We start from the raw sequence: 56,422 nt of genomic DNA, 5'->3' as shown, positions 1-56,422 counted from the left end.
TTCCTGCTCTATTCGGTGTTCGCCGCCGGCGCGCTCGGCGCCCTGTCGGAAGTCTGGGGCGAACTGTCCCAGGCAGCGGGCGCTGCCGAACGGCTGACCGAGATCCTGGCCGAGAAACCCGCGATCCAGGCGCCCGCCGATCCGAAGCCGCTGCCGGCAAAGGCGAGAGGCGCGATCAGCTTCGACGATGTCTCCTTCTCCTATCCGGCCCGGCCCGACCGCGCCGCCGTCCATGGCCTGAGCTTTCAGGTCAAACCCGGCGAGACGGTGGCGATCGTCGGGCCCTCGGGCGCCGGCAAGAGCACGGTGTTTTCGCTGCTTCTACGCTTCTACGATCCGGGGGCCGGCAGGACCGTCATCGACGGGGTCGATCTGCGCGAGGCCGATCCGGCCGCGATCCGCGCGCGGATCGCCATCGTGCCGCAGGACGTCACCATCTTTGCCGCAAGCGCGCGCGACAATATCGGCTTTGGCCGGCCTGGCGCCAGCCAGGCCGAGATCGAGGCGGCGGCGAAGGACGCGCTTGCCGACGAGTTCATCCTGAAACTCGAAAAGGGCTATGACAGCCAGGTCGGCGAGCGCGGCGTGACGCTGTCGGGCGGCCAGCGCCAGCGCGTGGCGATCGCCCGCGCCATCTTGCGCGATGCGCCCATCCTGCTGCTCGACGAGGCGACCTCGGCGCTCGATGCCGAAAGCGAGACGCTGGTGCAGACGGCGCTGGACCGGCTGATGAAGGGCCGCACCACGATCGTCATCGCCCATCGGCTGGCAACCGTGCTGAAGGCCGATCGCATCCTGGTCATGGATGGCGGCCGCATCGTCGAGGAAGGCACGCATCAGAGCCTGGTCGCCAAGGGCGGCATCTATGCGCGGCTGGCCAAGCTGCAGTTCGATACCGGGGCGAATGCTTTCAGGGGCGCGGCCGAGTAGCATCGCTCCATCCGATGAAATCGAGATGAGGCTCCATCTTCTTGTTTGACCATGATCTTTTCCGAAAACCGGCATCCACTTTTCGGGATCATGGTGCCCAGCGGCCGCCGAGTTTCTTCAGCTACCGAAAGCTCGGCGTTTGCCGCGTCGATAGGCTATGAACAGGGGAACGCCGACAAGCAACGACAACAAAAGCATGCTGGCGACGGTCTGTCGCTGCTCCTTTGCCGGATCGCTGAGCTGCACATCGGCAGGCGGCTCTTCATAGGTAAAATCGTACTGCCAGCGAACCTGGTCTGCGAGGTCATCGACGGTTTTCAGATAATCGGCAATCGCCTTGGCCGGTACTTCAGTCGCCAGCGTCTGAAAGTTCCATTCAACTTGCAATTCGGTGGGCGTGTTGGACCAGGATGCCTTGAGAGACAGATAGGGCGTCACGACGTTTTTCATCGACTCGCCGGAAAACCTCGCCTTGAGGTTGCGCACGGTCACCTTGTGGCGGCGGTAGAACTGGGGGCCGAGGGAGACGGGCCCGGTTCGATCGACGATTGTCGGGGTTGGAAGAGAGTTGTTGCCGAGATCGGCCGCGCGGATCGGGAAATTCTTTGCCAGATCGTTGGCCGTCAGCGCCTCCGCCGGCAAGCGATAACTTTCCTTCACGCTCACTATGTTGCCGTCGCGCCGATCCACGATTTCCGGCTTGGCGATGGTTTGGATGCCCGGATATTGCTTGTTGTAGTATTTCAGGTAGGCGTCCGACACCTCGCTCAGCGACCTGCTGGCGAAATTGCCGCGCATCCAATCGGCATCGGCGTCCTCATATGTCGAGAAGACCGTCAGCACGAGGGGATCGCCCGGTTTCCGCGGAAAGTCGAATTCCTCGGCGATCTGGATCGATGGGCTGCTAAGCACAGGAATCGGCATCTTCTCCAACCCGCCGGTGCTGGAAAGCGGCAGCGCGAAGCCGTAGTCCGGCTGTGCGAGATTGTGCGCCCTGCCGCCCTGAAGATAGTTCGTGGCGTCCAGCCAATATGTCTTTGCTCCGATCCTTGCCTTGACGATGGCATGGTCGAAATCGCGAAGCGCCGGCAGATGCTGGTCCAGAGCCCGCCCCTCGTCGAGATCGGCCAAGGCAACCTCGGCAGCAATGCCAAGCCGCACAAGCGACGAAACCAGCAGCAGTGCCTTGTCCTTGCAGTCACCAAACCCGCTCAGGATGACCGTCGCGGGATCACGCGGAACGTAGGAACCGGCACCCATCGACAGGCTTACATAGCGGATCTGGTCCTGCACCAACCGCATTGCCTCGACCATCCGGTCTTCGGGCACCGGATGCCGCAGAGCGATGTCGTCGAGCTTTGCGGCAAAAGCCGGGGGAAAAACGGTCGCTGGCTTGTAATAGGGCGCAACGGCATCGACCACACTTTGCCAATTCGCGGTAGACGCGACATCGATGGAGCCCCAGCCTGGATAGGTCACGGGCAGGTTGTCCTCGACATTGACCGGTTTCGGGTTTGAGATTTCCCACAGGTAGGTGATGTCCGGCCCAGTCGGGGAGATTGAAGGCTTGAGTCGGGTTCCCCTGGTTTTGATCTCGAGCGGCTGGGCCGAAGGCCAAATGATGCTTGTGCGGATAAGCGCTACCGGCTCTTCCCATTCGGTGGAGAAATTCTTGAAGAAAAGGTCCTTGCCGACCAGCGGCGTTATCTCATAGGTCGACCCATAGTCAACGATGTCGCCGGCACGCACGTCATCGATGTTGACATGTGCTGTCAGCCAGCCGTCGAAGACGCCTTTCTCGGCGTCTCTTTCCCTGCGGAAGATGTCGAATTCGACGCCTTCCAGCCGGTCCAAAACGGCACCATCGCGGATGATGTGAAGATGGTTGAGCGTGACCTTGTGCCGGGACGGATCGAACTGCAGGTCGATACTCGCGCCACGATCCAGGCCGGGACGGTCGACGATTTTATAGACGGTGCGCGAGTACTCGACATAGCCGCCGGCGCGATGCTTGATCTGGTCGTCCGAGAGCAGCCATGAAACGCCATTCTTGATTTGATCCGATCGGGTGGGATCGGCAGCCGGAATATCAAGCTGCTTTACCCAGCTTTCTGCCGGACCCTTGAGAACCATGTCGTCGGACATGGCCGGAGAACTCAGGCCGATCAATAAGATGAAAAATACCAAGCGGGGCCAGAAAGACTTCATCCTATGAAAACTGTAACAGACAGACATCTACGCTCGCCCAACTTGGAAGAACTCCTTTTTCAGAGGCTTTCCCACCAAAGTAAAGGCCAGTTTCGCGGATTTCTGCAGTCACCGCGGCAAGAACCTGGAATAGACGAAGCGGCTCAGTTCCCGTACCGCTTCTTCAGATGGTCAGTGAAATGTGCGGCATCGAGCTTTTCGCCGGTAGCGCGTTCGAGCAGTTCCGGTGTCGACCAGCGCGAGCCTTGCGACCAGATCCTTTTGCGGCGCCAGTCGTTGATCGCGGCGAAATCTCCCTTGGCGAGGTCTTCGTCGGCTGAAGGATGATCCCTGGTCAGCGCCGCCCATTGCTGCGCCGCCATCATGGCGCCCAGCGTGTAGGAGGGGAAATAGCCGAAGGCGGCACCCGGCCAGTGGACGTCCTGCATCGGACCGTCAGCCGGATTGTCTGATGTCGACAGGCCGAGATAATCGCGCATCTTGGCATCCCAGGCTTCGGGCAGGTCGGCTGCTTCCAGCCGTCCCGAGACAAGCTCCTGCTCCAGCTCGTAGCGCAGGATGACGTGCAGCGGATAGGTGACCTCGTCGGCATCGACGCGGATCAGGCCGCGCTCGACCCGGTGTACATGCGGCAGGATGTCGTCGATCGTCCAGCTCTCGCCGAGGTGCCTTTCGACCACCGGCAGCGCCCAGCGCCAGAATTCTGGATTGCGGCCGATCTGCTTTTCGACGAACAGGCTCTGGCTTTCATGCACCGCCATGCCGCGCGCTCTGCCCAGAGGCCAGTGCGCCCACGCCTTCGGCAGGTTCTGCTCGTACAGCGCATGGCCGGTCTCGTGCAGCACGCCCATCAGCGCCGACAGGAAATCCGAGGTCTTGTAGCGGGTGGTGATGCGCACGTCGCTCGGCACGCCGCCGCAGAAGGGATGGTGCGAAACCGACAGCGAGCCGTGGGTGAGGTCGAAGCCGACCGCCGCCATCATGGCGAGGCCGAGCTCGCGCTGCTTGTCCAAGGGGTATCTGCCGGAAAGCGGCTTCAGCGGATGTTTCGCCAGCCGCTCTTCCTGCACGGCCAGTGCCTCCGGCACGAAACCTTTCAGGAAGGTCTTCAACTCGACAAACACAGGCGTGATGTCGGCGGCGCGATTGCCCGGGTCATATTGCTCCATCAGCGCGTCGTAAGGCTCGAGCCCGAGCACCTCGGCGCGAAGTGCCGCCTCCTCGCGGACCAGCGCTACGACGCCTTCGAGCGCCGGCAGGAAACCCGCCCAGTCGTTCTTGGCACGCAGGTCGCGCCAGAGCTGCTCGGAGCGCATGCGCGCGGTCGTCTGGCGCTCGACGAACTCGACTGGCAGGCAGGTCAGGTTGGTGTATTGCCGGCGGAATTCCCTGACCGCGGCCTGCTGCTCTTCGTTCAGCGCTTCCTGCTCGGCCGCCGCGATCCAGTCGGCAATCTCCGGCGCAGTCGCCCGGGCATGGTGCATGCCGGCAAGCGCCGACATTGCCTCTGCGCGCTTCTCGCCGCCGCCGACCGCCATATGGGTCGCCTCGTCGGCGCCGAGGATGGCGAGGGCGTGTTCCAGCGCTTCGAGCTTGTGGCCGAGGTCGTCGAGTTTTTGAAAGGACATTGTGGGTTCCGCTGATTTGACGGCGGGAAAAGATACCAATGCAAAAGTGTTGGCAACCCCGAAGCCGTCCGCGATCGACGCATCGACTGCCAGCTGCAACGGCCGAAAAGCATCTTGTGGAAGCGGTGGCGTGCGTGGTCAATGTCGTCCGGCGGCGGCAGACCGCGATGCGGAGACGAAACATGATCGCCAATGTGCTGGTCGGGCTGGTGGCCGTGATCCACCTCTGCATCGTCTATCTTGAGATGGTGCTGTAGGACACGCCGCGCGGCCATATGGTATCCAGGCTGACGCCGGAATTCGCCAGGGCCTCGAAAGTGCTCGCGGCCAATCAGGGGCTTTACAACGGCTTTCTCGCAGCCAGCCTGATCTGGGGCTTTACCTCGGCGAAGCCGGTTTCCAGTAGTCTTCTTCCTGCTCTGCGTCGCCGTCGCCGGCCTTTACGGCAGCGACGGCGGGCCGTAAAATCCTGTTCATCGAGACAGTGCCGGCAGCGCTGGCGCTGATTGCACTGGCGGTGGGCTAGCGCATGATCCCTGAACCGAAAGCTGGAACGGGATCATGCGCAAATCAATTGCCACAGCGCCGGGCACTGCGGCCGATTTCAGCCGCCTGGATAAGTTGGGCCATAGCCGTTGGGATAGTATCCGCCATCGGCGCCGTTGCCGATGAGGAAGGCACTGCCGGTGTCAGCGCGCAGCTTTTGGCTGACATCGTCGAGCTGCGCCAGCAACTGCTGATATTGCGTGCTCGGCATGGTTCCATCGCGTGCGGCCCTCTGGGCGGCCCGATCGAGTTGAGCGACCTGCGTGCGCAAGTCACGTGCCTCGCCCGGCTCGAGCTTGTTCGCCCGGATGGCGCCCTGGATACCCGTCTCCACGCTCTGGATCTGATTGATCAAGGCCGTCGCACGCGGGCCGGCGTAAGCGCCAGCAAACGGAACGGCGAGGAGCAGTGTGGCGAGCGTAGCAGTCCTGAGATTCCTGGGAGCGAAGAAGCGCATGGTTGCGTCTCCTTTACTGGGGAAGGCGGTGGTTGGGAGGGTCCTGCCTTCCGGCCGCGGGCCGTCAGGTTCCGTCGCGTCGCGATGAGCGGTTCCACCGCCGGCGGTTCTCGGCCCATGACCAAGGCTAAAAGGCCATGGCGGCAAAGTGTAATTAAAAAAAGGTAATTTTTTTCAGCTCTTGCCGCTGCCGCACCAGTGCCCTAAATGCCGCCGACTTGAGCCGGCTCGACCTGGCCCGACCTGGCGCATGATACAAGCCAAAGGCCTGCAGATCACCGCTCGGTCAGCTTCAACTCGATGCGGCGGTTCTTGTTGCGCGCCTCTTCGGTATCGGCGGGGTCGAGCGGCTGGAATTCGCCGAAGCCGGCCGCGACCAGCCGGTTGGCCGGCACGCCGTTCTCGATCAGGAACTTGACCACCGATGTCGAGCGCGCCGTCGACAATTCCCAATTGTCGCGGTAGCGGCCGGTGCCGGAGAGCGGCTTGTTGTCGGTGTGGCCATCGACGCGCAGCACCCAGTTGATCTCCGGCGGGATTTCCTTTCGCAATTCGATGATGGCATCGGCAAGCTTCTTCATCTCGACCTTGCCGGCATCGTTGATCACCTCGGAGCCGGTCGGGAACAGCACTTCCGACTGGAAGACGAAGCGGTCGCCGACGATACGGATGTTCTCGCGGTCGGCGAGAATTTCACGCAAGCGGCCGAAGAAATCGGAGCGGTAGCGGTTTAGCTCCTGCACGCGTTGCGCCAGTGCGACGTTGAGGCGGCGGCCGAGATCGGCGATCTTGGTGTTGGATTCGCGGTCGCGCGTTTCGGACACGTCGAGCGCTTGTTCGAGCGCTGCGATCTGCCTGCGCAGTGCCGAAATCTGCTGGTTGAGGATCTCGACCTGGCTCAGCGCCTGCTGGCTGATCTGGCGCTGGCTGTCGAGCTCGCCGGAAAGTGCCGTCGCGCGCTGGTTGGCGGCATCGCCGGCACCGGCGCCTTGCGCCAGCAATTGCTCGAGCCGGCTCTTTTCCGCCTCCGACGCGGACAGCGACGCCTGCAAATTGGCAAGGGTGTCCTCCTTGTCCTGCGTCGTCGAGCGCTCCAGCGCCAGAAGCTGGGTCAACTCGTTGATCTGCGAGTTGAGGCGGTTGAGCACCGTGTCCTTGCCGGAGATCTCGCGGCCGAGCAGGAACTGCGCCAGCACGAAAACCGTGAGCAGGAACATGATCGCCAACAGCAGCGTCGACAGCGCATCGACGAAGCCCGGCCAGTAATCGATGCGGCGGTCGGAGCGCCGGCCTCGTGCCAACGCCACGTCAATGCACTCCAGGCTTCTTCAAGGCGTCGGCGATCTTCTCCAGGGTGTTGCGCATCGCCTTCTGCTCGTCGGACTGGGCCTCGACCCAGTCGCGCATGATCTGCTGCTCCGAGCGCATGTTCTTGACCAGGCCGGAAATGCCGTCGGCGAGATTGGCCATGGCGGTGGCGACGCGCGGATTGGAGCCGCCGCCATTCTCCTGCAGAGTGCGCAGCTTTTCCGACAACAGCCGGATTTCCTCGGAGGGTTCGGTCTTGGCCGCGTCGGCAACAACGATGTCGGAGGACAGGTCGGTGACCGAGGACAGCCAGTTTTCGAGTTCGGTATAGAAGCGCGTCTGGGCGCGGCCGGCCTGCAGGTCGAGGAAGCCGAGCACCAGCGAGCCGGAGAGGCCGAACAGCGAGGACGAGAAGGCGGTGCCCATGCCGGCCAACGGAGCGGAAAGCCCCTGCTTCAGGGATTCGAGCACGGCCGCGGCATCGCCGGTGCCGGGATCGAGCGACTCGATGGTTTCGCGGATCGAGCCGATCGTGTTGAGCAGGCCCCAGAAGGTGCCGAGCAGGCCGAGGAACACCAGCAGTCCGACAAGGTAGCGCGACGTGTCGCGGCTTTCGTCGAGCCGGGTGGCGATCGAATCCAGCATGGTGCGCATCGAACTGGTCGAGAAAGCAATCGTCGAGGAGCGGCCGATCATCGCCTTCATCGGCGCCAGCAACACCGGTTCGGTGGTTTCGGAACCGGCGCGGAACGAGTTGACCCAGCGCACCTCGCGGAACAGCCGGCCGACCTGGACGAAGGCCAGCAGGATGCCGACCGCCAGCACGCCGATGATCAGGCCGTTGAGGCCGGGATTGGTGACGAAGGCGGTCGAGATCTGGCGGGTCAGGATGGCGGCGATGAAGGCCACGATGAACAGAAAGATCACCATGGTCAGCAGAAACACCTGCGGGCTCGACAATTTGTGCGGGTCGTAGATCAGAACGTCGGAGCGCCTGCCCATGCCGAAGGATCTGAGAAGAGTCATCCGTGCCCCGTTTCCGATGCCGTCGCCGCCGATCAATTTGTGTTTGCGACTCTAAACGGAATTGTGACGAAATTGAATGGCGCTTGGCAATATTGCCACTGTCCGCGACCGGAGGTCAAAGCCGGTTGATGACCAGGCAGTCGACCATGGCGGCCAGATGCAGGCCGGCGCCGGTGACGACAAAGCCATGCCACAGCGCATTGTGGAAGCGCAGGCCCTTCCAGGCGAAGAAGATCACGCCACAGGAGTAGACGATGCCGCCGGCAACGATGAGCGCGATCGATGTCGCCGGCAGCGTCCGCACGAGCGGCTCCACCAGAACGATACCGCTCCAGCCGATGGCTAGGTAGAAGACGATCGCCAGCCGGTCGAAACGGCCGGGAAGAAAGACCTTGATGGCGATGCCGACCGCCGCGGCGGTCCAGACCAGGACGATCATGGAAACGGCCAGCGGCGAGCCGCCGAGCTGGGCCAGGAAAGGCGTGTAGGTGGCAGCGATCAGCAGATAGATCGCGGCATGGTCGAAGCGCCGCAATATCCATTTTGCCGGCGACGACACCGGCCAGACATTGTAGGCCAGCGAAACCGACAGCACGGTGAGCAGCGAGACTACATAGAAGGCGGCGGCGACGTATTCGCCGGGGCCGGTTCGATAGGCGGCCAGTGCCAGCAGCGTCGAGCCGGCAGCGATCGCCAGCACGATGCCCACGGCGTGGACAATGCCGTCGGCGATGATCTCGGCGCGCGAGTAATGCCAGCGCCCCATGAAGGGAATGTCGAGCTGGGAGAGTTCGCTCTGGGGTTGGGGCCGGCTGTTCGTCATCGATGATCCTGCGCCACCTTATCTGGGCGGCCGCGGGACAGTATTTCAAGCTTTGGTTGCGGTTTTGCGACTGCGGCGGTTCAGCGCGGCGTGCCTCTATCAGCCGGCTGAGAGTGGCCTTTTGATAGTCTTCAACAGCGCGCGCTGGATGAGTTCGTTGCCGGCGACGAGTGAACCGGCGTTCAGCACATCCTGTCCCCCGGCGAAATCGGAGACGAAACCGCCCGCCTCGCGGATCAGCAAAATGCCGGCGGCGACATCCCAGGCCGACAGGCCGGTTTCCCAGAACCCGTCCATGCGGCCGGCGGCGACGTAGGCGAGATCGAGCGAGGCGGAGCCGAGACGGCGGACGCCAGAGACCTCGGCCATGACATTGCGCAACTCGATGAGGAAATTGCCGTGCTGGCCACGCCCGAGATGCGGCATGCCGCAGCCGATCACCGCATCGACCAGCTTGGTGCGGCCGGCGACGCGCAGCCGGCGGTCGTTCATGAAAGCGCCGCCGCCGCGCTCGGCGGTATAGAGCTCATCCATCGCCGGATTGTAGACGACGCCGGCGACGATCTGGCCCTGGCGCTCCAGCGCGATCGAAACGGCAAAGAGCGGAATGCCGTGCAGGAAATTGGTGGTGCCGTCGAGCGGGTCGACGATCCAGCGGTGCTGGCCGTCGTCGCCCTCGATCACGCCGCGTTCCTCCATCAGGAAGGCGTAGCCGGGCCGCGCCTTGGAGAGTTCGGCAAAGACGATGTCTTCGGCCTTGCGGTCGGCCTGGCTGACATAGTCGCCCGGCCCCTTCATCGAGACCTGCAGGTTCTGCACTTCGCCGAAGTCACGCGACAGCGAGCGGCCGGCCTTCATTGCGGCCTGGACCATGACATTGAGGATCGCGGAACGCGCCATTGCTGTTCTTCCTGTCGCTGCGCCTATTTGCCTTGACGCATCATCTTATCCAAAAAGTCTGCAACTCTTTGGGATCACGCCTTAGTCGGCGCGGCGCACGTAAGTGATTTCGTTGGTATCGACGATGATGCGCTCGCCCGAGCCGATGAACGGCGGCACCAGCACGCGGATGCCGTTTTCGAGTATCGCCGGCTTGTAGGACGAGGCTGCCGTCTGGCCCCTCACCACCGGGTCGGCCTCGGTGATGGTCAGCGTCACCTGGTCGGGCAGCGAAATGCCGATCGGCCTTTCGTCATAGAGCTGGACCGTCACCATCATGCCGTCCTGCAGGAAGGCGGCGCGATCGCCGACGAACTCCTTTTGCAATTCGAGCTGCTCGTAGCTTTCGGTGTCCATGAACACCAGCGCGTCGCCCTGCTCGTAGAGGAAAGAAAAATCCTTCAGATCGAGCCGGATCTGCTCGACCGTCTCGGCCGAACGGAAGCGCTCGTTGAGCTTGGTGCCGTTGATCAGGTTCTTGAGTTCGACCTGGTTGTAGGCGCCGCCCTTGCCGGGCTTGACGGTGTTGGTCCTGACCGCCACCCAAAGGCCGCCATCGTGCTCGATGACGTTGCCGGGACGGATTTCGTTGCCATTGATCTTGGCCATGGTGAGGTGATCCGGAAATGAGATGATCGCCGCAAAGGGCAATTTGGCGCCTCCAAGACCACAAATCGCCAGCAGAGGCAAGGAGCGCCTTCCGATGAAGCGGGAACGAAGCTGGCCCGGCAGCGCGGCGTGGCGGCCTCAGTCCGTCCTGACAGTCGCGGTGACGGCCTCGGTCACTGCGTCGGCGACCTCTCTCAAAAGATGCAGGTGCGGCGAACGCAGGACGACAATTCGCAGCGACAGCTCGAGGCCGGGAGCGTCGACCAGGGCAATGCCCTGCGGCAGCTTTTCCCGCAGCAGCCGCCTGGGCAGCAGGCCAAGGCCTTGGCCTCGACGAACCCAGTCGATCTGCAGCGCGCTGTCCTGAATCTCGGCGCCGACCATCAACCTGTGGCCGCCCTCGGCCAGGGCAGCCGCCAGCCGCCGGCGCGCGTCGCAAGGCTCAGGGCTGAGGATCCAGGGCATGGTCTTGACGTCGGCTTGCCGGACAGTGCTTTCGGCAGCGATGACGCCGAGGGCCTCGGTTCCGACAACGCCGTCGCCAGCTTTGGAATTGCTGCCGTCCAGTATGACGGCGAGGTCAAGCTGTCCGCGCTTGTGCTGGTCGGCCAACTCAAGGCTCCAGCCGCTCTTCAGACGCAGCGAGACCTTCGGAAACCGGGCCACGGCATCACCAATGGCGGCGGCCACGGCTTTGTCGCAAAGTCCATGCGCGAGGCCGAGCCGCAGCAGGCCCTCCGGCTCGTCGCCCTTGGCGAATGATCTCAGCGCGGCGACGGCGGCGAGAATTTCCTTGCCGCGTGCCAGCACCTCTACGCCGGCCGGGGTCAGTCGCGACGGCTTTAGCCGGCGGTCGAGCAATTCCGTGCCGAGCATCTCCTCCAGCCGCTGGATCTGGCGGGTGACGGCCGGCTGCGTCAATGGCAGGCGTTGCGCCACCTTCTGAATCGAACCCTCCTCGGCAAAGAGGGCCAGTGTTTTCAGTTCTTCAAGCACGACACACCCGAACATGTCATAGAAGCATAATTATCCTGAACATTATGAATTTGAAATCCGATGGATGGCAAGCGATTTTCTTCCGGCAGGACCCAGCTGGAAAGGAACGACGATGAAGGCGATCGAATTGCAGAGCCCGGGCGGCCTCGAGAACCTCAGAATGGTCGAGCGGCCGATGCCTGAGCCAGGGCGCCAGGAGATGATTGTGAAGGTCAAGGCGACGGCGCTGAACTACCGCGATGCCGAGATCGTTCGCGGCAGCTATCACACGAAGTTTGCATTGCCGCTGGTGCCGCTGTCGGACGGCGTCGGCGAAGTCGTTGCCATCGGCGCCGAGGTCAGCCGGTTCAAGATCGGCGACCGGGTCTGCGGCACGTTCTGGCAGCGCTGGGTCGGCGGCAGTTTCGCCATGGCCGAGCCATCCTATCAACGTGGCGGCCCGATCGACGGGCTGCTCAGCGAATTTGCCCGGCTCGACGAACAGGCGGCGGTGCTGGCGCCGGCCAATCTGAGCGACCTCGAAGCGGCGACGCTGCCATGCGCCGGCGTGACGGCATGGCACGCGCTGTTTACGGAGGGCAGCGTCAAACCCGGCGACACCGTGCTTTGCCTCGGCACCGGCGGCGTTTCGCTGTTTGCGGTGCAGTTCGCCGCCGCTGCCGGGGCGCGCGTCATCGTGACGTCGAGCAGCGACGAGAAGCTTGCGCGGGCAAAGCAACTTGGCGCGCAGGATGGCGTGAACTATCGCAGCGTCCCCGATTGGGCATCGGCCGTGCTGGGATTAACGGATGGCCGCGGCGCCGACCATATCATCGAGGTTGGCGGACCGCAGAGTTTTGCACAATCGCTGAGGGCAGCGGCGCGCGGCGCCCAGATCAACGTCATCGGCTATCTCGGCGGCAGTGACGGCGCCATCAACCCGCTCGACATCTTCCGCCGGCAGGTCCGGGCGCGAGGCATACCGGTGGGCTCACGCGAGTCCTTCGAGGCGATGAACCGCGCCATTGTCGTCAACCGGTTGAGACCGGTGATCGACCGGGTCGTGCCATGGAGCCGGGCCGCCGAAGCCTTTCGGTACCTTGAACACGGCTCTCCCTTCGGCAAGGTCGTGCTCGATCATACGCAATGAGTCCGCCTGATGAGCCTGGTGCAATGAGTCGCGAGACCGCGGTCAGGGCAGGCGGTTGGCCCGTTGCAGCGCCTGCTGCGTCTGCTCGTCGGTCAGGCCCTGCAGGAAATCGTCCATCTCTTGGTCGATGAGCCCGGCGCGGCGGGCGACAACATACCAGGCGCCGGCGAGGATCAGATCCGGGTCGGTGCCGATGCCGTTCATGTAGAGCTTGGCGAGACGGTTCTGGGCGGCGACATTGCCGCCCTCGGCGGCCTGCTTCATCCAGTTGAAGCCGGATTTCAGGTCGCGGGCGCCGCCGCGCCCCTCGATCATCCAGGTTGCGAGATCGATCTGTGCCGTGTCGTAGTTCTGCCGCGCGGCCTGTGCCAGCAGGCCGCGGGCGCGGACATCGTCGCGCGGCTTGCCGCCGGCGCCATTGGCGTAGACCTGTGCCATCGCATATTGTGCGTCGGCAAGCCCGGTCGCGGCAGCGCGCTCGTAATAGGACACGGCTTTGGCAATACCGGCATCGCCGGGCTCCTGTTCGACCATCAGCTGCGCAAAATTGAACTGCGCCAGGCGGTTGCCGGCCTCGGCGGCGGCCTGCATCAGCGCATAGGCTTCCTTCTCGTCCTTTTTGACGTAGCGGCCGTCGAGCAGCATCAGCGCATACTGGAATTGCGATTCCGGCACGCCCTGCTCGGCGGCAAGCGCATACCACTTCGCCGCCCCTGCCGCGTCGACCGGCACGCCGAGGCCGCGCGACAATATCTCGGCCACCAGCGTCTGTGCCGCCGGATCGCCGTTTTGAGCGCGCGAAAGCGCAAGGTTGTAGGCCGTCTTGTAGAGTCCGCGTTGAAAGGCGCCGTAGGCAGCGTCGGACGGCTTTGCGCCGAAGCGGTCGGGGTTGATGGTATCGGCCGACGGCAACGGGGCGGTGGTGGCGGGCTGCGGCAATTGTGCGGCGATCGGCTTGTCGGCAGGTTCGCTGGAATCCGGCCTGGGCTGCGGCAGCGGAACGGGTTCCGCCGCTATCGCCTGCGTCACGGCCGTTGCGAGAAAGGCGCTGAAAAGGATTTTCCGCGAGAGCACGTCAGTCCTCGAAGCGCGGCGCGGTTTCGTCGAGCAGCGCGTTGGCGGCGGCAACCGCCATCTTCGGATCGACGCCGTCGGCGAAAACGGCGCTGGACAGCGCCACGAATTCGGCGCCGGTGGCGGCGACCGCTTCCACCGAGGCAAGATCCGATCCGGCCATGACGATGCAAGGGATCTGGATCACGTCCGCCCACCATTGCCCGAGCGACAGGTTGCGCGGGTGCGGCTCAGGCTTGTTGTCGTAGCCGAAGCGGCCGAAGAAAATGTAATCAGGCCTGACCTCGCCGAGTTCCAGCGCATCGTCGCGGGTCTTGGCGCCGCCGGTGCCGACCATCATCCTGGCCTGGAAATGTTCGATCGTTTCGGCGAGCTCGTCCTTGCCGACCTCGACATGGATGCCGTCGGCCTGGACACGGCCGGCGATGCGGGTGTCGCCGGCAATGATGACGGCAATGCCGGCCGCTTGCGCCACCGGCACGATCTGCTCGGCAAAGGCTTGGAAAGAGGCCTCGTCCATACCGTTTTCCGGCAGAATGAGCGAGGCGACGTCACCGCCGTCGAAGGCCGCGGCGATGCGCTCGGCCGGCACGTTCGGCGGCGCGATCAGCACGATACGGCAGCGGTTGGGCGGCGTTGCGTCATTCATTGGTGTTCGGTCCCGGTTATCGCCTATGCCGGGCGAAGATGGTTGCATTGCGGCATAGAGCAAAGTGCGGGGATTGAACAGGCGGCAGGGGGATCACGTTTGCCGTCAACGATTCCATGGGGCTCGGCGCATGGCTGCCGTTTGCCCGAAATTCTCCTCGCCTGGTCGCTTGCGGCCCTACGCAGGCACCTTCGATTTCCACAGCGACCAGCCGAGATTCATGCCGGCGGCGGCGACCAGGATGGCGGCGGCGCCGACGATCTGCGCCGGATGCAGCCGATGGCCGAAGGCGACGACATCGACGAGGATGGCGACGACGGGATAGATGAAGGACAGCGATCCCTGCAGATGCGTCGGCAGCTTCTGGATGGCGCCGTACATGAGGATGTACATCAGACCGGTATGGACGATGCCGAGTGTCGCCAGCATGACCCAGCTCCGCGCATCGACGGGAAGGTGGGTGAGATTGGCGAAGGGTGCCAGCATGAGAACGCCGACGCAGACCTGGATCAGGGCGATCAGGTGCGGCGGCGTGCCTTTGAGCTTCTTGGTGACGATAGCCGCAACGGCCCAGAAGAAAGCCGCGGCCAGCGCCATCGCAATGCCGGTAAAGTAATCCGTACCATGATCGCCTGCATCGGGCGCGGCCTGCACGATCAGCAGCATGCCGGAAAAGGCGATGCCGAGCCAGGTCAGCTTGGTCACCGTCAGCCGTTCGGAGAAGAAGAGCGCGCCAAAACTCACCAGCATGAAGGGCTGCGTGTTGTAAACGGCCGTGGCGATCGAGATCGACGCGCGGGAAAACGCGCTGAACAGCAACAGCCAGTTGATAACGATGGCAGCACCGCCGAGAGCCGCGATCGCGACAATGCGAAGCGACAGCCTGCCACGCAGCAGTCCCAGCGCCGCGCAGATGATCAGCAGCGTTACCGCCCCGAAAGCACAGCGCCAGAACACCACGTCCATGATAGGCTGGCCGGAAAGGACGACGAACCAGCCGATCGTGCCGAGGATCGCCATCGCCGCCGTCATTTCGATCGTGCCGCGTACCGTGTTGTCCATGGATGCTCCTGAAACCCGTTGAGATTTTATAATCCCACAGCGGATCGGGTCTTTCCATGACTTCTAGCTGGTGATATGCAGGACGAACCTCATTAAATTAGGTAAACATCGGCTTTTTCTTGGAATTGTAAAATGCTGGACGAGCTCGATAGAAAGCTCCTCGATATCCTGGTCAAGGATTCACGGACCTCGCTGAAGGAACTGGCGCTGCAGGTCGGGTTGTCGTCACCAAGCGTTTCGGAGCGGCTTCGGCGGCTAGAGGATCGCGGCGTCATCCGCGCGTTCACCATCGACATCGATCCGCAGGCGCTCGGCTACGCCTTGCAGGCGATCGTTCGCATCCGGCCATTGCCGGGCAAGCTGCACATCGTCCAGAAGCTGATCGAGGAAATCCCGGAATTCGGCGAATGCGACAAGGTGACGGGCGATGACTGCTTCGTTGCCCGGCTGTTCGTCCGCTCGATCGGCGAGCTCGACGGGATTCTCGACCGCATCGCCGACAAGGCCGAAACCAGCACCGCCATCATCAAGGCGCAGCCGATCCGGAGACGCCCGCCGCCGCTCGACATGCCAAACATGTGACGGGTTTCGGTGGCGTGGCCCACATATTTGCGGTCGCGGTCTGGCCATTTCTGGTCTATTCCAGAGTTCAACTTTCCCTCCAGCGTCCCTTCCCCATGTCAGGCCTGCTCGTCGATCCCTGGTTCTATGCCGCGGCCATTCCGGCCGTCATCCTCGTCGGCCTGTCGAAAGGCGGCTTCGGCGGCGCCGTCGGCTTTGTCGGCGTGCCATTGATGGCGCTGACCATGCCGCCGGTTCAGGCTGCCGCAATTCTTCTGCCAATTCTGTGCCTGATGGACATTGTCTCGGTGTGGACGTGGTGGGGTATCTTTGACCGCAAGATGCTGGCCGACATGATGCCGGGTGCCGTGATCGGCATTGCCCTTGGCTGGCTGACGGCGGCACTTGTAACCGAAGAGATGGTGCGGCTGATCGTCGGCGCGGTTGCCTTGATCTTCGTGCTGCGCTGGCTCTATTTGCAACTCCGCCACGGTGCCGGCCACGCAGCGGAGCCCAACCGCGTCGCCGCGGGCTTCTGGGGTACCGTTGCCGGGTTCACCAGCTTCATCGCCCATGTCGGCGGCCCGCCTTTTCAGGTCTATGCGCTGCCGATCAGGCTCGATCCGAAGGTGCTGTCGGGCACCGCGGCGATCTTTTTCGCCGTCACCAATGCGCTGAAGCTCATCCCTTATTTCGCGCTCGGCCAGTTCGACACCACCAATTTGACCGCGTCGGCGGTGCTGATGCCACTGGCGCCGCTGTCGACAATCGCCGGCGCCTGGCTGGTGCGGCGGATGCGGCCGGAGCTGTTCTATCCCTTCACCTATGCGACCGTGGCGGTCGTCGCGGTCAAGCTTCTGTGGGACGGCATCGCCGGCCTCCTGTAAGACGGCGGCCCCATTCGGCCGCCGCCGGATTCCTTACACCTCAGGCGGCACTCGGCAGCAGCTGCCGCGTCCTGCCAAGCGCCAGGGCAATGCCGGTTGCCAGTACGAGCGCCATGCAGCCCAGAATGGTGATGTCGTGCAGCGTCGGCTTCAGCACCATGTCCGCGATGATCACCAGCATCACCGAATAGTCGAAACGCGCGGCGCTGAGGACGCGCTGGCCCTGGGCAAGCACTGCCGGCGTCACGCCATCCTTGGCGATCATGCCTGCCATGCGGTCGGCAGTCGGCTTGAAGATGAACATGCCGATGCAGAAGGTCGTCGCATAACCGGCAAGGCCGATCAGCACCCACAGATCGGAAAAGCCGACCCAGAAGCCGCACATGATGAGGCCGAAAAGCAATGTCAGCATCGACATCGGCGCGAAGAACCGGTTGCCGAGCTCGCCGGTAGCGCGCATCGCCTGCAGCATGCCTTCGACGTTTCCAGCGCGGTCGGCGCGTACCGCGAGCAGCATCAGCGTGAAGCCGCCGCCGACCCAGAGGATCGCCGAGACGATATGCAGAAATTTAACGGCCGAGTACCAGTCCATTATTCGCTCCTTGAGAGATTTGATGATTTGCCGGAGCGCAAGGTTTGCTCCGCCTCGTTGCGAGGAACGGGCGTTTAGCGCGGCGCCTGTTTCGGAACGATGTCGCGCGCAGTGCCGTTTTGTTTCGGTAAGCCGGTCACCATGTGGAGGAAACCATGGCGCAAGCGTCGCCCCTACTTTCCAGCCGGTGGTGTAAACGGCGCCGTGGCCAGTCAGCTGTGCTGTTACGGCACAGATGCTGGGCGCTTGATCGAAAAATATGCCCCGCGTTAAGGCTTCGTTAAGCTTTACAGGCGTTTACTATGTCCATCCAGTGATCTGGATTCTTACCGAGTGGTTGGAGCCACTTTGTTTGACGCCTCCCTGTTAAACTCCTGAGAGCCGCCTTATCCGCGGCTCTTTTTTTGTGCGCCGGCATGGGAGTCCTTCCGGCTAATTGCGGCCGTTAACCGTTTGTTAAACATGTGCTTGCCTTCGCTGGCAGCGAAGCGCATTTTCAAGCTTCAGTCGTTTAGGCTGACGGATATGGCGGCCAAGAGCCGAATCGGCCGGCTGTCAGGCAAGTGCAGGGGGCGTAGCGATGAACGAGCCTTCGAAGGCGAGCGCGAAAACCATCAAGCTGGCGGAGCGCCGGGTTTTCTCCCAATCCTTCAAGCCGCTCTATCAGGAAGGCATGGGCCTGGTCGAGCAGGCGGCCGAATATCTCGACGGCAAGGGCCGCGCCGAGGCCAAGAAGCTGTCGAGGCTGGCGGCGACGCTTTATGCGGCCGAATCGATGCGGCTGACCACCAGGCTGATGCAGGTCGCCTCGTGGCTGCTTTTGCAGCGGGCGGCGAATTCCGGCGAGATGACCCGCGATCAGGTGGCCTCAGAAAAATCCAAGGTGCGTCTCGACACTGCCTCGGCGCATGACGAGGCGCCCGGCTGGGCCGAGCTGCCGAAGGATTTCATCGACCTCGTCAACCGTTCGCTGCGGCTGCAGGCGTTGGTGCGCCGGATGGACGAGGAGATCTATGGCGGCCTTGCCGAGGTGCCGCCGTCGAGCCGTCGCCTCAATCCGGTCTCCGACCAGATCACGCTGCTCAACACGGCTTTCGCCCGCGGCTGAGAGAACGTTTCATAATTCTACTCCGGCGGCCATCTAGACTAACCGCGAAGGGATGGGCTCGCGATCATCAGGCGGGGAGAATCACGCAGCAGCAGGCGCGATCCGACCTCCACGATAGACCTGATCGCTGGGAGCAACTCCTGCCCCAATGACGTCAGCTCATACTCCACGGTCGGCGGCGATGTCGGCATCACGTGGCGTGCGAGGACGCCACGCTCCTCGAGATCGCGCAACCTGCCGGTCAGCACCTTCGCCGAAATGGCTGGGATATCGCGGCGCAATTCGGAGAACCGGCGCGGGCCGTCGCTCAAGGACCAGAGCACCTCGGGTGTCCAGCACCCGCCAAGCAGCGCCATGCACCTCGACATGGGGCAGCCGGGAAGCGCCTTCACCTTCGTTCGCATCCTGAGGACCATCGCGCATCTTCCATGAGACTTTCCAGTTGGTTACCGGAAAATGATGGTAACTACAAGATACGTGGTTTCCGATGGTAACGAGAGCCGCTATCTGAGGCTCTCAATCCATCCAACCACGAAATGGACAGAACGATGTACGCAATAACTGGAGCAACAGGACAGCTTGGCCGTCTCGTGATCGACGCACTGCTGAAGACAGTTCCGGCCAGCCGGATCGTTGCGGCGGTTCGTGATCCGGCAAAGGCCAGCGATCTTGTCCAACGCGGCGTAGTCGTGCGGGAGGCGGACTATAATCGTCCCGACACGCTCCCGATGGCGCTGGCCGGCGTCGATAGACTGCTGCTGATTTCCTCGACCGAAGTCAGCGGCCGCTTGCCGCAGCATCGGTCAGTGATCAAGGCCGCCCAACGGGTGGGGGTTTCGCTGATCGCTTACACAAGCATGCTGCATGCGGACACGTCTCCCGCGAGGCTCGCGGTCGAACATCGGCAGACGGAGGAGGTCATCGCGGCCTCCGGCCTACGCGCCGTCATCCTGCGCAACGGCTGGTACACCGAGAACCATCTGACGGCGCTCCCGGCGGCTCTGGAGCACGGCGCCTTCATCGGCGCCGCAAATGAGGGGCGCTTCTCGTCCGCGGCGCGGCAGGATTATGCCGAGGCCGCGGCCGTGGTGCTGACGAGCGAGGATCAAGCAGGGAGGACTTACGAGCTCGCCGCGGACCAAGCCTTCACGCTCGCCGAGCTTGCGGCGAAGGTCTCGCGGCAATCGGGCAAGGCGATCGCCTACAACGATCTTGCCGGGGCGGCCTATGAGGGTGTGTTGACAGGCGCCGGGCTGCCCGCCGATCTCGCCGCTATCCTGGCCGATGCCGACATTGCAGCCTCACGCGGAGCGTTGTTCGATGACGGCGGCGCCATGAGCCGGCTGATCGGTCGACCGACAACGCCACTGGAGAGCGTCGTTGCGGCAGCATTGCGCGGTTGAAACCGAGATGGCTGTCACATCCGCCAAAGGATCAGAGGACCGTCTGTCGCTCGCGCCAACAGTTATTCAAACGACTAGACTAGCGCAGCCTTCTGCGCTTCCGGTGCTCGCGTACTTATGTACGCTCCGCTCCGGTTCTCGAAAACCACGCTATCTGTCTCGCCAGAGCGATTCTCAAACATTCTCTAACCAGACTCGGCTTGCTGTTTCTGGTTTGTTCACTTTTCGCTGGCATCGCTGTCCCCCGAAGGTAGACTTGACGGATGGGGGAAGCGATTCGCATCATCGGCATCGATCCGGGGCTTAGGCGCACCGGCTGGGGCATCGTCGAGAGCCTCGGCAATTCGCTGCGCTTCGTCGCTTCCGGAACGGTACGGTCCGACGACAAGGCCGCCCTGGCGTTGCGTCTTTGCCAGTTGCATGACGGGCTCGCCGAGGTCCTGCATGCCGCGATGCCGCACGAGGCGGCGGTCGAGCAAACTTTCGTCAACAAGGACGCCGCAGCGACGCTCAAACTCGGCCAAGCACGCGGCATCGCCATGCTGGTGCCGGCGCGTGCCGGCCTTGTCGTTGCCGAATATGCGCCAAACGCCGTCAAAAAGGCGGTGATCGGAGTCGGCCATGGCGACAAGAAGCAGATCCACATGATGGTCAAGGTGCTGATGCCGAAGGCGACTTTCGACAGCGATGACGCCGCCGACGCGCTGGCTATCGCCATCTGTCACGCGCATCACCGGCAGAGCATCGCCTACAGGATGGTGGCGCTGGCCGGATAAGTATGTTCTTGACTTGTTCTCCAGTGGGCAATAAGTAATACCAACGAGGTATTACCATGCGCGTTACCACCAAGGGCCAAGTGACCATCCCGAAGGAAATACGGGATCATCTGGGTATCGGCCCGGGCTCGGAGGTGGAGTTCGTCCCCACCGAGGACGGGGCTCGTGTCATAGCCGTCGACGAAAACATGTCGGAGGAGGAAGCCTCGCGCAGATTCAGCCAGATGCTCGATCGTATGGCCGGTACGCTGGATCTGGGAGGCATGACGACGGACGGATATATGGAATGGCTGAGGGGCCCACGTGAAGATCTCGACATTGATTGACACAAATGTCCTGATCGACGTTTGGGGTCCTGCCGGACGGGAGACGAAATGGTCGGCATCCGCGATTACCGCATGCCGGCGCGACGGCGCACTTGTTATCAATGCAATCGTCTGGTCCGAACTCGCGCCGTTGATTGCAACGGAACACGCCCTTCGCCAAGCTGTCGACATGCTCAAGATGGATCGCGAATTCCTGCCGTGGGAAGCAGCCTTCCTCGCCGGTGTCACGCATTCCCGCTATCGCCGCTCCGGCGGCCTGCGCGAACGAACGCTGCCGGATTTCTTTATTGGAGCCCATGCGGTTGTCGCTGGGCATCGCCTGCTGACGCGCAATGCTGCGCGCTATCGCGGCTATTTCCCGGACCTCGATATCATCTCTCCGGAAACCCACCCGGCATGATCGGCACGCTCAAATGATCGGCAAGCTAAAAGGCACGCTGGATGAGATCGACGAGGATTTCTGCATCGTCGACGTGCATGGCGTCGGCTATGTCGCCTACTGCTCGGCGCGCACGCTGGCGGCATTGCCGCGGCCGGGCGAGGCGGTCGTGCTGTTCATCGAGACCTATGTGCGCGAGGACATGCTGCGGCTCTATGGGTTCCAGTCGGTGCTGGAGCGCGAATGGTTCCGGCTGTTGATGAACAATGTGCAAGGCGTCGGCGCCAAGGTGGCGCTGGCCATCCTGTCGACGCTGGCGCCGACCGATCTCGCCAATGCGATTGCGTTGCGCGATATCGCCATGGTCAGCCGTGCGCCGGGCGTCGGCAAGAAGGTGGCGGAGCGCATCGTCACCGAATTGAAGAACAAGGCGCCGGCCTATGCGGGCACTGCCTCCGGCACTATCGGCCTGAAGCAGGAGCTCGGCGAGGGCGTCGCCTCGGCGCCGATTACCGACGCCGTCTCGGCGCTGGTCAATCTCGGCTATTCGCGCGACACCGCCGCCAATGCAGTGGCGGCGGCGCTGAAGACGGCAGGCGAGGAGGCGGACGCCTCGAAGCTGATCCGCTTCGGGCTGAAGGAGCTGGCACGGTGAGACGTTGCCCGACAAATAAATTCCGACTAGGAACAAGAGCATGGTCGGATATGCAAGCTTGACCTCCAGGGGGCAGCTTACGATTCCAAAGAAAGTCCGGAACGAGTTGTCGCTCAAGTCAGGCGATACTGTTGCGTGGACGGTCGTGGATGGTCTCCTGATAGGAACGCCGCGCAATCTCGAATTTGCCGACCTCGCTGGATTTCTAGGCGATCCACCTGACGGGCCTGCTGCGCTGGAACAGATCGACGCGGCGGTAAGAGATGCAGTGGGCCGCCATGTTGTTGGCGAGGAGCACGGCGACGAACGAGAGGGTGCCGGGTGACGTTGATCGGTATCGATACAAACTTTTTCTTTCGGGCGGTATGCGCATGAGCCTTTCGCCACGCCTCATTGCTCCCGACAGACGCGGCGAGGACGCCGAGCAGACCTTGCGGCCGCAGACGCTCGGCGACTTCGTCGGCCAGGCGGCGGTGCGGGCCAATCTCAAAGTGTTCATCGAAGCCGCCAAGGGCCGCAGCGAAGCGCTCGACCATGTGCTGTTCGTTGGCCCGCCTGGGCTCGGCAAAACGACGCTGGCGCAGATCATGGCGCGCGAGCTTGGCGTCAATTTCCGCTCGACCTCGGGTCCGGTCATCGCCAAGGCCGGCGATCTGGCGGCGCTGCTCACCAACCTCGAAGACCGCGACGTGCTATTCATCGACGAGATCCACCGGCTCAACCCGGCGGTCGAGGAAATCCTCTATCCGGCGATGGAGGATTTCCAGCTCGACCTGATCATCGGCGAGGGGCCGGCGGCGCGCTCGGTCAAGATCGACCTGGCCCGCTTCACGCTTGTCGCCGCCACCACCCGGCTCGGCCTTTTGACCAACCCGCTGCGCGACCGGTTCGGCATTCCGGTGCGGCTCAATTTCTACTCGGTCGAGGAACTCGAGCAGATCGTGCGGCGCGGCGCCCGCATCCTTGCCATGCCGCTCGGCGACGACGGTGCTTTGGAGATCGCCCGGAGGGCGCGCGGCACGCCGCGCATCGCCGGCCGGCTGTTGCGCCGGGTGCGCGACTTCGCCAGCGTTGCCGGCGACGGCCATGTCGACCGCAAGATCGCCGATGAGGCGCTGACGCGGCTGGAGGTCGACGGGCTCGGCCTCGACGCGCTCGACCGCCGTTATCTGTCGATGATCGCCCGGAATTTCGGCGGCGGGCCGGTCGGCATCGAGACCATCGCGGCCGGGCTTTCCGAGCCACGCGATGCCATCGAGGACATCATCGAGCCCTTTCTGATCCAGCAAGGCTTCATCATGCGCACCCCGCGCGGCCGCGTGCTGGCGGCCAATGCCTGGCGGCATCTCGGCCTCGACGCGCCAAAGGACCTGGCGCAGCAGCAGATCAGCCTGTTCCAGGAAGAACCCTAAGTTCCGCTACTTATGGCTTCGGTGCTGGCAGTTCCCCGGCCCAGCCCTCCAGGTCTTGATCATCGCCGGTCTATGCGCAAAACAGGTGTTGCTTGAAACAGGGCCTGTCGGGCCAAAAGGACAGCGCAATGGACGATCACGGTGAATCGGCATTGTCCGCCGGACTTTCCGGCGCGCTGACGGAATTCGGCCATCGACTGATGGCGCGGGTCTATTATGCAGACACCGATTTTTCCGGCGTCGTCTACCACGCGCGCTATCTCGAATTCTTCGAGCGCGGCCGTTCCGACTATCTGCGGCTGGCCGGCGTCCACCACACCGAGCTTGCCGACGGCAAGCATGGCGAGAAAATAGTCTGGGTGGTGCGGCGCATGGAGATCGATTTCCGCGGTTCGGCCCGCATGGACGACATCCTGACCATCGACACGCGCACCGACGAGATTTCCGGCGCCCGCATCGTCATGGCGCAGCAATTGAAGCGCGGCAGCGAAGTGCTGGTCGAGGCGCGTGTCGAAGCGGCGATCGTCGGCGAGAACGGGCGGCCGCGGCGCTTTCCCAAGGACTGGATCGCAGCCTTCATGCCCAGAACGCGCAAATAAAGGTTCAGAGGCGGACGATCCCGGAGCTCCCGGTCCAGGCCAGAATCGCGAGGCGGCCTATCAGGGCGCGGCAATGCGCCGCGCTGTACGTCCTAACCCATCCTTAACCATAACGGTCCATGAAGGGATTGGTTAAGATTGGAAGAATCCAAGCGCCTTCCTTTCACCAATATTTGCCCCGAAAAGGCCGCCAACGGTGCATTTGGGGTTATTCCGCAAGCTTAACGCGAACGGACCACAAGGGATGCCCATGGGCCAGCCGCCAGCCACGCCCGGAAAATCTTTAAGGACGTAACATGGAAAACATCGCTCTCGCCGACCCGGGCGTGCATTTATCGATTTGGGCCTTGTTCATGCAGGCCGGTTGGGTGGTCAAGCTGGTCATGATCGGCTTGCTCTGCGCCTCGATCTGGACCTGGGCGATCATCGTCGACAAGCTCGTCGCCTATGCCCGCATGCGGCTGGCGCTCAACCGCTTCGAACAGGTGTTCTGGTCGGGACAGTCGCTGGAAGAGCTTTACCGCACCCTCGCCGACCGCAAGACGACCGGTATGAGCGCGATCTTCGTCGCCGCCATGCGCGAATGGAAGAAAAGCTTCGAGAAGGGCGCGAAATCGCCGCTCGGCCTGCAGACCCGCATCGACAAGGCGATGGATCTGGCGTTGACCCGCGAAATGGAAAAGCTGGAAGGGCGGCTCGGCTTCCTCGCCACCACCGGCTCGGCGGCGCCGTTCATCGGCCTGTTCGGCACCGTGATCGGCATCATGACCTCGTTCCAGGCGATCGCCGCCTCGAAGAACACCAGCCTGTCGGTGGTCGCGCCCGGCATCGCCGAAGCGCTGCTGGCGACAGCCATCGGCCTGCTCGCCGCCATCCCGGCCGTCATCGCCTACAACAAGCTGTCGTCGGACGCGAGCAAGATCGCGGTGCGCATGGAAGGGTTCGCGGATGAGTTCTCCGCCATACTCTCGCGCCAAATCGATGAAAAAGTCGCGCAGAAGGCCTGAGGAACGATCATGGGAATGTCCGTAAGCGCAGGTGGCGGAGGACGCGGCGGGCGCGGCCACAGGCGGCGCGGCCGCCATCACGCGCTGATCTCGGAGATCAACGTCACGCCGATGGTCGACGTGATGCTGGTGCTGCTGATCATCTTCATGGTCGCGGCGCCGCTTCTGACGGTCGGCGTGCCGATCGACCTGCCGGATACCCAGGCCAAAGCGATGAACGCCGATACGCAGCCTATAAGCGTGTCCATCAACTCGGCCGGTCAGATCTACCTCCAGGAAACCGAGATCCCGATCGAGGAGCTGGTGGCAAAGCTGCAGGCGATCTCGAAGACCGGCTATGAAGAGCGCATTTTCATCAGGGGTGACAAGTCCACCGACTATGGCACTGCCATGAAGGTGATGGCCCGCATCTCGGCTGCTGGCTACAAGAATATCGGCCTGGTTTCACTGCAGGAACAGGATCAGTAGACGCAAGATGAGGACCGGCCTCACCACATCGGTGATCTTGCATACGGTGGCGATCGCCTTCGGGCTGTTCACGTTGTCCTCGCCGCCCGCGATGCCTGCGTCCGATGCGGAATCGGTGTCGGTCGAGATCGTGCCGATGGAAGCGACGGCACAGGTCCTGCAAGGCGACAAGAAGGCTGTAATGCACGACAAGCCGGCGCCGGTACCGACGCAGCGTCCCGACATCGTTCCCGATGCCCAGAAAGTCGGCGATAACAGCGTCGACACCGACAAGCCGCCGACACCTGAGGCCAAGCCCCAGCCAGTCGACATGACGGCGGCTCCGCCACCCGCGCCGACGCCGGTCGAAAAGCCCAAGCCCGAGGACGTGCCGAAGCCGAAGGAAGAGCCGAAGCCTATTCCCGCTACGGAGGTGGCGCCGGTGCCGCAGCCGAAGGAAGAGGTCAAGCCCGAACCTGTCAAGCAGACCGAGCCCAAGCCGACGCCGGCCAAGGAGCCGACGCCCACGCCGCCGCAGGACAAGACTGCCGCGATCGATCCGCAGCCCGAGGTCAAGCCGGATGCCGTCGCCGAGGCGATTGCCAAGCAACCGCCAACCGAGGAGGCGCAGCTTCCGGACTCGGCGCCAGCACCCGAGGCTCGGCCAAAGCCGCAGCCGGCCCAGGCCGAGAGCGCCAAGGCACCGGAGCGCAAGGACGCCGACAAGCCGGTCAAGGAAGCCTCATCCAAGCCGAAATCGGACGACAAGCAATTCAACGCCGACGAGATTTCGGCTTTGCTCGACAAGCGGAAGCCGTCCGGCGGCGGCGCCAAGCGCTCGACCCAGCAGGCATCGCTCGGCGGCGAGAAGGATCAGGGCCAGAAGCTTTCGAAATCGGAGCAGGGGGCATTGGAGGCCCAGCTTGGTGGTTGCTGGACGCTTCCGGCAGGGCTCGAGGGTTCGGAGAATTTCGTCGTCGTGGTCCGGTTTAATCTGGACGCCTCCGGCAAGCTGGATGGCCGGCCGAGCGTTGAAAAGTCGAGCGGAAACCGCCCGTTTGACGAAAGCGCAGTGCGCGCGGTTCAGAAATGCGATGTGGCCGGCCTGCAGGTTCCGGCGGGCAAGCAAGACATCTGGTCCGACGTTCGGGTCACTTTTGACCCCAGGGAGATGCTCGGTCTTTAGGCCCGGCGCTACAGAATCAGCGAAAGAAGCGAGAAGACATGAAATCCATCCTCAAGCCGCTCCTGACGATCGCAGCGATGGCGCTGGGTATGACTGTTGCTGTCACCCTGCCGGCGCGGGCGCTCGTTGAGCTCAACGTCAACAAGGGCAATGTCGAGCCGTTGCCGATCGCCATCACGGACTTCCAGGGCGGCGATGCGCTCGGCGCCGAGATTTCCGGCATCGTCAGTGCCGACCTGAAACGCTCCGGCCTGTTCGCGCCGATCGACAAAAGCGCTTTCATTGAAAAGATCTCGAACCCGGATGCCACGCCGCGCTTCGAAGACTGGAAGGTGATCAATGCGCAGGCGCTGGTCACCGGCAGTGTCGGCAAGGAGGCTGACGGCCGCATTCGCGCCCAGTACCGGTTGTGGGACACGTTTGCCGGCCAGCAGATGTCGGGCGAGCAGTTCTTCGCCAACGACGCCAATACCAGGCGCGTCGCCCATATCATCGCCGATGCGATCTACGAGCGGCTGACCGGCGAGAAGGGCTATTTCGACACGCGCGTCGTCTTCATCGACGAGTCCGGTGCCAAGAATGCGCGCAAGAAGCGGCTTGCCATCATGGACCAGGACGGCGCCAACGTCCGCTATCTCTCGAACGGCAAATCGATCGTGCTGACGCCACGCTTCTCGCCGAACCGGCAGGAAATCACCTACATGTCCTATGAAAGCGGCCAACCACGGGTGTATCTTTTGCAGATCGAGACGGGGCAGCGCGAGCTGGTCGGCAATTTCCCCGGCATGACGTTTGCGCCGCGCTTTTCGCCGGACGGCCAGAAGGTAATCATGAGCCTGCTGCGCGATGACGGCAATTCCAACATCTTCGCCATGGATCTGAGAAGCCGCTCGACAACCAGGCTCACCAACTCGACCGCCATCGACACCTCACCGTCCTACTCGCCTGACGGCAGCAAGGTGGTGTTCACCTCGGATCGCGGCGGCCGCGCGCAGATCTATGTGATGGGCGCCGACGGCTCGGGCCAGACCCGCATCTCGTTCGGCGACGGCGTCTATTCGACGCCGGTGTGGTCGCCGCGCGGCGATCTCATCGCCTTCACCAAGCAGACCGGCGGCGAATTCCAGATCGGCGTCATGCGCACCGACGGTTCGGGTGAGCGCATCCTGTCCACCGGCTTTCAGCAGGAAGGGCCGACCTGGGCGCCCAACGGCCGGGTGCTGATGTTCTTCCGCGATTCCAATGGCGGACCAAAACTTGTTTCGATCGATCTCACCGGCCGCAACGAACAGTCGATCCCGACGGCGAACTTCGCCTCGGATCCGGCCTGGTCGCCGCTGCTGGAGTGATGGAAGAAGAACTGAGGAATTGAAGAACTGAAGAACTGAGGAGATGGAGAAGCCGGGGCGCTACGTTGAGCGCGCGAGGGACCTGGAGGTCTACGCGGTTTCTCTTGAGGTGCATAGAGTCACGCCTGCTTTTCCGAAAATTGAGCAATACGCGCTAGCCGATCAATTGCGTCGCTCGAGTAAGGCAATCTGCGCCAATTTAGCTGAGGGATTTGCCAAGCAGAGCCATTCCAAAGCCGAATTCGCTCGCTTCGTTTCGATGGCGGTGGGGTCATGCAGCGAAGTGGAGACGTGGATATGTTACGCGTTCGATCTTCAATACATCACGCAGTCCCAACTCGACGCCTGGCGGCAATCTTATGCCCAAATCCATGGGATGCTCGTGAGCCTCAGAGAGAAGCTGACGTAATTCCTTTTTCTTCAATTCCTCAGTTCCTCAGTTCTTCAGTTCCTCAATTCCCTCTTTTTCATGTTTTGGCCGCATTTCCGCCTACGGTCCGCGCTCATTGTCGCCTTTGAGTAGCCCTCGGCAGAACGGTTGCGGACGGCAGCCGAAACCAAATTTTAACCGTGTTTCTTGAGCGCCGGTTAACCCAAACGTGGTTACTGGACGATCAATGAAATCACTCGAATTGCGAAGGAGAGGCGGCATGGGCCGTATCGCAGCACTTACCACAAACCCGGTCATGATCGCGCTGGTCGCGATGCTCGCGATCACCGGTTGCGCCTCGAAGAAGACGCCGAACAGCGCCGCCGATCTCGGCCTCAACGGCGCCGGCGCGGCAACGCCCGGGTCGGCCCAGGACTTTACCGTCAACATCGGCGACCGCATCTTCTTCGATACCGATTCGTCCTCGATCCGCGCCGACGCGCAGACGACGCTGTCGCGCCAGGCGCAGTGGCTGAACCAGTACAAGCAGTATGCCATCGTCATCGAAGGCCATGCCGACGAGCGCGGCACGCGCGAATACAATCTGGCGCTCGGCGCCCGCCGTGCTGCCGCCACACGCGACTTCCTGGTCGCCAAGGGTGTTTCGGCGCAGCGCCTGAAGACCATTTCCTACGGCAAGGAGCGTCCGGTCGCGGTTTGCGACGACATCTCCTGCTGGTCGCAGAACCGCCGCGCCGTAACCACGCTGGGCGGCGCCGGTTCTTGATCGGCATAAATGCAACACTTGGTGCGAAAGGCGGCCAAAAGGCCGCCTTTTTCATATCTGCTCGCTCCAAACAAAATTTGGCCGAAGTCTCACGTCCTGTTAAGAGCCGAGAGCGTCTGGCTAGTCCCCAGTTGACTGGTCTACTTCGAATGAGAGGCGCGCAACAATGGTTTCACGGCGAGAGGCACATGCATTTCAGATCGGTCTTGAGCGGCACGCTTGCGCTGCTGCTCGTATCAAGTATCGCGGCATTTGCTGACGGGGCAAACGGCACCGGGCAGTCATCGGAAAGCGGTTTTTCCTTCCACCTGCCGACGATCAAACTGCCCGGCATTTTCGGCGAAAAGAAAAAGCCGGATCAGGTTCAATTCGCGCAACAGGATGGCACCGGCACTCCGGCGCTGGAGGAACAGCTCCGGCAGATGAATGGCAAGATCGAGGAGCTCAATTTCCAGGTCCTGCAGATGCAGGAGCAGATCCGCAAGCAGCAGGAAGACAACGAATTCCGCTTCCAGCAGTTGGAAGGCGGTCCGCAAGGCGCGCAGCAGCCGGCCGAGCAGAAGAAGTCCGAGGCCGCGCCTAGCAGCGACAGCCCCAACGGCGACAATAACGTGGCGGAGGCGCCGGGGACGCCGGCTCCGGCCGATGCGGGCAAGGCGGCAGACGGCGACAAGAGCGTCGAGGACGTCATCGTCGAATCGCCCAACGGCGATCCCGGCAAGCTGATCCCCGGCGCGCCGCCCAAGACGTTCGGCACCATCACCGTCGACAAAAACGGCAATGTCGTCGAAGCCGACGGCAATGCGCAAGCGAATGCGCCGCAGCAGAATACGGCCCCAGCCAAAGGCGCCAGCGCAGCCGGCAACAAGGCCGGTAAATCCGATGATACGGTGGTCGCGGCACTCCCGTCGACCAACGATCCGGAGGAGCTTTACCGCAATTCTTACCAGTTCATCCTGTCGGGCGACTACAGCACCGCCGAACAGGGTTTCCGCGACCATATCGCCCGTTTTCCCAGAGACGCCAAGGCGGCGGACGCGCATTACTGGCTCGGTGAATCGCTGCTCGGCCAGCAGAAATACCGCGATGCGGCCGAGATTTTCCTCGCTGCCAGCAAGGACTATCCCAAGGCCAAGAAGGCGCCCGACATGCTGCTGAAACTCGGCGTTTCACTGGTCGGGCTGAAGCAGCGCGACGTGGCCTGTGCCACTTTCAGCGAGATCGGCAAGCGCTACCCCGATATTTCCGGCGCGCTCAAGGAGCGGGTCAAGCAGGAAAGGGCGCTCGCGGCGTGCTAGTTTTTCCTTTGCATGTCGTTGCCGCAAAACCGGGCCCACTTTTGGGCGACATGCATGATGCTCGACACCGAGCCTGACCTTCCGGATTTTTCGCGGATCGACTTTTCCAACGGCGCTGTTGCGGCCGTGTCCGGCGGCAGCGACTCGACCGCCCTTCTCCTCCTCCTCAAAGCCCATCTCGACCGTAACGCCCCGGCAACGAAATTGCTGGCGGTAACGATCGATCACCAATTGCGGCCGCAAGCGGCAGCGGAAGCGCAAGCCGTGGCCAGGCTGTGCGCGGCGCGCGGCATTGCCCATCGCGTCCTCTCCTGGTCGGGGCACAAACCATCGACCGGCCTGCCGGCCGCCGCGCGCGAAGCCCGATACCGGCTGCTCGCCGAGGCCGCCGACGCGGAAGACATCGGCCTGATCCTGACCGGCCACACCGCCGACGACCAGGCCGAGACCGTGCTGATGCGGCAAGCACGTGACGACGGGCCAGGTGAGGAGAGGCCGCGCGACGAAGGGCGGGGCCTTGCCGGCATGGCGCCGGCAACCCTCTACGAGTGGCGGCACTGGATCGTGCGGCCGCTGCTCGGCATAAGGCGTGCTGAGCTGCGCGGATTCCTGCGGCGTGAACAGGTCGCCTGGATCGAAGATCCGACCAATGCCGACACCGCTTTCGAGCGGCCGCGCGTCCGCGCAGCACTTGCCGAAGGCGATGGTGCGCCTCGCGTGGCTGAAGCGATAGCGCTGGCCAGAAAGGCGGCGGCCGAGCGTGAGCAGTTAGGACATCGCGCGGCCATGCTGATCCGCAGCTTGGCCTCCAGGCCAGCCGCCGGCCTCGTCCGCCTCGACCGGGATTTTGCGACGGCCGCCGACAGCCGGGCGGCCATTTATGCGCTGCGCATCCTGCTGGCGGCGACCGGCGGCACCGCCTTCCTTCCCGACCAGGCCCGCAGCGAAGCCCTTTTCGGCCGGTTCCGCACTGGGCCGCTTTGTGCCACATTGTCGCGGACCGTGATCGATGCCCGGCGTACCGGCATCTTTCTGCACCGCGAATTGCGGGATCTGCCGCCCGCTGTTGCGGTTTCCGACAATGCCCTGTGGGACGGCCGCAGACGGATCACATTGGGCGACAGTTCAGGTGCATTGTTGATCGCGCCGCTGTTGGTAGCACCGCTCGGGGCGGCTCTTGCCGCAAAGCGGGCAATTGAAGGGCATGGCACGCCGGCAAGCCTTGTACGTGCCGCCTTGGCCGCCGAGCCGGCGCTATGGCAGGATCGCGAATGCCTTGGTTTGCTCGGGGAAGGCCCGGGTTTGCCCGGGGAAGGCCCGATGCCGGCCGCTGTCGCCGCATATCCGGCAGTCGCGCCCTTCGCCCGTTTCCTGCCGTCCTTCGATCTGGCGCCGGCCGATGCCGTCGCCGCCTTGCTTGACGCGGCGCCGGTTCCAGCCTCGCCATTCGGTGGCCACAGTGCCGGCCTACCACGGGCGAATGCTTAACCGAGACCTGCTGTTATGCTTGGCAAGGGGGAACGCTCTCCCTATGTTAGGGCCAAGTTTCCTCTCACGACGCGTGTCCGCCCAGCGGCGCCAACGGGACAATTGATGAATCCGAATTATCGCAACCTCGCGCTCTGGGCGATCATAGCGGTCCTGCTCATCGCTCTCTTCAATCTTTTCCAGACGCCGCAGACGCGTGGAGCCTCGAGCGATGTTCCCTATTCGCAGTTCCTGCAGGAAGTCGCGGCGGGACGGATCAAGTCGGTGACCATCGCCGGCGCCCGTATCTCCGGCAATTACACGGACAGTTCCAACGGCTTCCAGACCTATTCGCCTGGGGACCCGTCGCTGGTTTCGCGGCTGCAGGACAAGAACGTCACCATCAATGCGCGTCCTGAGTCCGACGGCTCCAATTCGCTGTTCGGCACCCTGATCTCCTGGCTGCCGATGATCCTCATCCTCGGCGTCTGGATATTCTTCATGCGCCAGATGCAGTCCGGTTCCGGCCGCGCCATGGGCTTCGGCAAGTCGAAGGCCAAGCTTTTGACCGAAGCACATGGCCGCGTCACCTTCCAGGACGTCGCCGGCGTCGACGAAGCCAAGGAAGATCTGGAAGAGATCGTCGAGTTCCTTCGCGACCCGCAGAAATTCCAGCGGCTCGGCGGCAAGATCCCACGCGGCGTGCTGCTCGTCGGTCCTCCCGGAACCGGCAAGACGCTGCTCGCCCGCTCGGTCGCGGGTGAAGCCAACGTGCCGTTCTTCACCATTTCGGGCTCGGACTTCGTCGAGATGTTCGTCGGCGTCGGCGCAAGCCGCGTCCGCGACATGTTCGACCAGGCCAAGAAGAACGCGCCTTGCATCATCTTCATCGACGAAATCGACGCGGTCGGCCGCCATCGCGGCGCCGGCCTCGGCGGCGGCAATGATGAACGCGAGCAGACGCTGAACCAGCTGCTGGTCGAGATGGATGGCTTCGAATCCAACGAAAGCATCATCCTGATCGCCGCCACCAATCGGCCAGACGTGCTCGATCCGGCGCTGCTGAGGCCGGGCCGCTTCGACCGCCAGGTGGTGGTGCCGAACCCCGACATCGTCGGCCGCGAGAAGATCCTGAAAGTGCATGTGCGCAACGTGCCGCTGGCGCCCAATGTCGACCTCAAGGTGATCGCGCGCGGCACGCCGGGCTTTTCCGGCGCCGACCTGATGAACCTGGTCAACGAATCCGCCCTGATGGCGGCGCGGCGCAACAAGCGCCTCGTCACCATGGCCGAATTCGAGGACGCCAAGGACAAGATCATGATGGGCGCCGAGCGCCGCTCGTCGGCGATGACGCAGGCCGAGAAGGAGCTGACCGCCTATCATGAGGCCGGTCATGCCATCCTGGCGCTCAACGTGCCGTCGGCCGATCCGCTGCACAAGGCGACCATCATCCCGCGCGGCCGGGCACTCGGCATGGTCATGCAGCTGCCGGAAGGCGACCGCTATTCGATGAGCTACAAATACATGATCTCGCGCCTCGCCATCATGATGGGCGGCCGTGTCGCCGAGGAGTTCAAATTCGGCAAAGAGAACATCACCTCGGGCGCCTCCTCCGATATCGAGCAGGCGACCAAGCTGGCGCGCGCCATGGTGACGCGCTGGGGCTTCTCCGACAAGCTCGGCCATGTCGCCTATGGCGATAACCAGGAGGAGGTGTTCCTCGGCCATTCGGTGGCGCGCACGCAGAACATCTCGGAAGAGACGGCGCAGATCATCGACGCCGAAGTGCGCCGGCTGATCGACGAGGCCTATTCGACGGCAAGGTCCATCCTGACCAAGAAAAAGAAGGAATGGATCGCGCTGGCGCAGGGCCTGCTCGAATACGAGACGCTGTCCGGCGAGGAGATCAAGCAGCTGATCGCCGGCAATAAGCCCGCGCGCGACCTTGGCGACGACACGCCGCCGAGCCGCGGCTCGGCCGTGCCGAAGTCCGGCCGCCGCAAGAAAGGCCCCGAGCCCGAAGGCGGCATGGAACCCCAGCCATCAAGCTAGGCTCCGGCCCAGGACAGATCGACTTCGAAACGCCGCGGCTCTAACCGCGGCGTTTTCTCTTGGGGAATGCGACCCTTCCTGCATCGCTGGAAATTGGCGAAAGTGACGATGACGGCCAATCTCCCCCCTCGTGGGGGAGATGTCCGGCAGGACAGAGAGGGGCGCGAAGGAATGGGCCTTCTATCGTCCTCGTTGACGACTTCGGGAGATCGACAAGGCGCGCCGGAGAATGAAGCTCGCATTTTTGCCGGCGGCGCCACATTTTGTTCTTGCTTTGTGCCGGCAGATATGCTACTAATTTGAGTATGGTGCCAATTGGCGCCGCCGACCCGCCCACGGAGGCGGGTTTTTTATTTCAGGCTCCTTTTCGACCAAGCGTCGCGCGTGCTGGCGACCATCGATGTCGGCGGACAGGGCCCCTCTGTCCTGCCGGACATCTCCCCCACGAGGGGCAGATTGGCAGCGGCGCCGCCTGCGCGCGGATGGCGCTCCTCGCACGTGTGTTCGGCAGCAACAAAAAGGCCCGCGAACCTTGCGGCTCGCGGGCTCATGTCGTCGGATGGTGGCGCCGGTCAGCTCTTCAGCTTGGCGTTGCAGAGGCTGTAGAAGCCGCCGCCTTTCTGGATCCACCTGAGGCCGCCCAGCGTGTTGGCGTCCTTGTTGGCGTAGTAGAGGTCGAGGCAGGTGTGCATGCGGCCCTTGGCCGGGGTCTCGGTTGCATACTTCTTGGAGATCGCCGTCGGGAATTTCACACCCTGGGGGGCGGTGATGGTCGGCGGTTGCGGATCGCCGGTGTACTTGGCATCGGGAGCCGGCAGGGTGTCGTCGTCGGCTGCGCCGGCGCCGCATTGGCTCTTGCGGAAGTCGTTCCACTTCATGCCATTCAGCGTGTTGCCGGCCTTGGCAGCCTGATATTTGGCGCTGCAATCCGCCATGCTGAGGCCTTTGCCGGTATCGGTCGCGGCGGCTGTCGTCGCCTTGGCAGGTGCCGCGGCAGGCTGTGCGGCGGCAGTTGCGCCAGCGGCGCATTCACTCTTGCGGAAGTCGTTCCATTTCATGCCGTTGAGCGTGCCGGCAGCCTTGGCGGCCTGGTATTTGGTGCTGCATTCCTTGGCCGTCAGCCCAGGCGCCGCGTCATCGCTGCTGGCCGCCGCTGCTTTGGTCGTGGCGGCGGGTTGTGCGGCTGCCGTCGCGCCGGCGGCGCACTGGGTCTTGCGGAAATCGTTCCACTTCATGCCGTTGAGCGTGCCGGCAGCCTTGGCGGCCTGGTATTTGGTGCTGCACTCCTTCGCCGTCAGGCCCGGCGCCGCATCGTCGGCGGCGGCTGCCTTGGTCGTGTCGGCGGCCTTGGCCGTGGCTTTGGCTGGCGCGGGTTCGGTTGTAGCGGCGGTGGCATCGGTGCCGCATTGGGCCTTGCGGAACTGGTTCCAGTTCTGCCCGCCAAGCGTTCCCGCATCCTTGGCCGCGTTATACTTGGTGCTGCACTCGGCCATGGTCAGCGCGTTGGCAGGCGCGGGCAGGAATAAGGTCGCGACGGCAAGACCCGTCAAAGTAGCAAGTCGGTGGATGAGCATGCGTTTTCTCCCTACGGCGGTTCATGATATGTCCCAGTGCAGCAATAGCGCTCAACGGCTGGTTGCGCCAGATGCTAAGTAGCGTAGAGACAAATTTAGAAGTGCATTCTTTTCTTTAAGGTGATGAATTCGTTGCCGGGACTGTCTCCCGGCCAAGTTCGTCCGGGTGCATTGCACGGAGAGCGCGCATATGGCTGGCTCCCAGCGAGGACACTGCGCCGCATGACAGCCAGTCAAATCGGCGGGTGCGGCGGACCTGAGCCTACCGCTGTCTGGAGCAGCACGATGCGGATTCGGGTTCAAGGCCACACTGCCACAAGGATCCAGATGAGGTTTGAGTTGACGTTTCTGATGTTCCTGCCGCAACAAGGGCTCGGAACTTGAAAATCAACACACTAGCGTGACGCAAAACACACAAAACAATAATTTTCTAAGGATTGGTCGTCCATAATCATACAATGTGATGACGGGGCTTGGGCCATTTTATGGCATGAGATGCTCGGAAAGAACCATCGGGAAGCTGGCGAACATGGCAGGACATTATTTCGGTACGGACGGCATTCGTGGGCGAGCCAACAAGTTTCCAATGACGGCCGAGGTCGCCATGCGGGTCGGCATGGCCGCCGGCCTCTCCTTCCAGCGCGGCAGCCACCGCCACCGCGTCGTGCTCGGCAAGGATACCAGGCTTTCCGGCTACATGATCGAGAACGCGATGGTATCCGGCCTGTGCGCCGCCGGCATGGATGTCTTCCTGCTCGGCCCGATTCCGACGCCGGCTGTTGCCATGCTGGTGCGCTCGCTGCGCGCCGATATCGGGGTGATGATCTCTGCCTCGCACAACCCCTATTACGACAACGGCATCAAGCTGTTCGGTCCCGATGGCTACAAGCTGTCCGATGAGATCGAGGAGCGTATCGAGGGGATGCTCGACAAGGATATCGAACTGGCGCTCGCCGATTCCGATGGGCTCGGCCGCGCCAAACGCGTCGACGGCGTGCATGACCGCTATATCGAATTCGCCAAGCGCACGCTGCCGCGCTCGATGTCGCTGTCGGGCCTGCGCATCGTCGTCGATTGCGCCAATGGCGCCGCCTACAAGGTGGCGCCCGACGCGCTGTGGGAACTCGGCGCCGAGGTCGTTGCCATCAATGTCGAGCCCAACGGCTTCAACATCAACAAGGAATGCGGCTCGACTCATCCGGCCGGCCTGCAAAAGAAGGTGCACGAGGTGCGCGCCGATATCGGCATTGCGCTCGACGGCGATGCCGACCGCGTCGTCATCGTCGATGAAAACGGCGCGATCGTCGATGGCGACCAGATCATGGCACTGATCGCCGAATCCTGGCACCAGAACGGACGGCTGGCCGGCGGCGGCGTCGTCTCGACGGTGATGTCCAATCTCGGCCTCGAACGCTTCCTCGGCGACATGAACCTGCAGTTGCATCGCACCAAGGTCGGTGACCGCTATGTCGTCGAGCACATGCGTGCCCATGGACTCAATGTCGGCGGCGAACAGTCGGGCCACATCGTGCTGTCCGATTTCTCGACCACCGGCGACGGCCTCGTCTCGGCGCTCCAGGTGCTCGCCTGCATCAAGCGGCATAACCGGCCGGTCAGCGAACTGTCGAAGAAATTCGAGCCGGTGCCGCAGCTTTTGAAGAATGTGCATATTTCCGGCGGCAAGCCGCTGGAGGAGGCGCCGGTCAAGGCGGCGATCGAAGATGCGCGCAATCGCCTCGGCAAGGCCGGGCGCCTGGTCATCCGGCCATCCGGCACGGAGCCGCTCATCCGCGTCATGGCGGAGGGCGACGACCCGCAGCTTGTCGAGTCCGTGGTCAACGACATCGTCGAGGTCATTTCGGAAACGCGCAGTGCCGCCTGATCTCCCTCCAACATCGGTTCAAAGGCCCGCCTTGCCGGCGGGCTTTTTTATTGGGTCGCGGCCAGCTCGCCTGCAGCAACGGCCGCCAGATTGCTCCACTTTTAGAGATTCGTGGTTAATCAATACGGTTAAACGCCTTTTAACCTTTCCGATTCATTATCCACAACTGAGGTCAATCACATTTCGGGCGCGTTCGCCGTTCGAGGGTTCTCAGGGGTGATAAGCATGTTCAACACAGCAAGAATGGCTCTCCTGGCCGCGCTGTTTGCCGGCGCCGGGCCGGCATTCGCCGCCGATTTCGTCGAGCCGCCCGTCGTCGAGGAGGCGCCGCCACCGGTTGCCTACGAGCAGCCGGCCGACTTTGGCGGCTGGTATATCCGTGGCGACATCGACTATCACTGGTCGAAGTTTCGTGGTGGCGACTACATCACCTACGGTGTGGCGCCCCAGAGTCCCGGCAAGTTCGATACAGGCAAGCTGGATGGCGCCTTCTCGGCCGGCGGCGGTGTTGGTTACCAGATCGACGAGCATTTCCGCACCGATCTCACCTTGGACTGGATGAGCAAGTCCAAATTCCGCGGCTCGACCAACGGCTTCTGCGGCGTATTACAAACTCCTTGCACATCCGTCGACACCTCGTCCTATTCGGCGCTGCTGCTCTTGGCCAACGCCTATGTCGACATCGGCACCTGGCATGGCGTCACGCCTTATGTCGGTGCCGGCATCGGCGGCGCCTGGGTTAAGTGGGATACACTCCACAACGTCGACGATGACGGCGAGTTCGAGCATCACGGCGGCAAAGGCTGGCGTTTTGCCTATGCTGCCATGGCGGGCGCCTCCTACTGCCTGACCGACCGCGTCAAACTCGACGTCGGCTACCGCTTCAGCCACATCAATGGCGGCAAGATGTTCGACTACGCTTCGGATAGCAATGTCGGCCCGGGCTATGACCGCGGCATCAACGTGCACGAAGTGCGCGGCGGCCTGCGCTACCAGTTCGGCAGGTCGGACTGCGCGCCGCCGGAGCCTTACGTCCCGGAACCCGAGCCGGTCTACACGAAGTAGTCGCTTCGAAATCGAGGAATTCGTCGACCGCCCGGCTGATGCCGGGCGGTTTCGTTTGGCTGCCTAAAGATGCTGCGTTGCTCTGTAACACCGTCCAGCTCGAGGAGCGAAAACGGATCAAATCAATTGCTAACGCCTTGTTATCCTTAACCCGCACTTAACCACTATGGTTAACAATGCTGTCTGAAACGGCGCGCGCGATCGCGAATGCGCCAAGTTCGGGAGCCGAGGACCATGACATCCAAATCGCCTGTTGCACTGGCGCTTGCAGCAGTCATCCTGATGCCGCTGACGCCGGCGCTTGGCGCCGATTACGATCCGCCGGTCTATGTCGACCAGGCGCCCGACTATGTACCGGTCGAGGTTGGCTCGGGATGGTATCTGCGCGGCGATGTCTCCTATCTAGTGCAGAAGAGCTTCAAGGATGAGGATTTCGCCTTCACACCCGCGAGCTTCGACGAAAAGGAAGATCCCATCTTCGCCAGCATTGGCTTCGGCTACCATTTCAACGACTATCTGCGCGCCGATCTCAATGTCGGATATCTTCCCGGCAACAAGATCGACGTCGGCTATAACGACGGAACAACCGTGGCATCGGCGACCCTGAAGAACTATGCCTTCTCAGGCATACTCAACGGCTATGTCGACCTTGGCACCTATGTCGGAATCACACCTTATCTCGGCGCCGGTGTCGGTGTCGTGCAGAGCAAGCGTCGCCTGTCGGCGAGCTACTTCACCGACAACGCCGACCCCACCGACGATTTCGTCCGGCACGACAACAAGACCCAGTACTCCTTCGCCTACACGCTGAATGCCGGGCTTGCGTACCAAGTGTCCAAGAACGTCTCAGTCGATCTGGGCTATCAGTATTTTTCCGCGCCAGACGCCGAATATGTGACTGCCGAGAGTCTGACTTCTTTTCCGATCCGCAAAGGGATCAACAATCATCAAGTCAAAGTCGGACTACGCTACGATCTCTGGTAGGCTCGATCGAAGCCGAGGCGTTGACAATGGCGGGTCGCAGGCCCGCCGTTTGCGTTTGGCCCCCGGCAATATCCTGACAGCGACAAAAACTTTCCCCTTGACGCCGAAAGCCTGAACGCATATCGCCATCCGTGGGCCACCCCTCCCCAACGAGGGGCCACTATCTGGAAGGATAGACCACGATGACCACGCATACGAAGCCCGGATTCCGTCCGGCAAATCCCAATTTTTCCTCAGGTCCCTGTGCAAAACGCCCCGGCTGGTCGGTCGAGGCGCTCAAAAATGCCGCGCTCGGGCGCTCGCACCGCGCCAAGATCGGCAAGACCAAGCTCGAACAAGCGATCGAGCTGAGCCGGGAAATCCTCCAGGTTCCGGCGGATTACCGCATCGGCATCGTGCCGGCCTCGGATACCGGCGCGGTCGAAATGGCGCTGTGGTCGCTGCTCGGCGAACGCGGCGTCGACATGGTCGCCTGGGAGAGCTTCGGCTCCGGCTGGGTCACCGATGTGGTCAAGCAGCTGAGACTCGCCGATGTTCGCAGGTTAGAGGCGGACTACGGCGCACTGCCGGACCTGACCAAAATCGACTTCGACCGCGACGTGGTCTTCACCTGGAATGGCACGACGTCGGGTGTGCGCGTGCCGAACGGCGATTTCATCCCGGCCACCCGCAAGGGCCTGACCATCTGCGACGCTACTTCGGCGGCCTTTGCGCAACAGCTCGATTTTCAGAAACTCGACGTCGTCACCTTCTCCTGGCAGAAGGTGCTGGGCGGTGAGGGCGCGCACGGAATGCTGATCCTCAGCCCGCGCGCCGTGGAACGGCTGGAAAGCTACAAACCGGCCCGGCCGCTGCCGAAGATCTTCCGTCTCACCTCGGGCGGCAAGCTGATCGAAGGCATCTTCAAGGGCGAGACGATCAACACGCCGTCGATGCTGTGCGTCGAGGACTATCTCGACGCGCTGCGCTGGGCGAAGTCGATCGGCGGCCTCGACGCGCTGGTCACCAGAGCGGATGCCAATGCCGCTGTTCTCGATCGCTTTGTCGGAAAATCTTCCTGGCTCGGCCATCTTGCCGTAGACCCGGCGACGCGTTCGAACACATCGGTCTGCCTTTCCTTCACCGATCCGGATGTCGCTGCATTCGACGCCGATGGACAGGCTGCGTTCGCCAAGGCAATTGTCTCGGTGCTCGACAAGGAAGGCGTCGCCTACGACATCGGCGCCTACCGCGATGCACCGCCCGGCCTGCGCATCTGGTGCGGCGCGACAGTCGAGACCTCCGATCTCGAAGCGCTGCTGCCCTGGCTCGACTGGGCCTTTGCCGCGCAAAAGGCGTCGCTGAAGGCAGCCGCCTGAGTTTTCCTGTGGCGGCTCTCGGGCCGCCCATCCCCAAACGGATCAAATCATAATTGAAGGAGGCCGCCATGGCGCCCCGCGTTCTCGTCTCAGACAAACTTTCCACCACCGCCGTGCAGATATTCAGGGATCGCGGCATCGAGGTCGACTATTTGCCGGATCTCGGCAAGGACAAGGAAAAACTGCTCGAAGTGATCGGCCAGTATGATGGGCTGGCCATCCGCTCGGCGACAAAGGTCACGGAGAAGCTGATCAACGCCGCGACCAGGCTGAAGGTCGTGGGCCGCGCCGGCATCGGCGTCGACAATGTCGACATCCCGGCGGCGAGCCGCAAGGGCATCATCGTGATGAACACGCCCTTCGGCAATTCGATCACCACCGCCGAGCATGCCGTCGCCATGATCTTCGCGCTGGCCCGCCAGATACCGGAGGCCAACGCCTCGACCCACGCCGGCAAATGGGAAAAGAACCGCTTCATGGGTGTCGAGATCACCGGCAAGACGCTGGGCATCATTGGCTGCGGCAATATCGGTTCGATCGTCGCTGCGCGCGGCGTCGGCCTGAAGATGCATGTCATCGCCTTCGATCCATTCCTGTCGGACAGCCGCGCCGAGGAGCTCGGCGTCGAAAAGGTCGAGCTCGACGAGCTGTTCGCCCGCGCCGACTTCATCACGCTGCACACGCCGCTTACCGACAAGACGCGCAACATCATCGACGCCGCGGCGATCGCCAAGATGAAGACCGGCGTGCGTATCATCAACTGCGCCCGTGGCGGGCTGATCGTCGAGGCCGACCTGATCGCGGCGCTGAAGAGCGGCAAGGTGGCCGGCGCCGGCATCGACGTGTTCGAGGTCGAACCGGCGGACAACAACGCACTGTTCGGCATGGACAATGTCGTGGCGACGCCGCATCTCGGCGCGTCGACCACCGAAGCGCAGGAGAATGTCGCCCTGCATGTCGCCGAGCAGATGTCCGACTATTTGATCAAGGGCGCCGTTTCCAACGCCATCAACATGCCGTCGATCACCGCCGAAGAGGCGCCGCGGCTGAAACCTTTCGTCAAGCTTGCCGAAGTGCTCGGCGCCTTTGTCGGACAGGTCACCGAGGATCCGATCAAGGAGGTCGAGATACTGTTCGACGGCTCGACCGCGACGATGAACACGCGCGCGCTGATCAGTGCCACCCTTGCCGGGCTGATCCGGCCGCAGGTCTCCGACGTCAACATGGTGTCGGCGCCGATCATGGTGAAGGAGCGCGGCATTATCGTCGCCGAGGTCAAGCGTGACAAGTCGGGCGTGTTCGACGGCTATATCAAGCTGACGGTCAAGACCGAGCACAGGACGCGCTCGATCGCCGGCACCTGTTTCTCGGACGGCAAGCCGCGCTTCATCCAGATCAAGGGCATCAATCTCGACGCAGAGGTCGGCCAGCACATGCTCTACACGACCAATGCCGACGCGCCCGGCATCATCGGCCTGCTCGGCACGGTGTGCGGCGAGAACGGCGTCAACATCGCCAACTTCCAGCTCGGCCGCAACCGGCCGGGCGGCGATGCCATCGCATTGCTCTATCTCGATGCGCCGTTCCCGGAAAACGTGTTGGCGCAGGTGCGCTCGCACAAGTCGATCGACTCCGCCAAGCGGCTGCATTTCGATGTGGGGATAGCCTGAAATTCGGTCGCCCCGTGTGCAGCAGCACGCGGGGCGGTGGAACGTCGCGGCAAGCGACTTCATTCAGCAGCGGATGCCGCCATCTTCCGTCCGCTGTATTCGGCGAGGCTGATGCCACCGAGCACCAGCGCGAGAGCCAGCGCCTGATAGAGCTGGAATGTCTCACCGACAATCAGCACCGATAGCAGCGTACCGAAGATCGGCACCAGATTGATGAACAGGCCGGCCCGGTTGGCGCCGATCAGCTCGTTGCCCCTGATATAGAAGATCTGCGAGATGACCGAAGCACCGATAGCGGTATAGAACGCGACCGCCCAGCCGCGGGCATCGGGGACGATGACCTTGCCGGCGGCAATCTCCCACAGGAAGAAAGGCAGCGATGTGACGAGTGCGGCAACCGACAGCGCCAGCATCAGGCTCTGCCAGCGGATGACCGGCTTCAGCCGCAACCCCACCGAATAGAAGGAGTAGCAAAGCACGGCGACCAGCATGATCGCGTCGCCGAAGTTGAGATCCAGCTTGAGAAGCTGGCGCAGGTCGCCATGGCTCGCCGTCACCGCGACGCCAATGATGGTCAGCACGACGCCAGCTATCTGCACCCGGTTCACCCGCAGGCGAAACAGCACGAAATTGGCGATGATGATCACGATCGGTATCGCCGCCTGCTCGATCGAGACGTTGATCGCCGTCGTGTAGTTGAGCGCCGTATAGAAGATCGCATTGAAAAAGGCGAAGCCGCAAGCGCCGAGCCCGCCAAGCAGCAACCAGTGCCTGCGCACCACCGGCCAGTCTTGGCGTAGCGTTCCCCAGCCGATCGGCAGCAGGATCAGAACCGCCAGCAGCCAACGCAGGAAGACCAGCGTCATCGGCGAGATATGACCGACCGCCAGCTTTCCCGCCACGGAGTTGCCGCCCCACAGCAAGGTGGTGAACAGCAGGAACAGATAGGCGGCTCGATGCATCGTGAACTCCCGGCCAGGCAGAGGGAATTTGACGGTCGGTGTGGGCCTATTGCGACCGCCAGCCCAAGTAAATGATGTCAAAGGCGAAAATTGTTGTGCCTCGGAGCGTTTTGGGCGGCAAAGAGTGGTCGCGCTCGCCGGGTCTTGACGCTATAGAGCGACGTGCGTGCAATTGGACGCTACAAAGTACGCGTCGGAAGGCTTTAATCTCGCGTCGTGCTTTTCCGAAAATCGATTCCGATTTTGGGGGCCGATGCGATAGAGGCCTATCGTTTCGAATTGTTCAAGCTGCTCGGGCGGCGTCTCAAGGGAAAAGAAATATGGCCAATGTGGTGGTCGTCGGCTCGCAATGGGGCGATGAGGGCAAAGGCAAGATCGTAGACTGGCTGTCGGAGCGCGCCGATGTTGTCGTGCGCTTCCAGGGCGGCCACAATGCCGGCCACACGCTGGTCGTCGACGGCAAGGTCTACAAGCTGTCGCTGCTGCCGTCCGGCGTGGTGCGGCAAGGCAAGCTTTCCATCATCGGCAACGGCGTCGTCTTCGATCCGCACGCTTTCGTCGCGGAGGTTGCGAAATTGAAGGCGCAGGGCGTCGAGGTGACGCCAGACCGCCTGAAAATAGCCGAAAACACCGCGCTTATCCTGTCCTTGCACCGGGAGCTGGACGGATTTCGCGAGGACGCCGCTTCCAATTCCGGAACGAAGATCGGCACGACCCGTCGCGGCATCGGTCCCGCCTATGAAGACAAGGTGGGCCGGCGCGCGGTCAGGGTGATGGATTTGGCGGATTTGGAAACGCTGCCCTTGAAGGTCGACAGGCTGCTGACGCACCACAATGCGCTGCGGCGCGGGCTCGGCCATGCCGACGTCACGCATGAGGCGATCATGAGCGAGCTGATCTCGGTGGCCGACGAGATCCTGCCCTATATGGACCGCGTCTGGAAAATCCTCGACGACAAGCGCCGCGCCGGCGAGCGCATCCTGTTCGAGGGCGCGCAAGGCACGTTGCTCGACATCGACCACGGCACCTATCCGTTCGTCACCTCGTCCAATACGGTTGCCGGTCAGGCCGCCGCCGGGTCGGGTGTTGGGCCGGGCGCCATCGGCTATGTGCTCGGCATCACCAAGGCCTATACGACGCGCGTCGGCGAAGGCCCGTTTCCAACCGAACAGAAGAACGAGATCGGCGAGTTCCTGGGCACGCGCGGCCATGAATTCGGCGTCGTCACCGGCCGCAAGCGGCGCTGCGGCTGGTTCGATGCCGTGCTGGTCCGCCAGGCCGTCGCCGTCAACGGCATCAAGGGCATTGCGCTGACCAAGCTCGATGTGCTCGATGGGCTGGACGAGATCAAGGTCTGTACCGGCTACCGACTCGACGGCGAGGCGATCGATTACCTGCCGGCCAGCCAGGGTGCGCAGGCCCGCGTCGAACCGGTCTACGAGACGCTGGAGGGGTGGAAAGGCACCACTGCCGGCGCGCGCAGCTGGAACGACCTGCCGGCCCAGGCAGTGAAGTACGTCCGCTACATCGAAGAGCTGATCGGCGCGCCGGTCGCACTCCTTTCCACCAGCCCTGAACGGGACGACACGATACTTGTGACCGATCCGTTTCAAGACTAGTTTCTCAGCCTTCCGGGCATTGCGGCTGATTTGCGGGGGCCGGCCCAGAAACAAATGCAGGTCGACTGACGTATGGTAGATTTTGTTCCTATTCTGAAAAAGGCGCTCGATAAACTCGGTGAGCCGTCGGCGGAAGTGCGCGCCAGGGTCTATGACAGGGCCCGTTCGTCAATCGCGAAACAACTCGCAGAGAAGGCCACGATGACGCCTTCCGATGTCGACCGGCAGATGCGTGCACTGGAAGACGCCATCGCCAAAGTCGAGCGGGACTATGCCAAGCCTGCGCCGCCTCCCGACCCGCTGGCGGAACTGGAGGACATCTTCTCCTCCATCGACCGCAACAAGAACCAGTCCAGCCATATCCGACAGCCAGCAAAGACGGAGCCGGCATGGCAGCCGGCCAAGACCGAGTCGGCAAAGACCGGGCCGGCCTGGCAGCCCACGCCCGCCAAGGCGGCGCCGAACTGGCAAAAGCCGCAGCCCGTCGCTCTTTCTCAGGAGCGCGCTGGTCCGCCGCCGTCCGATATGGATCTTCCGACGGCTGACGGCCAAGACGGCGTTTTTCGGGGCGACGACTTTTCCAACGACGGCGGCCCCGCGGAGGACAGGTTCCAGCGGCTCCATCCTGCCGAGCGCAGGCGCAGCTATGGCGGTGTGATCGCCGCCGCCATTGCCTTGCTCGTCATTGCCGGTGGTGGCTATGGCATCTGGCTGAACAAGGATGCGTTCGGCAGCATGCTCGGCCTCGACTCGACCAAAGCCGTCGCCACCGAACCGCTGGTAAAATCAGCCCCGGCCAAGCCGGAGGCCGATGCGGCCGTACCGGCCGCCGCGCCTCCGACGGAGGCCGGCGAGGGCGCGAAGTTCACGCAACGCCTGACGCCCGAGGGCCACGAAGTCGATCCCGGCCCCGCGGCCGGGCAGGCGGGCATCGGCGAAGGCGAATCCGTCGCCGCACTGACCACGCCGCCATCGGCCGCACAAGCGCCGACCACCCCGGCACCCGCCGCGCCGGCACCGGCCGCACCCGCCGACACGCAAGCCACGGCCAATGCTCCAGCAGTCGATGGGTCCGCTGCACCAACTCCCGCAACGCCGCCCGCCAACGGGGCAGCAGCGCCTGCAGCGGCCGCCCCGCCGCCCGCACCGGCAGCGGCACCAACGGCAGTTCCGCCGCAAGCCACGTTGGCCGTCGGCCAGAAGGCGATCTTCTACGAGGAGCGCACCAGCACCGCTCAAGGCTCGGCCGAGCCCGGCAACATCGTCTGGTCGCTGGTGCAGGAATCGCCCGGCGGCGACCTGCCGCCCGAGCCGGCGATCCGCGCCGAGGCGACCATTCCAGGCAAGGATATCCAGTTGCGCATGACGATCCGTCGCAACACCGACCAGACGCTGCCGGCCAGCCATATTATCGAGATGATCTTCCTGACGCCTGACGGCTTCGAGGGCGGCGGCGTCGACAACATCCTGCGTGTCGCCATGAAGGGCTCCGAGCAGGATGCCGGAAGCCCGCTGATCGGCATCCCGGCCAAGATCGCCGACGGTTTCTTCCTGGTTGCGCTCAACGATACCAAGGCGGATGAAGACGCCAATCTGACCTTGCTCAGAGGTCAGGACTGGATCGACGTGCCGGTCGTCTACAAGACCGGGCGGCGGGCGCTGCTCACCATGGAAAAGGGCATTCCAGGCGAGAAGGTGTTCGACGAGGCGCTAAAGGCCTGGCAGACAAAGACGGCGGGGTGAGGTCGGCTCACCAGCCCAACGCTTCTCTGGCTCAGAAGCCTTGGAACAGCATGTCGAGCGCGCTCACGATGTCGTCGTGATGGCGAGAAAGATTTCCTTCGGCAACGGGCAATTCAGAGGTCATCAAGGCTGACATGAATTGAGGGACCATGACATGGTCCTTACCGTTGATGGTGAAGATAGGGTTTAGCCGGCGGCCCGGCACTGGGGCCTTATTGGCTGGCATCAGCGGGACGACGACCTTCGTGTCGAGCCGTCCCAGAAGGTCGGATTGGACATCGAGAAGGTAACCGTCGCCTTCGGCACTCTGGTAGAAATCATAACGTGCCATCAAAACAGCCGGTGCTTGGCCAGAGGCAAGCCGTTGCGCCTGACATAGTCATTCGAACTGTCGATCGCTTCCTTGTTTTCCTCCTGCCACCGGCGGTTTTTTTCGGCCGAAATCGCCTTGGCGATGCCCTCTTCCGCAGCGCGGGATATATTGATGCCCAACGCCTTGGCATCCTCGATCAATCGGGAGTCGATCGATGTATTAACCGACTTTCTTTGGGTTTTTGGATTCGATTGAAGCATACAGCCGCTCCCATTTATGCGCATAATGTAGGCGCATATGAGCGTGCATGCAACCTCTCATCCCTCCATCTCTTCCCTTAGCATCTCGAGTTCCAGCCATTCCTCCTCGAGCGCTGCCAGTGTGACGCGCTCCTTGTCGAGCGCGGCAATCGTCTTCTGGAACGAGGCCGGGTCGCGCTCGTAATAGGCCGGATCGGCGATGTTGTTCTCCAGCCGCGAGATCGAGGCCGACACCGCCTCGATCTTCTTGGGTAAGGTTTCCAGCGCGAATTTCTGCTTGAACGACAGTTTCTTGGCCGGGCCCTTCGGTGCGGCCGCTTCGTTCCTGCTTGCCGCCGTCGCTTCACCGGCTTCTGCTTTTGGCCGCGCTCTGCGGTCGTCCAGCCTGGTGCCGCCGCGCTGCGCCAGCATGTCGGAATAGCCGCCGGCATATTCGATCCAGCGGCCGTCGCCATCCGGCGCGATGATGCTGGTCACGGTGCGGTCGAGGAAATCGCGATCGTGGCTGACCAGGATCACCGTGCCGGCAAAGCCGGCGACCAATTCCTGCAGCAGCTCCAGCGTCTCCATATCGAGGTCGTTGGTCGGCTCGTCGAGCACAAGCAGGTTTGCCGGCCGCGCCAAAACGCGTGCGAGAATCAGCCGTGCCCGCTCGCCGCCCGAAAGCTCGCGCACCGGCGTGCGCGCCTGTTCCGGCTTGAACAGGAAGTCTTTCATGTAAGAGACGACGTGGCGCTGGTCGCCATTGATGACGAGGTTCTCGCCGCGCCCGTCGGTGAGATACTGCGCCAATGTCTCCTGCGGGTCGACGGCTTCGCGCTTCTGGTCGAGCGTGGCGATCTCCAGATTTGTGCCGAGCCGCACCGTGCCCGCGTCCGGCTTCAATTCGCCGGTCAGCATCTTCAACAGCGTCGTCTTGCCGGCGCCGTTCGGCCCGACCAGACCGACGCGATCGCCGCGCTGGATGCGGGTCGAGAATCCCTTGACCACGGTCAGATCGCCAAAGCTCTTCTCGATGTTCTTGGCTTCGATCACCAGCTTGCCGGATTCGGCGGCGTCGCTGGCTGTCATCGTCGCCGCACCCTCGGCGCCGCGATGGCCGCGAAAGCGCTGGCGCATGGTCTGCAACTCACCGAGCCGGCGCATGTTGCGCTTGCGCCTTGCCGTCACGCCATAGCGCAGCCAGTGCTCCTCGCGCACGATCTGGCGACCGAGCTTGTGCTGCTCGCGCTCTTCCTCCTCCAGCACCGTGTCGCGCCATTCCTCGAAATAGCCAAAGCCCTTGTCGAGACGGCGGGTCTGGCCGCGGTCGAGCCAGATTGTGGCGCGTGACACGCGCTCGAGAAAACGGCGGTCATGCGAGATGACGACCAGTGCCGAGGAGGTGCGGGCAAGCTCCTCCTCCAGCCATTCGATGACCGAAAGGTCAAGATGATTGGTCGGCTCATCGAGGAGGAGAATGTCGGGCTCCGGCGCCATGACGCGGGCGAGGGCGGCGCGCCGCGCCTCGCCGCCGGAGAGGTCGTTCGGCCGTTCCTCGCCGGTCAGGCCGAGATGCTCCATCAGATAGGTGGCGCGGTAGGGATCGTCGGCCGGCCCGAGCCCCGCCTCGACATAGGCGCGGACAGTCGCAAAGCCGTCCATGTCGGGCATTTGCGGCAAGTAGCGCACGGTCGCCGAAGGCTGGCGGAAGACTTCGCCGTCCTGCGGTTCGATCAGCCCGGCGGCGATCTTGAGGAGCGTCGACTTGCCAGAGCCGTTGCGGCCGACCAGGGCGATCTTGTCGCCAACTGAGGCCGTCAGGGCGGCACCGTCTAGCAGCGGCGTGCCGCCAAAGGTCAGCTTTATCCCGTCGAGATTGAGAATTGGCGGCGCCATGTCGGCTTTCTGGGCTCAGCTTTCCGGAAGAGGATAGGGATGTGCGAGCAGCAGCGCGCGGCCGCTGGCCAGCGCGATTTCCAACCGGCCCCTGACCTCGTTGGAAATGGTCAGCGACGAGCCGAACGCAACCTCGACATGGTCGAGCGGCCATTTGGCGCCGGTGACTGTCAGGCCGGCGAGATCCGAAAAGCCGAGCACCGAAAACAGCGTGCCGTCGACATAGTCGAAGCCAGTCTTTCCAGGCAGCAAAGGAATGCCTTCCTGTGCGCCGCTGGTCAAAAGCACTTCCGTTCCGCCTTCCGCCAGCCGGACGCTCAGCGCCAGATGCAGGAAGATGTGGTCGGTACGTTTGCCGCCGAAGGCGCCTGCGAGCACAAGGCTGGTCGCACCACGTTCGAGTGCGGCGGCGATAGCGAGTTCACCGTCGGTCTTGTCTTTTTCGGCGGGAAACACCTGCCGTGGCACGGCGGCCAGATCCTCCGGCAAATCGGCAGGCACCGAATCGAAATCGCCGACCCAGAGTTCCGGCCTCAGGCCCAGCATGCGGGCATGACCGATGCCGGCATCGGCGGCGATGACGCGCGAGCCTTCGACCTGGCGGTCGAGCAGCGGCGTGCGGATGAGATCGCCGCCAAGCAGGATGGTGAATGTGCTCATATCTCGTGGCCCTTACCAGCCCTGCCCCGGAAACGGAAGATGAAACGGCAGACGAAACGGAAGGCTGGGCTTTGGATGCCCGGCAAACTTCCGCTTGCGCAGCACTTCGGCCGGGCCTATGTGTCGCAACGCTCTAACGGGGTGCCGGACGCGATTTTCGCGGACCGGCTGAGAGGCAAGACTGCCAACCCGCTGAACCTGATCCGGTTTGTACCGGCGGAGGGATTAGACGTTTCGGACAGCCCGACGCCTCAATTCCTTTCAACGCGAACGAAGGAGGCGCCGATGCGCAGTTTTTTCCACTCTCTTGTCTCAATTGTCCTGCTTGCGGCATCCGCGCTCGCCCTGCCAGGGCAGGCATCGGCACAGGATAGACTGACGGTCTATACCTATGAAAGCTTCACCGCCGATTGGGGTCCGGGACCGGCGGTGAAGAAGGCCTTCGAGGCCGAATGCAGTTGCGTCGTCGAATTCGTCTCGGTCGCCGACGGCGTGGCGCTGCTCAACCGTGTGAAGCTGGAAGGCGCCGCGACCAAGGCCGACATCGTACTTGGCCTCGATACCAACTTAACCGCCGACGCCAAGGCAACCGGCCTGTTTTCGCTGCACGGCACCGTGTCGGGCGTCAGTGTGCCGGGCGGCTGGAGCGACGATATTTTCGTGCCGTTCGACTATGGCTATTTCGCCGTCGTCTACGATACCGAAAAACTGAAGAGCCCGCCGAAGAGCCTCAGGGAATTGGTCGAGGGCGATGCCGGAGAGAAGATCGTCATCCAGGATCCGCGCACCTCGACGCCGGGCCTTGGCCTGCTGCTGTGGGTCAAGTCGGTCTATGGCGACAAGGCGCCGGAAGCCTGGGCCAAACTCAAGGCGAAGGTGCTGACGGTAACGCCGGGCTGGAGCGAGGCCTACGGCCTGTTCACCAAGGGCGAGGCGCCGATGGTGCTGTCCTACACCACCTCGCCGGCCTACCACATGGTCGCCGAAAACACCGAGCGCTACCAGGCGGCGTCCTTCGAGGAGGGCGAATATCTGCAGATCGAGGTTGCGGGGATCACCACCAAGGGTGCGAAGAACCCGCTGGCAGAAAAGTTCATTGCCTTCATGACCGGACCGAAATTTCAGGATGTCATTCCCGAAACCAACTGGATGTTCCCGGCCGGCAAAACCGACAAGCCGCTCAACCCGGCGTTCGACAAGCTGGTCAAGCCGACCAAGACCTTGCTGTTCAGCCCGGAAGACGTCGCGGCCAACCGCAAGGCCTGGGTCGATGAGTGGCTTGCGGCGATGAGCAAGTAGGGCTCAAGCCTCGTCGGATGTTTGCGCCAAGCCACCCCCCTCTGGCCTGCCGGCCATCTCCCCCTCAAGGGGGGAGATCGGCAGCTTTGTCGCCTCTCCTCGTCCTGCCACTTGTGAGATTGGCGAAGGCGGCTGAGTGCGCAATCTCCCCCCTTGAGGGGGAGATGGCCGGCAGGCCAGAGAGGGGTGGGCTCGGCCATTGCCAGGTATTTCCTTCGATCAACACCTGTCGTAGTGTCGGGTAGCGCGACATGCGTACGCGTCATCCGGCCGATCCCCGCGTCACTGCCGGCATCGTCGCGCTCGCCGCCATCGCGCTGCTGATCGGCGGTGCATTCGCCGGGCTCGTCGTCGAAGCCACACGCGACCTGTCCGGCGCCGCCTCCGCTTTCGATTCCTATCTCTTGCGCGTCGTCCGTTTCACGCTCTGGCAGGCTCTGCTGTCGACCCTGCTCTCCGTCGCACCGGCGCTGTTCGTCGCGCGCGCCCTGTCGCGGCATCCGCGTTTTTTCGGGCGAGGCTTCATCCTCCAGCTTTTCGCCGTGCCGCTGGCGCTGCCGGCCATTGTTGCCGCACTCGGTGTCTTGGCGCTCTATGGCCGCGCCGGCTATTTTGCCGGCACGCTCGGCGCGCTAGGCGGCCAGAGCTGGCCCGGCATCTATGGCCTGTCGGGCATACTCGTCGCCCATGTCTTCTTCAACCTGCCGCTGGCGACGCGGCTGTTCCTGGAGGCGTTGCAGACCGTGCCGGCCGACCAATGGCGGCTGGCGAGCCAGCTTGGCATGGGTGCTGTGCCGGCCTTCCGGCTGATCGAATGGCCGCCGCTGCGTGCGGCCTTGCCGGGCGTTGCCGGGCTCGTTTTCATGCTGTGCATCACCTCCTTCACCATCGTGCTTACGCTCGGCGGCGGACCCAGCGCGACCACGCTGGAGGTTGCCATCTACCAGGCGCTGCGTTTCGACTTCGACCCGGCGCGGGCTGTGACGCTGACCCTGCTGCAGATTGCCCTGACCTTCGTCGTCGTGCTGGCCTTGACGCGGCTCGGCGCCAATATGGTCGGGGATGCCAATCTGCCGGTGGCGCCGCGCCGGTATTTTTCAGCCGGTGCGGCCGAGACCGTGCTGAACGCATTGGCGATCGGGCTGGCACTGCTGTTTGTCGCCGGGCCGATGGCGGCCACGTTGGCAGCCGGGCTTGGCGCCGATCTCGTCCGCCTGGCCGGCGAGAGCGCGGTGCGGCAAGCGACGGCGACCAGTGCCGTGCTCTCCCTCCTATCGGCGCTGCTCTCTGTGGCGTTGTCGCTGTCGCTGGTCATGGCGCGCCGGGCGCTGGCGCTCACCCGGCGGACAGGCCGGCGGACACTGCTCGAACATCTGGCCGACACCGGTGCGGGGTTCGTCCTGGTGGTGCCGCCCATCGTCATCGGCGCCGGCTGGTTCCTGCTCCTGCGCACCGTCGGCGATGTCTTTGCGATCGCCCCTGTCATGGTCGTTGCGGTCAATGCGGTGATGGCGATGCCGTTCGCCATCCGCGCCATCCGCCCTGCCTATGACGCGGCGAGCGAACGCCACGAACGGCTCTGTGCACAGCTTGGTATCTCGGGCTGGAACCGGTTGCGGCTGGTCGACTGGCCGTCGCTACGGAGGCCACTCGCCACCGGCTTCGCTTTCGCCATGGCGCTGTCGCTCGGCGATCTCGGCGTCATTGCGCTATTCGGCAGCGATTCCGTGCAGACCTTGCCCTATCTGCTGCTGGCGCGCATGGGCAGTTACCGCACCGAGGATGCGGCCGGGCTGGCGCTGCTGCTCGGCCTTGTCTGCCTGGCGCTGGTGTTGGCCGCGGACTGGCTGGGAAGGAGCGAGAAATCATGATGCCGATCAGCCCGGAACGGTCCATTTCGGTGGAAAAAGGCGCGGCCGTGCGGCTCGATAATGTCTCGTTCAGCTATGGTGAAACGCCGCTTGTATTCGATGTCGATTTCCCGGCGTCGGAAATCACCGCCATCATGGGGCCGAGCGGTTCGGGAAAGTCGACGCTGCTCAATCTGGTGGCCGGCTTCGAGACGCCGCGGTCAGGCCGCGTGCTGATCGGCGGCGCCGAAGTCAGCACTGCGCCGCCATCAGCGCGGCCGGTATCGATGGTGTTCCAGGAAAACAACCTGTTTGCCCATCTTTCCCTCGAGCAGAATGTCGGGCTCGGCCGCTCGTCTTCGCTCAGGCTGAGCGAGGCTGACCGCGCCGCAATCGCCGCAGCGCTGAAGCGCGTCGGCCTTGCCGGCAAGGAAAGCCGGCTGCCGCGCGAACTCTCGGGCGGCGAGCGGCAGCGCGTCGCGCTCGCCCGTGTCCTGGTGCGCGACCGGCCGGTGTTGTTGCTCGACGAGCCGTTCGCTTCGCTCGGACCGGCACTGCGCGACGACATGCTCGACCTGGTGGCCGACGTCCATTCGGAGCAGCGCATGACGGTGCTATTCGTCACGCACCAGCCGGACGATGCGCGCCGTATCGGCCAAAACATGATTTTCCTGGATGGTGGCACGGTTGCCGCGACGGGCACCGCGGCCGATTTTTTCGTCGGGGCTGGACCGGAGGCATTCCGACGCTATATCGGCTCGGGTCCGTTTGCGGTTGGATCACGAGATGTTGCCCGGAAGCGGACATAATTTATGGTCAAACCGGCGGAAGGCGAAGCGGCGCTTGCTTGCCATGGTCGAGGTAGTGTGGCTAGGTCCGCCAGGAGCTGGTCCGGCCTAGACCGTGATTTGCCCTTGCTGCCTCGTATCTGTCGGACGCACGAAGGACGCCGTAGCACTTGATTTTGCGCGTGATGCTTTCCGGAAATCGCGCCCGATTTTCGCGGTCACGTGCCAGGACTTGAAAGGACGCCGATCTGCCGACCGGCATCGACAATCGGAGGGTGAAACCGCTGGCGCGCTTTCTGGCGCTGGCCGGTCTTGCCGTGGCGCTGGCAAGCTGCCAGATGTTCACGCCTCCCGACGTGCAGGAATCGGGCTTCCAGCCCTCCGACAAGCCGATCACGGTCGACAATGTCGCCGCCAACGGCAAGCTCGCTCAACTGGCGAAGGCGCAGCACCCGCGCATCCTCGCCACCTATGGCGGCGAGTATTCCGACCCCAAGCTCGAGCGCATGGTGGCCAAGATCGTCGGCAGACTGACAGTGGTGTCGGCCAACCCAACCCAGACCTACCGCATCACCATCCTCAACTCGCCCAACGTCAATGCCTTCGCGCTGCCGGGCGGCTATCTCTACATCACCCGCGGGCTGCTGGCGCTGGCCAACGATTCCGCCGAGCTTGCCGCCGTCATCGCGCATGAGATGGGCCACGTTACGGCCAACCACGGCCTGCAGCGCCAGCAGCTGGAAGCCGAGGAGGGGTTGGCGACCAAGGTCGTTTCGGATGTGCTCGGCGACAACCCGACGGCCAAGGCGGCGCTGATCCGCGGCAAGCTGAGGCTGGCCCAGTTCTCGCGCAATCAGGAGCTGGAGGCCGACGCCATCGGCATCAAGTCGATCGGCGAAGCCGGTTTCGATCCCTACGCCGCCGGCCGCTTCCTGCAGTCGATGTCGGCCTATACCGATTTCCGCTCAATCAGCGGCGCTACCGACGCCAGCCTCGACTTCCTGGCGACGCACCCCAACACGCCGCAGCGTATAGACCTCGCGCAGCGCCACGCCCGCCAGTTCGGCGCGCCCGGTGTCGGGTCGCGCGACCGCGATTCATTTCTTGCCGGCGTAGACGGGCTACTTTACGGCGACACGCCGGAGGAAGGCTATGTGCGCGGCGAAACCTTCCTGCACCCTGGCCTCGGCGTGTCGTTCTCGGTGCCCAACGGCTTCGTCATCGACAATTCGGCGGCGGCGGTGACGGCGACCGGCCCGGGCGACATGGCGATCCGCTTCGACGGCGTTTCGATCGACAAGAACCGCTCGCTGACCGACTACATCCGCAGCGGTTGGGTTGCCGGCCTCAACGACAGCAGCGTGCGCCAGGAGACGATCAACGGCAACGAAGCGGCAACCGCGCATGCCGGCGCCGACGGCTGGCAATTCGATATTGCGGTGATCCGCGCCGGCGGCCAGGTCTACCGCTTGCTGACCGCGGCACCTTCGGCCAGCACCTCGCTGAGCACGGTGGCGCGCTCGGTCAGCGGCTCGTTCCGCATCCTGAGTGCTGCCGAGAAGGCGGCGTTGAAGCCACTGCGTATCCGCATCGTCACGGTGCAGCCCGGCCAGACAATGGGCTCCCTGGCCGCACAGATGGTCGGCGTCGACCGCAAGCTGGATTTGTTCAGGGTGCTCAACGCGCTGTCGCCGGGTGCCGCGGTTTCGGCCGGCGACAAGGTCAAGATCGTCACCGACAAATAGCAGCCGACGCGATTCAGGCTGCGAGAAATTCCGGATTCTGCTTTACCAGCGCCGCCTTGAGCTTTTCCATGGCGCGCGCCTCGATCTGCCGGACACGTTCCTTGGAGATGCCGAGCGTCTCGCCGAGCGCTTCGAGCGTCGCGCCCTCGTCGCTCAGCCGGCGCTCCTCGATAATCCTGAGCTCGCGCGCATTGAGAGCGCCGAGTGCCGTCTTCAGCCACACCGAGCGGCGTTCGACGTCGATCGTATCGCCGACGACCTCATCGGGCAGCGGGTCATCCGAAACCAGGAACTCCATCCGCTCGGTTGCGCCCGCATCGTCGGCTAGCGGCGTGTTGAGCGAGCTGTCCGGCGCCGAAAGGCGGGAATCCATCATCGCCACATCGGCCTCCGATACCCCGAGAGCCGCCGACACTTCGCGGTAGAGCGTGGCATTCGACATCTGCTCGGCGCCGTTTGCCAGGCGGGCGCGCAGACGCCGCAGGTTGAAGAACAGCGCCTTTTGCGCCGAGCTCGTGCCGCCGCGCACGATCGACCAGTTGCGCAGGATATAGTCCTGCATCGAGGCGCGAATCCACCAAGTCGCGTAGGTCGAGAACCGCACCTCGCGCTCGGGCTCGAAACGGGCCGCTGCCTCCAGCAGCCCGACATGGCCTTCCTGGATCAGGTCGCCCAGCGGAAGGCCGTAGTGGCGAAACCGCGACGCCATGGAAATGACCAACCGCAT

General features: G+C 63.2%; 54 protein-coding genes, 1 pseudogene and 1 riboswitch (2 of these 56 cut by a window edge). Of the genes and pseudogenes, 34 read left to right on the top strand and 21 right to left on the bottom strand.

Annotated elements, in window-relative coordinates; all coding sequences use genetic code 11:
• Positions 1–930, top strand: partial view of an ABC transporter transmembrane domain-containing protein gene (locus NKJ91_RS06685; protein ID WP_352454911.1) — the 3' portion only. 873 nt of this gene lie to the left of the window's left edge; the window shows 930 of its 1,803 coding nt (coding positions 874–1,803); its start codon lies beyond the left edge, outside the window; the stop codon is at positions 928–930.
• Positions 931–1,047: 117 nt separating this feature from the next.
• On the opposite strand, the gene NKJ91_RS06680 is transcribed toward NKJ91_RS06685, so the two are convergent.
• Positions 1,048–3,075, bottom strand: coding sequence for a DUF3857 domain-containing protein (locus NKJ91_RS06680; RefSeq protein WP_352454910.1), 2,028 nt, complete (start codon positions 3,073–3,075; stop codon positions 1,048–1,050).
• 206 nt (positions 3,076–3,281) lie between these two features.
• Complete coding sequence (locus NKJ91_RS06675) at positions 3,282–4,766, bottom strand: carboxypeptidase M32 (RefSeq protein WP_352454909.1); 1,485 nt, start codon at positions 4,764–4,766, stop codon at positions 3,282–3,284.
• Positions 4,767–4,948: 182 nt separating this feature from the next.
• On the opposite strand from NKJ91_RS06675, the pseudogene NKJ91_RS06670 reads away from it, so the two are divergent.
• A pseudogene (locus tag NKJ91_RS06670) lies at positions 4,949–5,292 on the top strand (DUF1304 domain-containing protein).
• A gap of 78 nt (positions 5,293–5,370) precedes the next feature.
• On the opposite strand, the gene NKJ91_RS06665 reads toward NKJ91_RS06670, so the two are convergent.
• The 7 genes from NKJ91_RS06665 to NKJ91_RS06635 all read right to left on the bottom strand — a co-directional run bounded on the left by NKJ91_RS06665 (position 5,371) and on the right by NKJ91_RS06635 (position 11,470).
• A complete protein-coding gene (locus NKJ91_RS06665) occupies positions 5,371–5,769 on the bottom strand; it encodes a hypothetical protein (protein WP_352454908.1) in 399 nt (132 codons plus the stop codon).
• 275 nt (positions 5,770–6,044) lie between these two features.
• Entirely contained in the window at positions 6,045–7,076 is a 1,032-nt protein-coding gene (locus NKJ91_RS06660; RefSeq protein WP_352454907.1) for a peptidoglycan -binding protein, read from the bottom strand.
• Position 7,077: 1 nt separating this feature from the next.
• On the bottom strand, positions 7,078–8,103 hold the full coding sequence (locus NKJ91_RS06655) for a MotA/TolQ/ExbB proton channel family protein (protein WP_023678019.1): 1,026 nt from the start codon (positions 8,101–8,103) through the stop codon (positions 7,078–7,080).
• 115 nt (positions 8,104–8,218) lie between these two features.
• Positions 8,219–8,926, bottom strand: coding sequence for a PAQR family membrane homeostasis protein TrhA (gene trhA / locus NKJ91_RS06650; RefSeq protein ID WP_023678018.1), 708 nt, complete (start codon positions 8,924–8,926; stop codon positions 8,219–8,221).
• 99 nt (positions 8,927–9,025) lie between these two features.
• Entirely contained in the window at positions 9,026–9,826 is an 801-nt protein-coding gene (locus NKJ91_RS06645) for an inositol monophosphatase family protein (protein WP_023678017.1), read from the bottom strand.
• 81 nt (positions 9,827–9,907) lie between these two features.
• Positions 9,908–10,474 carry an elongation factor P gene (gene efp / locus NKJ91_RS06640; RefSeq protein WP_023678016.1) on the bottom strand — a complete coding sequence of 189 codons (567 nt, stop codon included), beginning with the start codon at positions 10,472–10,474 and terminating at the stop codon, positions 9,908–9,910.
• A 138-nt stretch (positions 10,475–10,612) separates the two neighbouring features.
• Positions 10,613–11,470: a LysR family transcriptional regulator gene (locus NKJ91_RS06635; RefSeq protein WP_352454906.1), complete on the bottom strand. Its 858-nt coding sequence runs from the start codon at positions 11,468–11,470 to the stop codon at positions 10,613–10,615.
• Positions 11,471–11,582: 112 nt separating this feature from the next.
• Here NKJ91_RS06635 and NKJ91_RS06630 point away from each other — a divergent pair, with 112 nt between their 5' ends.
• Positions 11,583–12,599 carry a zinc-dependent alcohol dehydrogenase family protein gene (locus tag NKJ91_RS06630; RefSeq protein WP_023678014.1) on the top strand — a complete coding sequence of 339 codons (1,017 nt, stop codon included), beginning with the start codon at positions 11,583–11,585 and terminating at the stop codon, positions 12,597–12,599.
• Between the two features lie 42 nt (positions 12,600–12,641).
• Here NKJ91_RS06630 and NKJ91_RS06625 read toward each other — a convergent pair whose 3' ends face one another.
• The 3 genes from NKJ91_RS06625 to NKJ91_RS06615 form a co-directional block, all read right to left on the bottom strand.
• The gene (locus tag NKJ91_RS06625) at positions 12,642–13,673 is read right to left on the bottom strand and encodes a tetratricopeptide repeat protein (RefSeq protein WP_023678013.1); all 1,032 of its coding nucleotides are present in this window, start codon (positions 13,671–13,673) and stop codon (positions 12,642–12,644) included.
• 1 nt (position 13,674) lies between these two features.
• Positions 13,675–14,322, bottom strand: coding sequence for a thiamine phosphate synthase (locus NKJ91_RS06620; protein WP_352450837.1), 648 nt, complete (start codon positions 14,320–14,322; stop codon positions 13,675–13,677).
• A 177-nt stretch (positions 14,323–14,499) separates the two neighbouring features.
• Positions 14,500–15,384 carry a DMT family transporter gene (locus tag NKJ91_RS06615; protein ID WP_352454905.1) on the bottom strand — a complete coding sequence of 295 codons (885 nt, stop codon included), beginning with the start codon at positions 15,382–15,384 and terminating at the stop codon, positions 14,500–14,502.
• Between the two features lie 132 nt (positions 15,385–15,516).
• On the opposite strand from NKJ91_RS06615, the gene NKJ91_RS06610 reads away from it, so the two are divergent.
• Both NKJ91_RS06610 and NKJ91_RS06605 read left to right on the top strand, forming a co-directional pair.
• Positions 15,517–15,966, top strand: coding sequence for an Lrp/AsnC family transcriptional regulator (locus NKJ91_RS06610; RefSeq protein ID WP_023678010.1), 450 nt, complete (start codon positions 15,517–15,519; stop codon positions 15,964–15,966).
• 95 nt (positions 15,967–16,061) lie between these two features.
• The gene (locus NKJ91_RS06605; protein WP_352454904.1) at positions 16,062–16,832 is read left to right on the top strand and encodes a sulfite exporter TauE/SafE family protein; all 771 of its coding nucleotides are present in this window, start codon (positions 16,062–16,064) and stop codon (positions 16,830–16,832) included.
• Positions 16,833–16,872: 40 nt separating this feature from the next.
• Here the strand turns inward: NKJ91_RS06605 and NKJ91_RS06600 are convergent, their stop codons facing one another.
• Positions 16,873–17,424, bottom strand: a complete 552-nt coding sequence (locus tag NKJ91_RS06600; protein ID WP_352454903.1) for a DUF2269 family protein — start codon at positions 17,422–17,424, stop codon at positions 16,873–16,875.
• Positions 17,425–18,004: 580 nt separating this feature from the next.
• Between NKJ91_RS06600 and rcdA the strand changes: the two genes are divergently transcribed.
• Positions 18,005–18,532, top strand: a complete 528-nt coding sequence (gene rcdA, locus NKJ91_RS06595; RefSeq protein WP_352450833.1) for a protease adaptor protein RcdA — start codon at positions 18,005–18,007, stop codon at positions 18,530–18,532.
• A 38-nt stretch (positions 18,533–18,570) separates the two neighbouring features.
• Here the strand turns inward: rcdA and NKJ91_RS06590 are convergent, their stop codons facing one another.
• A complete protein-coding gene (locus NKJ91_RS06590) occupies positions 18,571–18,888 on the bottom strand; it encodes a winged helix-turn-helix transcriptional regulator (RefSeq protein WP_245274745.1) in 318 nt (105 codons plus the stop codon).
• A 192-nt stretch (positions 18,889–19,080) separates the two neighbouring features.
• Between NKJ91_RS06590 and NKJ91_RS06585 the strand changes: the two genes are divergently transcribed.
• From NKJ91_RS06585 to ftsH, 17 genes are all read left to right on the top strand, one after another.
• Positions 19,081–19,935: an SDR family oxidoreductase gene (locus NKJ91_RS06585; RefSeq protein ID WP_352454902.1), complete on the top strand. Its 855-nt coding sequence runs from the start codon at positions 19,081–19,083 to the stop codon at positions 19,933–19,935.
• 263 nt (positions 19,936–20,198) lie between these two features.
• Complete coding sequence (gene ruvC, locus NKJ91_RS06580) at positions 20,199–20,711, top strand: crossover junction endodeoxyribonuclease RuvC (protein WP_352454901.1); 513 nt, start codon at positions 20,199–20,201, stop codon at positions 20,709–20,711.
• Between the two features lie 56 nt (positions 20,712–20,767).
• Positions 20,768–21,037 carry an AbrB/MazE/SpoVT family DNA-binding domain-containing protein gene (locus tag NKJ91_RS06575; RefSeq protein WP_352454900.1) on the top strand — a complete coding sequence of 90 codons (270 nt, stop codon included), beginning with the start codon at positions 20,768–20,770 and terminating at the stop codon, positions 21,035–21,037.
• Complete coding sequence (locus NKJ91_RS06570) at positions 21,015–21,437, top strand: type II toxin-antitoxin system VapC family toxin (protein ID WP_352454899.1); 423 nt, start codon at positions 21,015–21,017, stop codon at positions 21,435–21,437. Before NKJ91_RS06575 ends, NKJ91_RS06570 begins: the two co-directional genes overlap by 23 nt.
• A 13-nt stretch (positions 21,438–21,450) precedes the next feature.
• On the top strand, positions 21,451–22,071 hold the full coding sequence (gene ruvA / locus NKJ91_RS06565; protein WP_352454898.1) for a Holliday junction branch migration protein RuvA: 621 nt from the start codon (positions 21,451–21,453) through the stop codon (positions 22,069–22,071).
• A 40-nt stretch (positions 22,072–22,111) separates the two neighbouring features.
• Complete coding sequence (locus NKJ91_RS06560; protein ID WP_352454897.1) at positions 22,112–22,396, top strand: AbrB/MazE/SpoVT family DNA-binding domain-containing protein; 285 nt, start codon at positions 22,112–22,114, stop codon at positions 22,394–22,396.
• Positions 22,397–22,442: 46 nt separating this feature from the next.
• The gene (gene ruvB, locus NKJ91_RS06555) at positions 22,443–23,483 is read left to right on the top strand and encodes a Holliday junction branch migration DNA helicase RuvB (RefSeq protein ID WP_352454896.1); all 1,041 of its coding nucleotides are present in this window, start codon (positions 22,443–22,445) and stop codon (positions 23,481–23,483) included.
• Between the two features lie 128 nt (positions 23,484–23,611).
• Positions 23,612–24,082 (top strand): tol-pal system-associated acyl-CoA thioesterase, encoded by a 471-nt coding sequence (gene ybgC, locus NKJ91_RS06550; RefSeq protein ID WP_023677998.1) that lies wholly within the window; start codon positions 23,612–23,614, stop codon positions 24,080–24,082.
• A gap of 296 nt (positions 24,083–24,378) precedes the next feature.
• Positions 24,379–25,089 carry a protein TolQ gene (gene tolQ / locus NKJ91_RS06545; protein ID WP_352454895.1) on the top strand — a complete coding sequence of 237 codons (711 nt, stop codon included), beginning with the start codon at positions 24,379–24,381 and terminating at the stop codon, positions 25,087–25,089.
• 9 nt (positions 25,090–25,098) lie between these two features.
• Positions 25,099–25,557, top strand: coding sequence for a protein TolR (gene tolR / locus NKJ91_RS06540; RefSeq protein WP_352454894.1), 459 nt, complete (start codon positions 25,099–25,101; stop codon positions 25,555–25,557).
• Positions 25,558–25,564: 7 nt separating this feature from the next.
• Positions 25,565–26,722, top strand: coding sequence for a cell envelope integrity protein TolA (gene tolA / locus NKJ91_RS06535; RefSeq protein ID WP_352454893.1), 1,158 nt, complete (start codon positions 25,565–25,567; stop codon positions 26,720–26,722).
• A gap of 77 nt (positions 26,723–26,799) precedes the next feature.
• Complete coding sequence (gene tolB / locus NKJ91_RS06530) at positions 26,800–28,071, top strand: Tol-Pal system beta propeller repeat protein TolB (RefSeq protein ID WP_352455031.1); 1,272 nt, start codon at positions 26,800–26,802, stop codon at positions 28,069–28,071.
• Between the two features lie 43 nt (positions 28,072–28,114).
• The gene (locus NKJ91_RS06525) at positions 28,115–28,480 is read left to right on the top strand and encodes a four helix bundle protein (protein ID WP_352454892.1); all 366 of its coding nucleotides are present in this window, start codon (positions 28,115–28,117) and stop codon (positions 28,478–28,480) included.
• A gap of 241 nt (positions 28,481–28,721) precedes the next feature.
• Positions 28,722–29,228 carry a peptidoglycan-associated lipoprotein Pal gene (pal, locus tag NKJ91_RS06520; RefSeq protein WP_023677992.1) on the top strand — a complete coding sequence of 169 codons (507 nt, stop codon included), beginning with the start codon at positions 28,722–28,724 and terminating at the stop codon, positions 29,226–29,228.
• A gap of 188 nt (positions 29,229–29,416) precedes the next feature.
• Positions 29,417–30,526, top strand: a complete 1,110-nt coding sequence (ybgF, locus tag NKJ91_RS06515) for a tol-pal system protein YbgF (RefSeq protein WP_352454891.1) — start codon at positions 29,417–29,419, stop codon at positions 30,524–30,526.
• A 57-nt stretch (positions 30,527–30,583) separates the two neighbouring features.
• Positions 30,584–32,014, top strand: a complete 1,431-nt coding sequence (gene tilS, locus NKJ91_RS06510) for a tRNA lysidine(34) synthetase TilS (RefSeq protein ID WP_352455030.1) — start codon at positions 30,584–30,586, stop codon at positions 32,012–32,014.
• Positions 32,015–32,119: 105 nt separating this feature from the next.
• Positions 32,120–34,045, top strand: a complete 1,926-nt coding sequence (gene ftsH, locus NKJ91_RS06505) for an ATP-dependent zinc metalloprotease FtsH (protein ID WP_023677989.1) — start codon at positions 32,120–32,122, stop codon at positions 34,043–34,045.
• 572 nt (positions 34,046–34,617) lie between these two features.
• Here the strand turns inward: ftsH and NKJ91_RS06500 are convergent.
• The gene (locus NKJ91_RS06500) at positions 34,618–35,280 is read right to left on the bottom strand and encodes a hypothetical protein (protein ID WP_352621115.1); all 663 of its coding nucleotides are present in this window, start codon (positions 35,278–35,280) and stop codon (positions 34,618–34,620) included.
• An 868-nt stretch (positions 35,281–36,148) separates the two neighbouring features.
• On the opposite strand from NKJ91_RS06500, the gene glmM reads away from it, so the two are divergent.
• From glmM to serA, 5 genes are all read left to right on the top strand, one after another.
• Entirely contained in the window at positions 36,149–37,501 is a 1,353-nt protein-coding gene (glmM, locus tag NKJ91_RS06495; RefSeq protein ID WP_352454889.1) for a phosphoglucosamine mutase, read from the top strand.
• A gap of 225 nt (positions 37,502–37,726) precedes the next feature.
• A complete protein-coding gene (locus NKJ91_RS06490; RefSeq protein WP_352454888.1) occupies positions 37,727–38,566 on the top strand; it encodes an outer membrane protein in 840 nt (279 codons plus the stop codon).
• Positions 38,567–38,800: 234 nt separating this feature from the next.
• Positions 38,801–39,550 carry an outer membrane beta-barrel protein gene (locus NKJ91_RS06485; RefSeq protein WP_352454887.1) on the top strand — a complete coding sequence of 250 codons (750 nt, stop codon included), beginning with the start codon at positions 38,801–38,803 and terminating at the stop codon, positions 39,548–39,550.
• A 182-nt stretch (positions 39,551–39,732) separates the two neighbouring features.
• Positions 39,733–40,908: a phosphoserine transaminase gene (locus NKJ91_RS06480; protein WP_352454886.1), complete on the top strand. Its 1,176-nt coding sequence runs from the start codon at positions 39,733–39,735 to the stop codon at positions 40,906–40,908.
• Between the two features lie 68 nt (positions 40,909–40,976).
• The gene (serA, locus tag NKJ91_RS06475) at positions 40,977–42,578 is read left to right on the top strand and encodes a phosphoglycerate dehydrogenase (protein ID WP_352454885.1); all 1,602 of its coding nucleotides are present in this window, start codon (positions 40,977–40,979) and stop codon (positions 42,576–42,578) included.
• Between the two features lie 59 nt (positions 42,579–42,637).
• On the opposite strand, the gene NKJ91_RS06470 is transcribed toward serA, so the two are convergent.
• Entirely contained in the window at positions 42,638–43,540 is a 903-nt protein-coding gene (locus NKJ91_RS06470; protein WP_352454884.1) for a DMT family transporter, read from the bottom strand.
• Between the two features lie 320 nt (positions 43,541–43,860).
• Here NKJ91_RS06470 and NKJ91_RS06465 point away from each other — a divergent pair, with 320 nt between their 5' ends.
• A complete protein-coding gene (locus NKJ91_RS06465; RefSeq protein ID WP_352454883.1) occupies positions 43,861–45,159 on the top strand; it encodes an adenylosuccinate synthase in 1,299 nt (432 codons plus the stop codon).
• Between the two features lie 72 nt (positions 45,160–45,231).
• Complete coding sequence (locus tag NKJ91_RS06460; protein ID WP_352454882.1) at positions 45,232–46,902, top strand: hypothetical protein; 1,671 nt, start codon at positions 45,232–45,234, stop codon at positions 46,900–46,902.
• A gap of 31 nt (positions 46,903–46,933) precedes the next feature.
• Here the strand turns inward: NKJ91_RS06460 and NKJ91_RS06455 are convergent, their stop codons facing one another.
• The 4 genes from NKJ91_RS06455 to NKJ91_RS06440 form a co-directional block, all read right to left on the bottom strand.
• A complete protein-coding gene (locus tag NKJ91_RS06455; protein WP_352454881.1) occupies positions 46,934–47,233 on the bottom strand; it encodes a CcdB family protein in 300 nt (99 codons plus the stop codon).
• Complete coding sequence (locus NKJ91_RS06450; RefSeq protein WP_502894507.1) at positions 47,233–47,394, bottom strand: type II toxin-antitoxin system CcdA family antitoxin; 162 nt, start codon at positions 47,392–47,394, stop codon at positions 47,233–47,235. The genes NKJ91_RS06455 and NKJ91_RS06450 overlap by 1 nt, the downstream gene beginning before the upstream one ends.
• A gap of 138 nt (positions 47,395–47,532) precedes the next feature.
• Positions 47,533–49,353 carry an ABC-F family ATP-binding cassette domain-containing protein gene (locus tag NKJ91_RS06445; RefSeq protein ID WP_352454880.1) on the bottom strand — a complete coding sequence of 607 codons (1,821 nt, stop codon included), beginning with the start codon at positions 49,351–49,353 and terminating at the stop codon, positions 47,533–47,535.
• Positions 49,354–49,368: 15 nt separating this feature from the next.
• Positions 49,369–50,013, bottom strand: a complete 645-nt coding sequence (locus tag NKJ91_RS06440; RefSeq protein WP_352454879.1) for a thiamine diphosphokinase — start codon at positions 50,011–50,013, stop codon at positions 49,369–49,371.
• Positions 50,014–50,140: 127 nt separating this feature from the next.
• A riboswitch (TPP riboswitch) is annotated at positions 50,141–50,255 on the top strand.
• A gap of 43 nt (positions 50,256–50,298) precedes the next feature.
• Between NKJ91_RS06440 and thiB the strand changes: the two genes are divergently transcribed.
• The 4 genes from thiB (at position 50,299) to NKJ91_RS06420 (ending at position 55,695) form a co-directional block, all read left to right on the top strand.
• The gene (gene thiB / locus NKJ91_RS06435) at positions 50,299–51,312 is read left to right on the top strand and encodes a thiamine ABC transporter substrate binding subunit (RefSeq protein ID WP_352454878.1); all 1,014 of its coding nucleotides are present in this window, start codon (positions 50,299–50,301) and stop codon (positions 51,310–51,312) included.
• A gap of 251 nt (positions 51,313–51,563) precedes the next feature.
• The gene (gene thiP / locus NKJ91_RS06430) at positions 51,564–53,183 is read left to right on the top strand and encodes a thiamine/thiamine pyrophosphate ABC transporter permease (protein WP_352454877.1); all 1,620 of its coding nucleotides are present in this window, start codon (positions 51,564–51,566) and stop codon (positions 53,181–53,183) included.
• Entirely contained in the window at positions 53,180–53,971 is a 792-nt protein-coding gene (gene thiQ / locus NKJ91_RS06425) for a thiamine ABC transporter ATP-binding protein (RefSeq protein ID WP_352454876.1), read from the top strand. Before thiP ends, thiQ begins: the two co-directional genes overlap by 4 nt.
• Positions 53,972–54,225: 254 nt before the next feature.
• A complete protein-coding gene (locus NKJ91_RS06420; RefSeq protein WP_352454875.1) occupies positions 54,226–55,695 on the top strand; it encodes a M48 family metalloprotease in 1,470 nt (489 codons plus the stop codon).
• Between the two features lie 13 nt (positions 55,696–55,708).
• On the opposite strand, the gene NKJ91_RS06415 is transcribed toward NKJ91_RS06420, so the two are convergent.
• A protein-coding gene (locus NKJ91_RS06415) for an RNA polymerase factor sigma-32 (RefSeq protein WP_023680558.1) crosses the window boundary here: on the bottom strand, positions 55,709–56,422 show its 3' portion. 144 nt of this gene lie beyond the right edge of the window; the window shows 714 of its 858 coding nt (coding positions 145–858); its start codon lies off the right edge, out of view; it ends in the stop codon at positions 55,709–55,711.

This window comes from Mesorhizobium sp. M0040 (assembly GCF_040323505.1).
Lineage (GTDB): Bacteria > Pseudomonadota > Alphaproteobacteria > Rhizobiales > Rhizobiaceae > Mesorhizobium.
This window is presented reverse-complemented; position numbering and strand designations above follow the sequence as displayed.

Coding starts and splice junctions, on each gene's coding strand:
- NKJ91_RS06610 (WP_023678010.1), top strand. CDS start 15,517: ATGCTGGACGAGCTCGATAGAAAGCTCCTCGATATCCTGGTCAAGGAT.
- tolR (WP_352454894.1), top strand. CDS start 25,099: ATGGGAATGTCCGTAAGCGCAGGTGGCGGAGGACGCGGCGGGCGCGGC.
- glmM (WP_352454889.1), top strand. CDS start 36,149: ATGGCAGGACATTATTTCGGTACGGACGGCATTCGTGGGCGAGCCAAC.
- NKJ91_RS06675 (WP_352454909.1), bottom strand. CDS start 4,766: ATGTCCTTTCAAAAACTCGACGACCTCGGCCACAAGCTCGAAGCGCTG.
- NKJ91_RS06525 (WP_352454892.1), top strand. CDS start 28,115: ATGGAGAAGCCGGGGCGCTACGTTGAGCGCGCGAGGGACCTGGAGGTC.
- NKJ91_RS06440 (WP_352454879.1), bottom strand. CDS start 50,013: ATGAGCACATTCACCATCCTGCTTGGCGGCGATCTCATCCGCACGCCG.
- tolA (WP_352454893.1), top strand. CDS start 25,565: ATGAGGACCGGCCTCACCACATCGGTGATCTTGCATACGGTGGCGATC.
- NKJ91_RS06460 (WP_352454882.1), top strand. CDS start 45,232: ATGGTAGATTTTGTTCCTATTCTGAAAAAGGCGCTCGATAAACTCGGT.
- NKJ91_RS06680 (WP_352454910.1), bottom strand. CDS start 3,075: ATGTCCGACGACATGGTTCTCAAGGGTCCGGCAGAAAGCTGGGTAAAG.
- thiB (WP_352454878.1), top strand. CDS start 50,299: ATGCGCAGTTTTTTCCACTCTCTTGTCTCAATTGTCCTGCTTGCGGCA.
- NKJ91_RS06485 (WP_352454887.1), top strand. CDS start 38,801: ATGACATCCAAATCGCCTGTTGCACTGGCGCTTGCAGCAGTCATCCTG.
- NKJ91_RS06630 (WP_023678014.1), top strand. CDS start 11,583: ATGAAGGCGATCGAATTGCAGAGCCCGGGCGGCCTCGAGAACCTCAGA.
- ruvA (WP_352454898.1), top strand. CDS start 21,451: ATGATCGGCAAGCTAAAAGGCACGCTGGATGAGATCGACGAGGATTTC.
- ruvC (WP_352454901.1), top strand. CDS start 20,199: ATGGGGGAAGCGATTCGCATCATCGGCATCGATCCGGGGCTTAGGCGC.
- rcdA (WP_352450833.1), top strand. CDS start 18,005: ATGAACGAGCCTTCGAAGGCGAGCGCGAAAACCATCAAGCTGGCGGAG.
- NKJ91_RS06445 (WP_352454880.1), bottom strand. CDS start 49,353: ATGGCGCCGCCAATTCTCAATCTCGACGGGATAAAGCTGACCTTTGGC.
- NKJ91_RS06500 (WP_352621115.1), bottom strand. CDS start 35,280: ATGAAGTGGAACGATTTCCGCAAGACCCAGTGCGCCGCCGGCGCGACG.
- efp (WP_023678016.1), bottom strand. CDS start 10,474: ATGGCCAAGATCAATGGCAACGAAATCCGTCCCGGCAACGTCATCGAG.
- ybgC (WP_023677998.1), top strand. CDS start 23,612: ATGGACGATCACGGTGAATCGGCATTGTCCGCCGGACTTTCCGGCGCG.
- tolQ (WP_352454895.1), top strand. CDS start 24,379: ATGGAAAACATCGCTCTCGCCGACCCGGGCGTGCATTTATCGATTTGG.
- NKJ91_RS06665 (WP_352454908.1), bottom strand. CDS start 5,769: ATGCGCTTCTTCGCTCCCAGGAATCTCAGGACTGCTACGCTCGCCACA.
- ybgF (WP_352454891.1), top strand. CDS start 29,417: ATGCATTTCAGATCGGTCTTGAGCGGCACGCTTGCGCTGCTGCTCGTA.
- thiQ (WP_352454876.1), top strand. CDS start 53,180: ATGATGCCGATCAGCCCGGAACGGTCCATTTCGGTGGAAAAAGGCGCG.
- NKJ91_RS06465 (WP_352454883.1), top strand. CDS start 43,861: ATGGCCAATGTGGTGGTCGTCGGCTCGCAATGGGGCGATGAGGGCAAA.
- serA (WP_352454885.1), top strand. CDS start 40,977: ATGGCGCCCCGCGTTCTCGTCTCAGACAAACTTTCCACCACCGCCGTG.
- NKJ91_RS06590 (WP_245274745.1), bottom strand. CDS start 18,888: ATGGCGCTGCTTGGCGGGTGCTGGACACCCGAGGTGCTCTGGTCCTTG.
- NKJ91_RS06560 (WP_352454897.1), top strand. CDS start 22,112: ATGGTCGGATATGCAAGCTTGACCTCCAGGGGGCAGCTTACGATTCCA.
- NKJ91_RS06585 (WP_352454902.1), top strand. CDS start 19,081: ATGTACGCAATAACTGGAGCAACAGGACAGCTTGGCCGTCTCGTGATC.
- tolB (WP_352455031.1), top strand. CDS start 26,800: ATGGCGCTGGGTATGACTGTTGCTGTCACCCTGCCGGCGCGGGCGCTC.
- pal (WP_023677992.1), top strand. CDS start 28,722: ATGGGCCGTATCGCAGCACTTACCACAAACCCGGTCATGATCGCGCTG.
- NKJ91_RS06455 (WP_352454881.1), bottom strand. CDS start 47,233: ATGGCACGTTATGATTTCTACCAGAGTGCCGAAGGCGACGGTTACCTT.
- NKJ91_RS06645 (WP_023678017.1), bottom strand. CDS start 9,826: ATGGCGCGTTCCGCGATCCTCAATGTCATGGTCCAGGCCGCAATGAAG.
- trhA (WP_023678018.1), bottom strand. CDS start 8,926: ATGACGAACAGCCGGCCCCAACCCCAGAGCGAACTCTCCCAGCTCGAC.
- NKJ91_RS06615 (WP_352454905.1), bottom strand. CDS start 15,384: ATGGACAACACGGTACGCGGCACGATCGAAATGACGGCGGCGATGGCG.
- NKJ91_RS06600 (WP_352454903.1), bottom strand. CDS start 17,424: ATGGACTGGTACTCGGCCGTTAAATTTCTGCATATCGTCTCGGCGATC.
- NKJ91_RS06470 (WP_352454884.1), bottom strand. CDS start 43,540: ATGCATCGAGCCGCCTATCTGTTCCTGCTGTTCACCACCTTGCTGTGG.
- NKJ91_RS06575 (WP_352454900.1), top strand. CDS start 20,768: ATGCGCGTTACCACCAAGGGCCAAGTGACCATCCCGAAGGAAATACGG.
- tilS (WP_352455030.1), top strand. CDS start 30,584: ATGCTCGACACCGAGCCTGACCTTCCGGATTTTTCGCGGATCGACTTT.
- NKJ91_RS06480 (WP_352454886.1), top strand. CDS start 39,733: ATGACCACGCATACGAAGCCCGGATTCCGTCCGGCAAATCCCAATTTT.
- ftsH (WP_023677989.1), top strand. CDS start 32,120: ATGAATCCGAATTATCGCAACCTCGCGCTCTGGGCGATCATAGCGGTC.
- NKJ91_RS06620 (WP_352450837.1), bottom strand. CDS start 14,322: ATGAATGACGCAACGCCGCCCAACCGCTGCCGTATCGTGCTGATCGCG.
- NKJ91_RS06605 (WP_352454904.1), top strand. CDS start 16,062: ATGTCAGGCCTGCTCGTCGATCCCTGGTTCTATGCCGCGGCCATTCCG.
- NKJ91_RS06655 (WP_023678019.1), bottom strand. CDS start 8,103: ATGACTCTTCTCAGATCCTTCGGCATGGGCAGGCGCTCCGACGTTCTG.
- thiP (WP_352454877.1), top strand. CDS start 51,564: ATGCGTACGCGTCATCCGGCCGATCCCCGCGTCACTGCCGGCATCGTC.
- NKJ91_RS06490 (WP_352454888.1), top strand. CDS start 37,727: ATGTTCAACACAGCAAGAATGGCTCTCCTGGCCGCGCTGTTTGCCGGC.
- ruvB (WP_352454896.1), top strand. CDS start 22,443: ATGAGCCTTTCGCCACGCCTCATTGCTCCCGACAGACGCGGCGAGGAC.